The sequence below is a fragment of the Anaerococcus sp. HMSC065G05 genome (genome assembly GCF_001812365.1).
GTDB lineage: Bacteria > Bacillota > Clostridia > Tissierellales > Peptoniphilaceae > Anaerococcus > Anaerococcus vaginalis.
The window spans coordinates 119,079-175,079 of sequence record NZ_KV808688.1; the positions used below are offsets into that span (position 1 = coordinate 119,079).

At 26.4% G+C, this 56,001-nt stretch carries 58 protein-coding genes, 2 other RNA genes and 1 pseudogene; 55 read left to right on the top strand and 6 right to left on the bottom strand.

All coding sequences use genetic code 11. From position 1 onward, the window contains the following. Nucleotides 1-395: 395 nt before the first annotated feature. On the bottom strand, nt 396-1,496 hold the full coding sequence (locus HMPREF2852_RS01190) for a tyrosine-type recombinase/integrase (RefSeq protein ID WP_070605337.1): 1,101 nt from the start codon (nt 1,494-1,496) through the stop codon (nt 396-398). A 2-nt stretch (nt 1,497-1,498) separates the two neighbouring features. Further along, nucleotides 1,499-1,969, bottom strand: a complete 471-nt coding sequence (locus tag HMPREF2852_RS01195; protein ID WP_060801852.1) for a helix-turn-helix domain-containing protein — start codon at nt 1,967-1,969, stop codon at nt 1,499-1,501. 139 nt (nt 1,970-2,108) lie between these two features. Between HMPREF2852_RS01195 and HMPREF2852_RS01200 the strand changes: the two genes are divergently transcribed. The 11 genes from HMPREF2852_RS01200 to HMPREF2852_RS01250 all read left to right on the top strand — a co-directional run bounded on the left by HMPREF2852_RS01200 (nt 2,109) and on the right by HMPREF2852_RS01250 (nt 10,057). Next, on the top strand, nt 2,109-2,309 hold the full coding sequence (locus tag HMPREF2852_RS01200; RefSeq protein ID WP_070605342.1) for a helix-turn-helix domain-containing protein: 201 nt from the start codon (nt 2,109-2,111) through the stop codon (nt 2,307-2,309). A 2-nt stretch (nt 2,310-2,311) separates the two neighbouring features. Next, nucleotides 2,312-2,515 (top strand): hypothetical protein, encoded by a 204-nt coding sequence (locus tag HMPREF2852_RS01205; RefSeq protein ID WP_070605345.1) that lies wholly within the window; start codon nt 2,312-2,314, stop codon nt 2,513-2,515. A 142-nt stretch (nt 2,516-2,657) separates the two neighbouring features. Next, nucleotides 2,658-3,551, top strand: a complete 894-nt coding sequence (locus tag HMPREF2852_RS01210; RefSeq protein WP_070605347.1) for a phage replisome organizer N-terminal domain-containing protein — start codon at nt 2,658-2,660, stop codon at nt 3,549-3,551. Further along, nucleotides 3,551-4,267 carry an ATP-binding protein gene (locus HMPREF2852_RS01215; protein ID WP_070605350.1) on the top strand — a complete coding sequence of 239 codons (717 nt, stop codon included), beginning with the start codon at nt 3,551-3,553 and terminating at the stop codon, nt 4,265-4,267. The genes HMPREF2852_RS01210 and HMPREF2852_RS01215 overlap by 1 nt, the downstream gene beginning before the upstream one ends. 133 nt (nt 4,268-4,400) lie before the next feature. Further along, nucleotides 4,401-4,703 (top strand): hypothetical protein, encoded by a 303-nt coding sequence (locus tag HMPREF2852_RS01220; RefSeq protein ID WP_070605354.1) that lies wholly within the window; start codon nt 4,401-4,403, stop codon nt 4,701-4,703. A gap of 124 nt (nt 4,704-4,827) precedes the next feature. Continuing rightward, nucleotides 4,828-5,301, top strand: coding sequence for a BRO-N domain-containing protein (locus HMPREF2852_RS01225; RefSeq protein ID WP_070605356.1), 474 nt, complete (start codon nt 4,828-4,830; stop codon nt 5,299-5,301). A gap of 84 nt (nt 5,302-5,385) precedes the next feature. Continuing rightward, a complete protein-coding gene (locus HMPREF2852_RS01230) occupies nt 5,386-5,946 on the top strand; it encodes a hypothetical protein (protein ID WP_070605359.1) in 561 nt (186 codons plus the stop codon). Between the two features lie 990 nt (nt 5,947-6,936). Next, nucleotides 6,937-7,197: a type II toxin-antitoxin system RelB/DinJ family antitoxin gene (locus HMPREF2852_RS01235; RefSeq protein WP_070605361.1), complete on the top strand. Its 261-nt coding sequence runs from the start codon at nt 6,937-6,939 to the stop codon at nt 7,195-7,197. After that, entirely contained in the window at nt 7,187-7,453 is a 267-nt protein-coding gene (locus HMPREF2852_RS01240; protein WP_070605365.1) for a Txe/YoeB family addiction module toxin, read from the top strand. The genes HMPREF2852_RS01235 and HMPREF2852_RS01240 overlap by 11 nt, the downstream gene beginning before the upstream one ends. Nucleotides 7,454-9,057: 1,604 nt before the next feature. Continuing rightward, nucleotides 9,058-9,258 (top strand): ribbon-helix-helix protein, CopG family, encoded by a 201-nt coding sequence (locus HMPREF2852_RS01245; protein ID WP_070605368.1) that lies wholly within the window; start codon nt 9,058-9,060, stop codon nt 9,256-9,258. A 40-nt stretch (nt 9,259-9,298) separates the two neighbouring features. Then, on the top strand, nt 9,299-10,057 hold the full coding sequence (locus HMPREF2852_RS01250) for a sigma-70 family RNA polymerase sigma factor (RefSeq protein WP_070605371.1): 759 nt from the start codon (nt 9,299-9,301) through the stop codon (nt 10,055-10,057). 503 nt (nt 10,058-10,560) lie between these two features. On the opposite strand, the gene ssrA is transcribed toward HMPREF2852_RS01250, so the two are convergent. Then, nucleotides 10,561-10,917, bottom strand: a transfer-messenger RNA (tmRNA) gene (gene ssrA / locus HMPREF2852_RS01255). Between the two features lie 154 nt (nt 10,918-11,071). Between ssrA and HMPREF2852_RS01260 the strand changes: the two genes are divergently transcribed. Genes HMPREF2852_RS01260 through HMPREF2852_RS01285 form a run of 6 tightly spaced genes read left to right on the top strand, consistent with a single transcriptional unit; the run spans nt 11,072 to nt 20,587 of the window. After that, entirely contained in the window at nt 11,072-12,205 is a 1,134-nt protein-coding gene (locus HMPREF2852_RS01260) for a glucose-1-phosphate adenylyltransferase (protein WP_070605373.1), read from the top strand. Nucleotide 12,206: 1 nt separating this feature from the next. After that, a complete protein-coding gene (gene glgD / locus HMPREF2852_RS01265; RefSeq protein WP_070605375.1) occupies nt 12,207-13,322 on the top strand; it encodes a glucose-1-phosphate adenylyltransferase subunit GlgD in 1,116 nt (371 codons plus the stop codon). A 10-nt stretch (nt 13,323-13,332) separates the two neighbouring features. After that, the gene (glgA, locus tag HMPREF2852_RS01270; RefSeq protein ID WP_070605378.1) at nt 13,333-14,763 is read left to right on the top strand and encodes a glycogen synthase GlgA; all 1,431 of its coding nucleotides are present in this window, start codon (nt 13,333-13,335) and stop codon (nt 14,761-14,763) included. 1 nt (nt 14,764) lies between these two features. Continuing rightward, nucleotides 14,765-17,014: a glycogen/starch/alpha-glucan phosphorylase gene (locus HMPREF2852_RS01275; RefSeq protein ID WP_070605381.1), complete on the top strand. Its 2,250-nt coding sequence runs from the start codon at nt 14,765-14,767 to the stop codon at nt 17,012-17,014. Nucleotides 17,015-17,019: 5 nt separating this feature from the next. Further along, nucleotides 17,020-18,906: a type I pullulanase gene (pulA, locus tag HMPREF2852_RS01280; protein WP_070605384.1), complete on the top strand. Its 1,887-nt coding sequence runs from the start codon at nt 17,020-17,022 to the stop codon at nt 18,904-18,906. Beyond that, nucleotides 18,896-20,587, top strand: coding sequence for a phospho-sugar mutase (locus tag HMPREF2852_RS01285; protein ID WP_070605387.1), 1,692 nt, complete (start codon nt 18,896-18,898; stop codon nt 20,585-20,587). The genes pulA and HMPREF2852_RS01285 overlap by 11 nt, the downstream gene beginning before the upstream one ends. Nucleotides 20,588-20,676: 89 nt before the next feature. On the opposite strand, the gene HMPREF2852_RS01290 is transcribed toward HMPREF2852_RS01285, so the two are convergent. Continuing rightward, nucleotides 20,677-21,147, bottom strand: coding sequence for a hypothetical protein (locus HMPREF2852_RS01290; RefSeq protein ID WP_004838731.1), 471 nt, complete (start codon nt 21,145-21,147; stop codon nt 20,677-20,679). 237 nt (nt 21,148-21,384) lie between these two features. Here HMPREF2852_RS01290 and HMPREF2852_RS01295 point away from each other — a divergent pair, with 237 nt between their 5' ends. From HMPREF2852_RS01295 to HMPREF2852_RS01305, 3 genes are read left to right on the top strand one after another with little or no spacing between them, the layout of a single operon-like run. Further along, nucleotides 21,385-21,888 carry an FHA domain-containing protein gene (locus tag HMPREF2852_RS01295; RefSeq protein ID WP_004838732.1) on the top strand — a complete coding sequence of 168 codons (504 nt, stop codon included), beginning with the start codon at nt 21,385-21,387 and terminating at the stop codon, nt 21,886-21,888. Continuing rightward, nucleotides 21,875-23,152: an FtsW/RodA/SpoVE family cell cycle protein gene (locus HMPREF2852_RS01300; RefSeq protein ID WP_070605390.1), complete on the top strand. Its 1,278-nt coding sequence runs from the start codon at nt 21,875-21,877 to the stop codon at nt 23,150-23,152. The genes HMPREF2852_RS01295 and HMPREF2852_RS01300 overlap by 14 nt, the downstream gene beginning before the upstream one ends. Then, on the top strand, nt 23,133-24,638 hold the full coding sequence (locus HMPREF2852_RS01305; RefSeq protein WP_186821914.1) for a peptidoglycan D,D-transpeptidase FtsI family protein: 1,506 nt from the start codon (nt 23,133-23,135) through the stop codon (nt 24,636-24,638). Before HMPREF2852_RS01300 ends, HMPREF2852_RS01305 begins: the two co-directional genes overlap by 20 nt. Nucleotides 24,639-24,712: 74 nt before the next feature. Here the strand turns inward: HMPREF2852_RS01305 and HMPREF2852_RS01310 are convergent, their stop codons facing one another. Then, on the bottom strand, nt 24,713-25,498 hold the full coding sequence (locus tag HMPREF2852_RS01310; protein WP_004838735.1) for an NAD(+)/NADH kinase: 786 nt from the start codon (nt 25,496-25,498) through the stop codon (nt 24,713-24,715). A 60-nt stretch (nt 25,499-25,558) separates the two neighbouring features. On the opposite strand from HMPREF2852_RS01310, the gene HMPREF2852_RS01315 reads away from it, so the two are divergent. The 34 genes from HMPREF2852_RS01315 (at nt 25,559) to HMPREF2852_RS01475 (ending at nt 52,812) form a co-directional block, all read left to right on the top strand. Beyond that, complete coding sequence (locus tag HMPREF2852_RS01315) at nt 25,559-26,419, top strand: RluA family pseudouridine synthase (RefSeq protein WP_070605396.1); 861 nt, start codon at nt 25,559-25,561, stop codon at nt 26,417-26,419. 33 nt (nt 26,420-26,452) lie between these two features. Then, nucleotides 26,453-26,621: non-coding RNA, 6S RNA (gene ssrS / locus HMPREF2852_RS01320), on the top strand. 75 nt (nt 26,622-26,696) lie between these two features. Continuing rightward, nucleotides 26,697-27,272 carry a YtxH domain-containing protein gene (locus tag HMPREF2852_RS01325; protein ID WP_004838737.1) on the top strand — a complete coding sequence of 192 codons (576 nt, stop codon included), beginning with the start codon at nt 26,697-26,699 and terminating at the stop codon, nt 27,270-27,272. A 10-nt stretch (nt 27,273-27,282) separates the two neighbouring features. Continuing rightward, complete coding sequence (locus tag HMPREF2852_RS01330; RefSeq protein WP_004838738.1) at nt 27,283-27,726, top strand: hypothetical protein; 444 nt, start codon at nt 27,283-27,285, stop codon at nt 27,724-27,726. Between the two features lie 49 nt (nt 27,727-27,775). Further along, complete coding sequence (locus HMPREF2852_RS01335) at nt 27,776-28,783, top strand: LacI family DNA-binding transcriptional regulator (RefSeq protein WP_039920481.1); 1,008 nt, start codon at nt 27,776-27,778, stop codon at nt 28,781-28,783. 56 nt (nt 28,784-28,839) lie between these two features. Further along, nucleotides 28,840-29,100, top strand: a complete 261-nt coding sequence (locus tag HMPREF2852_RS01340; RefSeq protein ID WP_004838740.1) for an HPr family phosphocarrier protein — start codon at nt 28,840-28,842, stop codon at nt 29,098-29,100. A gap of 59 nt (nt 29,101-29,159) precedes the next feature. Then, nucleotides 29,160-30,869, top strand: coding sequence for a phosphoenolpyruvate--protein phosphotransferase (ptsP, locus tag HMPREF2852_RS01345; RefSeq protein ID WP_070605399.1), 1,710 nt, complete (start codon nt 29,160-29,162; stop codon nt 30,867-30,869). Then, entirely contained in the window at nt 30,869-31,789 is a 921-nt protein-coding gene (locus HMPREF2852_RS01350; protein ID WP_004838742.1) for a hypothetical protein, read from the top strand. The genes ptsP and HMPREF2852_RS01350 overlap by 1 nt, the downstream gene beginning before the upstream one ends. 137 nt (nt 31,790-31,926) lie before the next feature. Beyond that, nucleotides 31,927-32,778: a YitT family protein gene (locus tag HMPREF2852_RS01355; RefSeq protein WP_070605403.1), complete on the top strand. Its 852-nt coding sequence runs from the start codon at nt 31,927-31,929 to the stop codon at nt 32,776-32,778. A gap of 60 nt (nt 32,779-32,838) precedes the next feature. Beyond that, the gene (locus HMPREF2852_RS09770) at nt 32,839-33,048 is read left to right on the top strand and encodes a hypothetical protein (protein ID WP_261667869.1); all 210 of its coding nucleotides are present in this window, start codon (nt 32,839-32,841) and stop codon (nt 33,046-33,048) included. Further along, entirely contained in the window at nt 32,997-33,599 is a 603-nt protein-coding gene (locus HMPREF2852_RS01360) for a S1 RNA-binding domain-containing protein (protein ID WP_261667847.1), read from the top strand. Before HMPREF2852_RS09770 ends, HMPREF2852_RS01360 begins: the two co-directional genes overlap by 52 nt. Before the next feature lies 1 nt (nt 33,600). Next, on the top strand, nt 33,601-34,347 hold the full coding sequence (locus HMPREF2852_RS01365; RefSeq protein WP_070605406.1) for a peptidylprolyl isomerase: 747 nt from the start codon (nt 33,601-33,603) through the stop codon (nt 34,345-34,347). A gap of 12 nt (nt 34,348-34,359) precedes the next feature. Continuing rightward, entirely contained in the window at nt 34,360-35,760 is a 1,401-nt protein-coding gene (locus HMPREF2852_RS01370) for a zinc-binding metallopeptidase family protein (RefSeq protein ID WP_070605409.1), read from the top strand. Between the two features lie 2 nt (nt 35,761-35,762). Continuing rightward, entirely contained in the window at nt 35,763-36,119 is a 357-nt protein-coding gene (locus HMPREF2852_RS01375; protein ID WP_070605411.1) for a DUF1292 domain-containing protein, read from the top strand. Continuing rightward, nucleotides 36,112-37,068 (top strand): tRNA modification radical SAM protein MnmL/YtqA, encoded by a 957-nt coding sequence (locus HMPREF2852_RS01380; RefSeq protein WP_070605414.1) that lies wholly within the window; start codon nt 36,112-36,114, stop codon nt 37,066-37,068. Before HMPREF2852_RS01375 ends, HMPREF2852_RS01380 begins: the two co-directional genes overlap by 8 nt. Beyond that, entirely contained in the window at nt 37,065-37,493 is a 429-nt protein-coding gene (locus HMPREF2852_RS01385; protein WP_004838749.1) for a hypothetical protein, read from the top strand. The genes HMPREF2852_RS01380 and HMPREF2852_RS01385 overlap by 4 nt, the downstream gene beginning before the upstream one ends. Nucleotides 37,494-37,529: 36 nt before the next feature. Next, complete coding sequence (locus tag HMPREF2852_RS01390) at nt 37,530-38,069, top strand: DUF6648 family protein (RefSeq protein ID WP_070605416.1); 540 nt, start codon at nt 37,530-37,532, stop codon at nt 38,067-38,069. Continuing rightward, nucleotides 38,050-39,030, top strand: coding sequence for an RluA family pseudouridine synthase (locus HMPREF2852_RS01395; RefSeq protein WP_070605419.1), 981 nt, complete (start codon nt 38,050-38,052; stop codon nt 39,028-39,030). The genes HMPREF2852_RS01390 and HMPREF2852_RS01395 overlap by 20 nt, the downstream gene beginning before the upstream one ends. Next, nucleotides 39,011-40,639 (top strand): nucleoside kinase, encoded by a 1,629-nt coding sequence (locus tag HMPREF2852_RS01400; protein WP_070605422.1) that lies wholly within the window; start codon nt 39,011-39,013, stop codon nt 40,637-40,639. Before HMPREF2852_RS01395 ends, HMPREF2852_RS01400 begins: the two co-directional genes overlap by 20 nt. Beyond that, the gene (locus tag HMPREF2852_RS01405) at nt 40,632-41,531 is read left to right on the top strand and encodes an ROK family protein (protein WP_070605425.1); all 900 of its coding nucleotides are present in this window, start codon (nt 40,632-40,634) and stop codon (nt 41,529-41,531) included. Before HMPREF2852_RS01400 ends, HMPREF2852_RS01405 begins: the two co-directional genes overlap by 8 nt. Next, entirely contained in the window at nt 41,524-42,219 is a 696-nt protein-coding gene (locus HMPREF2852_RS01410) for a response regulator (RefSeq protein ID WP_070605428.1), read from the top strand. Before HMPREF2852_RS01405 ends, HMPREF2852_RS01410 begins: the two co-directional genes overlap by 8 nt. After that, nucleotides 42,210-43,649 carry a sensor histidine kinase gene (locus HMPREF2852_RS01415; protein WP_070605431.1) on the top strand — a complete coding sequence of 480 codons (1,440 nt, stop codon included), beginning with the start codon at nt 42,210-42,212 and terminating at the stop codon, nt 43,647-43,649. The genes HMPREF2852_RS01410 and HMPREF2852_RS01415 overlap by 10 nt, the downstream gene beginning before the upstream one ends. Beyond that, on the top strand, nt 43,646-45,121 hold the full coding sequence (locus HMPREF2852_RS09775) for a hypothetical protein (RefSeq protein ID WP_070605434.1): 1,476 nt from the start codon (nt 43,646-43,648) through the stop codon (nt 45,119-45,121). Before HMPREF2852_RS01415 ends, HMPREF2852_RS09775 begins: the two co-directional genes overlap by 4 nt. 58 nt (nt 45,122-45,179) lie before the next feature. Next, on the top strand, nt 45,180-45,788 hold the full coding sequence (rdgB, locus tag HMPREF2852_RS01425) for an RdgB/HAM1 family non-canonical purine NTP pyrophosphatase (RefSeq protein WP_070605437.1): 609 nt from the start codon (nt 45,180-45,182) through the stop codon (nt 45,786-45,788). After that, entirely contained in the window at nt 45,766-46,248 is a 483-nt protein-coding gene (locus HMPREF2852_RS01430; RefSeq protein ID WP_070605440.1) for a metallophosphoesterase family protein, read from the top strand. Before rdgB ends, HMPREF2852_RS01430 begins: the two co-directional genes overlap by 23 nt. A 2-nt stretch (nt 46,249-46,250) precedes the next feature. Beyond that, nucleotides 46,251-46,598 carry a hypothetical protein gene (locus HMPREF2852_RS01435; RefSeq protein ID WP_004838759.1) on the top strand — a complete coding sequence of 116 codons (348 nt, stop codon included), beginning with the start codon at nt 46,251-46,253 and terminating at the stop codon, nt 46,596-46,598. After that, on the top strand, nt 46,585-47,328 hold the full coding sequence (locus tag HMPREF2852_RS01440; protein ID WP_070605442.1) for an HAD family hydrolase: 744 nt from the start codon (nt 46,585-46,587) through the stop codon (nt 47,326-47,328). The genes HMPREF2852_RS01435 and HMPREF2852_RS01440 overlap by 14 nt, the downstream gene beginning before the upstream one ends. Nucleotides 47,329-47,525: 197 nt before the next feature. Continuing rightward, nucleotides 47,526-48,233: a hypothetical protein gene (locus HMPREF2852_RS01445; RefSeq protein WP_070605445.1), complete on the top strand. Its 708-nt coding sequence runs from the start codon at nt 47,526-47,528 to the stop codon at nt 48,231-48,233. A gap of 51 nt (nt 48,234-48,284) precedes the next feature. After that, a complete protein-coding gene (gene ruvC / locus HMPREF2852_RS01450) occupies nt 48,285-48,779 on the top strand; it encodes a crossover junction endodeoxyribonuclease RuvC (protein WP_004838763.1) in 495 nt (164 codons plus the stop codon). Further along, a complete protein-coding gene (gene ruvA, locus HMPREF2852_RS01455) occupies nt 48,779-49,378 on the top strand; it encodes a Holliday junction branch migration protein RuvA (protein WP_070605448.1) in 600 nt (199 codons plus the stop codon). Before ruvC ends, ruvA begins: the two co-directional genes overlap by 1 nt. Nucleotides 49,379-49,387: 9 nt before the next feature. After that, nucleotides 49,388-50,398 (top strand): Holliday junction branch migration DNA helicase RuvB, encoded by a 1,011-nt coding sequence (ruvB, locus tag HMPREF2852_RS01460; RefSeq protein ID WP_019117707.1) that lies wholly within the window; start codon nt 49,388-49,390, stop codon nt 50,396-50,398. Beyond that, nucleotides 50,398-51,420, top strand: a complete 1,023-nt coding sequence (gene queA, locus HMPREF2852_RS01465) for a tRNA preQ1(34) S-adenosylmethionine ribosyltransferase-isomerase QueA (RefSeq protein WP_070605451.1) — start codon at nt 50,398-50,400, stop codon at nt 51,418-51,420. The genes ruvB and queA overlap by 1 nt, the downstream gene beginning before the upstream one ends. Before the next feature lie 8 nt (nt 51,421-51,428). Continuing rightward, entirely contained in the window at nt 51,429-52,553 is a 1,125-nt protein-coding gene (gene tgt / locus HMPREF2852_RS01470) for a tRNA guanosine(34) transglycosylase Tgt (RefSeq protein ID WP_070605454.1), read from the top strand. After that, nucleotides 52,537-52,812, top strand: a complete 276-nt coding sequence (locus tag HMPREF2852_RS01475; protein ID WP_004838768.1) for a preprotein translocase subunit YajC — start codon at nt 52,537-52,539, stop codon at nt 52,810-52,812. Before tgt ends, HMPREF2852_RS01475 begins: the two co-directional genes overlap by 17 nt. Before the next feature lie 76 nt (nt 52,813-52,888). Here the strand turns inward: HMPREF2852_RS01475 and HMPREF2852_RS01480 are convergent, their stop codons facing one another. Next, the gene (locus tag HMPREF2852_RS01480) at nt 52,889-54,271 is read right to left on the bottom strand and encodes an alanine/glycine:cation symporter family protein (RefSeq protein WP_083306953.1); all 1,383 of its coding nucleotides are present in this window, start codon (nt 54,269-54,271) and stop codon (nt 52,889-52,891) included. A gap of 172 nt (nt 54,272-54,443) precedes the next feature. Here HMPREF2852_RS01480 and recJ point away from each other — a divergent pair. Further along, nucleotides 54,444-56,001, top strand: a pseudogene (gene recJ, locus HMPREF2852_RS01485) (single-stranded-DNA-specific exonuclease RecJ); the annotation flags it as partial.

A 56,001-nucleotide genomic window follows, 5' to 3' on the forward strand; every position in this document is an offset into this window, starting at 1 on the left:
AATTAGCATAAAAATTATATCAAATATTAGTGGATAATATAAAAATATTTAAGTGTTATAATAGTAAAATAGAGGCTTTTACTGGCCCTCCACAAATGCGGAAGGTAGAAAAGCCTCTATTGTTAATATACTGCAACAATATGTTAAATAAAATTAAGAGATAAAGAATTGTTATAATTGTAAAAAATTTTTGATTTTCTCTATTGGTTTGTTATGACAAAAAGCTTTGAAAAATCAAGGCTTATAATATGTATGGTGGAGATGACGGGAGACAGAAAGGCAGTTCATTATAATTTACAACGTTGAAAATTCAACACCTTTATTTTTTAATCTCCCTTAAAATCCACTAAATTTATATAGTTTTAAAATTTTTAGTATCAAATTAGTATCAAATTTTATAGTTTTTCATTATTCATTACATCAATCATTTTACTTTCAGCAATTGGGAAAAAGTGGCTATAAGTATCAAGGGTGATTGATGTATTTTTGTGTCCAAGTCTTTTGGAGATTAGGACAATATTTATATTATGATTTATCAAATAACTAGCGTGTGAGTGTCTCAATCCGTGAACGTGTATTCTTTTAATCAATGGCTTTTTATATTCATGACTTTTATTATATTCTTTAATTTCTTGATTGGCTTTTTCTACCCCTTGTTTTATACCATTTTCAACATATCTCTTTTCCCATTGAAAAACTCTATCTTCTTTGTTGATGTTATAGCAATGATTTTTATAATCTCCAAGTATTTCTAATGTTGTATTAGGTAGGCTTATTTTACGACTTTCATATGTTTTTGTTTGTGTAACAACATCTTTACCCTTTAATCTTTGTAATGACCTATCAATCAATATAGTTTTATTTTCAAAGTCTATTTTTTCCCGTGTTAGGGCGTCAAGTTCGCCTTTTCTCATACCCGTAAAATAAAGCAAATTTATAGCCGTTTTTGATTTAATATTGTCTATTTGATGATATACTTGCTTAAACTCTTCAAAAGTCCGATATCGCATTTTAGGGGGTATATAGTTAGGATTTTTGGCAAGCTTCACCATGTGTATAGGATTTTTAGGCAGTCCGTAAAATCTAACTGCATGATTTAGAAGTATTGAAAATTCTGTTTGTAATGCTTTTATATATCCATTAGAGTGGTCAAGGCTTATAAGTTTATTTTGCCAAGCTTTAATATCTCTTGGAGATATTTCATTCAAAGGCATATTGGGAAAAGTCTCCATAATTTTTTTATATCTTGAACCTTTAGTCCTTATACTATTTTGTCTTAATTGTGGAAATTGGTCAGTTTCATATAGGTTTATAAAGCTAGATAACAACATAGTAGGTTGACCTTGACGTTTTAAAAGATATTCTCTTTCATATTCTAAGGCTTGTTTTTTTGTATCAAAACCTCTTTTAAATTTTTGTCTTTTATTCCCGTTCCCGTCTTGGTAATAAAATTTACACAACCATTTTCCACTATCTTTGTCTTTATATGCTGGCATGGTTATTTATCTTTTTTATATTCATTAAGGAGATACTCATCAATTTTAGCTATATCCTTTGAATACTCTGACACTTTTACAAGCCCATCAATATTTAATTTATCTAAGTTAGAATTTAATTCATTAATAACAAATGACAAATGCTCTTCACTTAACCAGTCTATATTGAATTTATCAAAATTGACTTTATCTACAATATCTTCAGCAGTTTTCATGATAGTTTTATGAATTTTAAAATCTTTAGGCTTAACATAATCTTTTGTAAAATAAGTCAATGGTGCTTGAAAATAATTAATATATAATTCAAGATTTTTTCCACTTATTAAATATTTACCAGTTTCCCAATTAGAAATCATAGATTTAGAAATATTGGAATTATACAAATCATTAAAAGTGTTTGCTAATCTTTCCATTGAAAATTTTTCTTTTCTTCTTAAATACTTTAGCTTTTGACCTACTATTTCTTTATCCATTTTTCTCCCCCTCAACTTATAGATATTATAATACAACGTTTTAAAAGTGTAAACATTTTATTTTAAAAGTATTGACAAAAGAAACGAATAAGTATAAAATGTATTCAAGAATGAAACATCAAAGAAAAGGGGGTAAAGAATGAATTTAAACAAGTCTTATATTAAATTATGTATGACTGAAAAGAATTTGAACAATGGAACGTTAGCCGAATTGATGGGAGTATCCCGTCAATGGTTGGGAGTAGTTTTACAACGTGGTTATGCTAAACCTAAAATAATTAATAAACTAGCTAAAGCACTTGATTGTGAAGTGAAAGAAATTGTAAAAATGGAGGACTAAAAATGTTATTAGACTTTAAACAAGTAATGAAACTATTAAACGTGAATAAATCAAAAGCTTATAAGTGTATGAGAGAATTAAACACCGAATTACAAAAAGACGGATATTTAACAATTAATGGCAGAATACCTGCCGACTATTTAATCAAAAGATATAATTTAAGTCTTGATGATTTGGAGATAGTAAAAAAAGAATTTAATAGTTGAAACAATCTCCAAATATTGGAATTTAAACGAATGTTGTATTGGCAACCAAACGATAACCAGATGACAACCAAGTGGCAACCGATGGTTTACCGTTGGTATACCAAACGACAACCAAGTGGCAACCAAAAAGAAAGGGGGATAAGTGGCAGAAAATAAAAAATATTATTGGCTTAAATTGAAAGATGATTTTTTTAAAAGCCGAAAGATGAAAAAGTTAAGAAAAATTGCTGGTGGTGATATATATACAATCATATATTTAAAATTACAACTTTTAAGCATTAATAACAAGGGAATTATTGAGTTTGAAGGAACTGATGAAGATATTTATCACCAACTAGCATTAGATATTGATGAAGAAATTGACGATATAAAAATGACCATAGCTTTTTGCACTACAAACGACTTGATTGAATTTGTAAATGATGATGTTTTTTTGAGTGAAGTACCAGCTCTTATTGGCTCAGAATCAAGCTCTGCTAAGCGTGTAAGAGAACATAGAAAAAGACAAAAAGCGTTGCAATGTAACGGTCAAGCGTTACAATGTAACACCGATGTAACAAAATGTAACACAGAGATAGATATAGATATAGATAAAGATATAGAGATAGATAAAGATAAAGATATAGATATAGACACAGATATAGAAATTAATGGTGATGATGATTTCAAAAAACAAATTGAAAAAGATGTATCAAATACTAATACACTAAAAAAAGACAATTTACAAAAAATAATAGACAAGTGGAATAACCTTGATGTAAATATACCTAAGGTGCAAGTTATAAACAGTAATACACAAAGGTATCAGATGTTAAAAGCTAGAATAAATGAAAATGGACTTGAAACCGTATTGCAAGGAATAGACAAAATCAAAGAAAGTAAATTTCTAAAGGGATATGTGAGTGATTTCAGAATAACCATTGATTGGTTTATAAAGCCTAATAATTTTATCAAGGTATTAGAGGGCAATTATTCTGATAAGGTATCAGAACAAGAAGAGTATATAAACAAATTCACGGAGGGGTTAAATTGGTAATGAAAAATCCTATGGAAGATTACAATACAAACGAGAAAGGATATTCAAAATTAGGTGAAGAAAGATACAAAAAAAGGTGCAGAGATTTACAAAAACGAATCAATGAAACATCTAAAAGTTATTATAAGAAAAAGGGTGAGGGTGATTATTCATCTTTACCAGAAAATGCTAAAAAATATGAGTTTTCCGACTTGATAGAAAATAAAGACAACATCAAGATGATTAGAAACTTATCACAATACGTTAAAAACTATAACCGAACTAGAAAGGGTATTGGCTTAATTGGTGATACAGGAATAGGAAAAACAACGCTTATTGGGATAACTTGTAAAAAGATAGTCAAAAATTATAATAAAACCTTATATTTTTCAAGCGAAATGGGAATGGTTGACGAGATAAAAAAGGCTTTTGATAGCAATTCTTTTGATAGCCCCGAGGATATTATAAGAAAAATAGGCTCACATGATTTAGTATTTATCGACGAGCTTGGAGATACTAGCACAGAATGGAGTTTGAGTGCAATTAAAAGGGTTATTGATGAAACAATGAACAGAGGTAATAGGCTTTTTATAACATCAAATTACAATGCAAAACAATTAATTGAGAGATGGGGTGGCTCAAACAATTATAAGAAACCTCAACAAATATTGGATAGAATGAACGAGGCAATGAACCTTTATCAATTAAAGGGTGAGAGTTTTAGGAAATGTATATAAAAAAATGGCTTTACCAAAAAGGTAAAGCCTAAACGTTAAACAAGTAATAAATACAATCATGTATATTATAACTTATTCAACGAAAAATTAAAAGATTAAAAATTAAAATAAATAAGATTGGAGATAAAAGAAAATGGACGAAATAAAATATAGCATTAAGGCTTTAACTGATAATATAGACACTTTAGGTACTGACGTACTAGCTTTAAAAGATTTATTATATGTACAAGGGACTATCGAGGACGGGAAAAGATTAGTTTTAAGTAGAGATGTAAGAACGAATTTTGATTATATTATAAATATAACAGTCGATAGGATAAAAGACGAGGTGGAAGATTTAGAAACTATTATTTATGATTTAGCTAGAAGTGAAAAAATCTTCACCGATCAAGGAGAAATAGAAAATAAAAATCAAGCTATCAATGAGGGCATATAATAGGCAAAATAATTCACAGAATAAGGCTAGAATTAAAAATATAGGTATAGGCATATATTTATATGGCTAACATATAAAAAAGCCTTAAAACGTAAAATAGAGAGCAAAATATGATGAGGTTAAAATGAAAAATGAATTGACTATAAAAGATTTTTTTAAAGATAATGAATTCAAGACGGTTAGAACTATGACGGATAAAGACGGCGAACCTTGGTTCGTTGGTAAAGATGTTTCAAAAGTTTTGGGATATAAAGAAACTGCCAACATGAGAAAACTTTTAAATAATAAAAATTATATGGAGATTGACCCCCAAAACATTGATTTTACTAGGTTCGTCCGTTTAGCTACACCAATTGAACCTAATAAAAATATTAGAAGAATGTTATTGATAAATGAGAGTGGACTTTATGAGGCGATATTTGGGTCAAATCAAGAAAACGCAAAAAGATTTAAACGTTGGGTTACTCATGAAGTGCTACCGTCAATTAGAAAACACGGTGCATATATAACCGACCAAAAGGCAAAAGAAATGCTTGACGACCCCGACAAAATTATAGAAATAGCTAAGAAAATGATAAGAGATAATGAACGTCTATAAGTATTGATTTTACTAGGTTCGTCCATCTAATGACCCCTAGTAATTGATATCATATTAGATTATTATTACAAATTAGGAGCGTAAATGGGAAAAGAAAAAACTATAAAACTTGATGAAGAAAAAAGAATTATAGACCAAACTTTTATACAATTACAAAATATTGATTTAATGCTCAAAGGCTATTATTTCACCAAAAGGCCATTAGGCTTTGATTGTTTCACTTATACAAATATCATAATCGAAAGCTTGGATATTTTGCACAATATGATTATTAAAAATCATGAGTTATTGAGTGAAAGAATAATAAATAAGCTTGTAGATTGGGAAAACCTAATCGAATATGACTATATATTTGATGAACTAGACGGGTCAATTTATGATGATTTAGAACTAACAACATTAAACACAATTGTTGAACGTATAGAGCAAATACAAAAGCTTTCAATTGTTTTGTATAACATTGATTGCCTAATAGATGATGAGAAAATAAAAAATAATATTGGCTATGATTATATAGTCAATGTGATTTATTTTATATTACAAGATACAAATTATTTATTTTCAGATTTAAAATGTGGGGTGAATAATTTAGAAGATTTTCTAAATTTTAAGGAAAAACCTAACAGAGTTTTAGGAGAATTATAAACAATCTCCAAAAATGAAATAAGAATAATATTTTTATGGACTAGCTTTTCTTGGCTAGTCTTTTTTTATTGTCTATATCAGATTGGAGATAGTAAAGGTATTTAGATAGGTTAAATAAATCATATTATAAAGCCTATTCAATTTATTTTAGGTTAGGTATATAAATATATGGTTTAATATCTTGAAAGCCTTAAAACGCAAATTATGACGTCTTATAATCTCCAATATATTTATACCGATTAAACCTACAAAAACCTACGGTTAAAGCATATATTGATAAACGATTAACAAAGCCTAACAAAACATAACATAAAAGCTTATGTTGATAAAACAATAACATATATACTTATACCGAGTAAAAACCTAGAAAATCCTAGTATAAAACATTATGTTGATTAAAAAATAACTAATTAAAATATATAAGAAAACCTGAAAAAACCTTAAATAAATAATATATGTAAAACCTAACAAAACCAGACATAAAAACATATATAAATTACTAAGAAATCCTAAGGTAAAAGCTTAAGTTGATAAAAAATAACATATATACTTATACCGAGTAAAAACCTAGAAAATCCTAGTATTTAAAAGCTTATGTTGACAATAGATTGAAATATTGTTGGAAAATGTTGGAAATATTTTATATATATAAAAAAATACTACTAAGAAAACCTAAATTTATATCTATAAAATATTAGTAGATTGTTAGTATAAAATTAAACACTTTAAAATATCAATTAAAGTCAATTTTTGAGGGGGTATCAAAATAGATATATCATTGAAATATAAACGCTTATTAAAGATTTAAGATTCTAGAAATTGGCATAACTTGATTATATGAAATTGTTAGAAAATGTTAGTATAAAACTCTATGATGTTAAATTAAAGACGAACTCATATTTTTATTTTAACTATAAAAGAAATAATAATAATATAATATATCTTTACAAATCATATAATAATGATATAATACAATTAAGAGGTGATAATATGGCACAAATAAATTTAAGAGTAGATGACGAAGTAAAAAAACAAGCCGAAATAGTATGTAATGATATAGGCATTTCTTTATCAAGTGCTATAAACATTTATTTAAAAAAATTAGGTAGGGAGTATAGAATCCCGTTTGAAGTATCAGCAGACCCATTTTATAACAAAAATAATATTGCATACCTTGAAGAAAAATTCAACAAGTACAAAAAAGGAAATATGAAACTTATTGAAAATGAGATAATTGAAGATGAAAATTAATAGCTTAAAATGGACTTTTGACGCTTGGGACGATTATTTATATTGGCAGAAAGCAGATAAAAAGAACTTTAAAAGAATTAATCAACTAATCAAAGATACAAAAAGAAACCCGTTTGAGGGGATAGGAAAACCCGAGCCTTTAAAAGAAAACTTAAAAGGCTTATGGAGTAGGAGAATAGACAAAGAACATAGGCTAGTATATTTTATTGATGATGATAGCCTTGTGATTTTCCAATGTAAAGGGCATTATAATTAATTTTAATTATCGTGAGTATTAAAATTTTACTCACGATTTTTTTATTTGGATAATGCTAATTTATAAAATCTAATATAAATTAGCATAAAAATTATATCAAATATTAGATTGTAATATAAAAATATTTAAATGTTATAATCGTAAAAACAGAGATTAAACACCATCTCCACCTATAAGGTTTCACGGACAGTGATTAATCTCTGTTTATTGTAATATACTTAAAAATATAAAATTTACAAAAAGAAATAAAAGAGATACTAACTCACTCCCCCACAAATGCGGAAGGTGGAAAGTATCTCCATATAAAACATTATACTGTAATTTTATTAATTATAAAAAACATGGCGCAACCCAAAGGAAAAATCCTTTTAAGGGGGTCACGTATGTTTTTTATACTAGTAACTTATTATAAATACATGAATTAGTCAAATATTGAACTGAAAAATGCTAAGATTTACCAAGGTTTTATAAATTATAAATGTGTCAGCGTTGTCAGATTTTCTTATATTTTAAATTATTATTCAAATCTTGATGCGTATCAACATTTGTTTTTTAATATGTAAATACGTATTTACATTTGAAACCTTAACAATTCTTAACAGTTTCAAATCGCAATACGTGTTGTGATTTATAATTAATATATTCAAATCGCTCAACGTTGAGTGATTTATATTTGAATTTAATAAGTCAAATTCGCTATTGCTTGCCAATTTAATATATTAAGGCGAACCCGAAAACATATTCGTATTTAAAAAATAAATTATAATTACAAATCGGCAATCGCCTGCCGATTTAAAGGGTCTTTTTTAATATCAAATCGGAATACATCATCACATTTTAAAAAATCAAATCGCAAATCGATTTGTGATTTAAAATATAGATATATAAATATAAATTCGTGCTTATACTCTAATTTTAAATAAAAATATGAATCAAATTCGTAATCGATTACGAATTTAAAAAATAATTAATAGAAAAACAAATCCGTCAGCGCTGACGGATTTAAGATTGATTAATAAAAGTAAAAGCGTCAACGTTGTCGTTTTTGAAGAATTTCTATACATTCAAATAATGAAACGTTGCAAGATTTAGGATTTAAGTTTTATTGATAATATTATTTTAAAATCCACAACGTAGTGGAATATTGTTGTTGGAGATTATTAAAATACGTCCGACCTTATCGGCTACTATAAAAAATATTGGAGATTTTAACTTTCACAATAAAATAAATTTCCAAGCGCTTGGAAGTATTAAAAATGATTAATAATTTAAGTATACAGACGATTTATAATACAATCTAATATATTTGTATGACTTAAATACTAAAATCGTTTAAAACTCAAAATAGAGCCTTACGACAAATTATCATAACTTTAATATTGGTTTTTTGTGTATAGTATTCAAAAATATAGAATGGCTTTAAATAGACGTTTGATAAAATTTGCCAAGGCATATATTACACAAAATCTATATTTTGTGCAATAATTTATATAAGTATCTCCAATTTATACGATTATAAACAAAAAGTTGTATAATAATTAATGACGGACTTTTATTATTTTTTGATAGAATTTTAGTAAATAATAAATTTAGGAGATACAACAATGAATGAGAAACAAAAGAAAAATAGAGTTGGCAGACCAAGTTTACCAGATGAGAAAAGAAAAGATATAAAATTTACTTTAAGGCTTGATAAAGAATATAAGGAAAAGCTTGAAAAAATAGCAGATAAACAAAGGGTTAGTCTTACAAAACTTATCAGAATATCGATTGAAAAATATATTGAAAGCCTTGAAGATAAATAAAGCTTTATAAAATCTTTTGTATTTAGCTATTGGGGGATATATGGAAAATTTAAAGGCTTATGATGACAATTCAAAACTATTTTATGAATATCAAAGAACCAAAGACAAAGAAATCAGAAATAAAATTGCCTTAAATAACTATAATCTTATCTATATTGGATTGAGGGGCTTATATGTTGAGGGAATCCACGACAAAGAAGAACTAGAACAAGAAGCTTTTATTTGCTTATTAAAGGCAGTAGAAAGATTTGATATATCATTAGGTTATCAATTCTCAACTTATGCTATTAAATACATTAAATCAGCTAGTAGAAGAAGATTGAATTATAATACGCTTGATAGTTTAGATGACCCAATAGAAAACCGAGATGACGAAAACGAAAAGAAGATTGACCGAATAAAAGATACTAGAATCGATATTGAAAGAGATACAATCTCCAAAGAATTTAATAATAATCTTAAAAAAATACTAACTTATGAAGAAATGAAAGTTATAAAAAATTATTATCTATATGACAAAACATTCAAAGAAATATCCGAGTTGTTAGGAATAACATACAATCAAGTTACAGGGCTAAGAAGTAAAGCAGAAAGAAAGATTTATAATTCAAAATACTTTAAAGATTATCAAGACGAGGCGGTTTATTATGATGAAACTACCTACTTAAAAGCTTATGATTATTCTAGACCTACATACTCAAAGACAAATAGGATTGATGAAGTAGTATTCAATACAGTTTGGGAAATTGAGAAAAGGGACAATAATATCAAAAAAGATTTTATAAGAGAATTTTTATAAAGGCTTAATTATTAAAAAATATAGCTCTCATATTTGATGTATAAGCGAAATTATATTTTAAGTGATGTAATTGTATTAGTAAATAGAATAAAGCTTTATAGAACTAAGATAGGTAATGAATTTAAGATATAAAGCAAGTGATAGATATTAATATAAATAATCTCCAAAAATAAAATAGATATTTGATTTAATGATTGAAATTGATATAATAATCAAGAATAAATATATAACGCATTTTTACTTATAAAAGACACTTGAAACAGAAACAAAAAAACTGTTTTGAGTGTTTTTTTATTGGAAAATGGAGATTTTAACGGACTTTAATTAATAAGAAAAAATAAAAGATATTTAACAAATGAAAAAAATAAAAAAATAATTTTTTAAATGGCTAAATATAAAGGTTGAAACAATCAAAAGAGATGTAAAAAAGATGATAAAATTATTAGTATCAAATTAGTATCACAAAAAATAAAACCTTGAAAAATCAAGGCTTATAATATATATGGTGGAGATGACGGGATTTGAACCCGTGTCCGCACGAGTCTTAATAAAAGCATCTACAAGTTTAGTAAGTATTTGATTTTCATCTAGCACTTATCTACTTACAAATAACTTACTAGACTAGCTTCATAGATACTAAATATACTCAAAGCTTTGTATATTAGTTGCCACATAAAATTATGAAACAAATAAAAACTACTGTGGCTTAATTTTTATTTGTTGCTTGCCTAAATTAGGCAGCTAATGCGAATTGTCTTTCGCTATTATTGTTTGCATTTATATTTAATTTTCAATTTTACGAATTGATAAACGACTTGCAACTTAAATCTTAACAAGCACGTCGAAACCAAAACATCCCCATATAATCAATATAAATATTATACTAAAATTTATTTTTATGTCAAAATCTTAATTTTTTATAAAATTATTTATAGTAAATTAAATTATTATTTTTTGGGTATTATTATATTAAGTCATTCAGATTTTTTTAATCATGAAGTAATAGGAGGATTTATGAGAAATAATAATAAAATTGCAGCTATGCTTCTTGCTGGTGGTCAAGGATCTAGATTAAAAGCTCTTACTAAAGAAATGGCAAAACCTGTAGTTCCTTTTGGTGGAAAATATAAAATTATAGATTTTGCTTTGTCAAATGCAACTAATTCTGAAATTAGAGATATTGGTGTTTTAACTCAATATAAACCACAATTATTGAATAAGCACTTGGGTATTGGTGCAGCATGGGATTATGATAGAAATTTTGGTGGTTTAAGAATTTTAACTCCTTACTACACAGAAGAAGGTGGAAGATGGTTTGAAGGTACTGCTGGAGCAATTTTTGTAAATATTAATTATCTTGATAGTATTGATCCTGAATATGTTTTGATTTTATCTGGAGATCATATTTACAAAATGGATTATACAAAACTTCTTTCTGAGCACATGCAAAAAGGTGCTGATGCGACTATTGCAGTTATGGAAGTTGATTGGGATGAGGCATCTAGATTCGGTATTATGAATACTGATGATGAGGGAAGAATTGTTGAGTTTGAAGAAAAACCTGAAAATCCTAAATCAAATCTTGCTTCAATGGGAATTTATATTTTTAATTGGAAAGTTTTAAGACAGGCTTTGATTGAAGATCATAATAATTCTGAGTCTACAAATGATTTTGGTCATGATATTATTCCTTACTTACTAAATAATAATAGAGATTTATTTGTTTATAAATTTGATGGATATTGGAAAGATGTAGGAACTGTAAAATCTTATTGGCAAGCTAATCTTGATTTAATTGATCCTGAAAACCCTCTAAATATTCAAGATGATTCTTGGAAAATATATACAACTGCATTAAATTTGCCACCTCATAGAGTTGGTAAAAATGGTGTATTAAATGATGCGCTAATAAATGAAGGATGTATTATAGATGGAGAGGTTAATAATTCTGTATTGTTTTCAAATGTAAAAATTGAAAAAAATGCTTGTGTAAATAATTGTGTAATATTATCAGGGGTTACTATAAAAGAAGGTGTAAAAGTATATAATTCTGTAATTACTGAAAATATGGAAATTAGTGAAAATATTGGAGATAAAAATTCTACATCAGTTTATCTTGTAAGTGAAGATGGGATAGAGGAGGATTAGTATGCAAAATATACTTGCTTTAATTTATAGTTCAGAATTTGATGAAAAAAATTATGATACACTTTGTAAATATAGACCTGATTATATGCTACCTTTTGGTTGTAGGTATAGGGTTATAGATTTTACTTTATCTAATATAACAAATCACAATATATCAAGCGTTATTTTATATGGTGGAGAACCTCTAAGATCAACTCTTGATCATGTAGGAGATGGAAGAAATTGGGAATTAAATAGAAGAAGCGGTGGTTTGATGATTAATCCGCCAGTATATTTAAGGTCAAGACTTGCTAATGAAATAGAAACCTACTACAACACGATGAAACATTTTATGAAAAATAAACGTGAATATGTTTATATAACAAATCCAATGTATATTTCTAAGGTAAATATTTCAGATGCTTATGAAAAAATGCAAGATGAAAATTTAGATGCTTTAATTTTTACTCAAAAAAAGAATGATGAGTATGGTTATTATTTAAATAGAAGAATTATTAATACTGACGAAAATGAAAATCCAGTTAGTGTTGGAATTAATCTTGGACTTGAAGAAGAAATAAATTTATTTACGGGTTCAATATTGATTAAAAAAGATATATTTATGGATCTTCTTAGATATTCAATTGAAAAAAATAATGCTACAAATGTACTCGATGCTTTATTCAAATATCCAAAGAAAAAATCAATTGGTCTTTATAAATCAAAAGAAAGTTTGAGTGTTATTATGGATACTTTGACATACTTTGAAGCTAGTTTCAATTTGTTAGATAGGGACTTTTTTGATGAAATTTTCTATGAACAAGGAATGGTCTATACAAAAAGCAAAGACGAGCCTTCAACTGAATATTTAAAAGGTTCAAAAGTAAGAAATTCTTTGGTAGCAAATGGAGCTATAATTGAAGGAGAAATTGAAAATTCTATTATTTTTAGAGGAGTTACAGTTAAAAAAGGTGCAGTAATCAAAAATTCTATTATTTTCCAAAATTCTGAGATAGGCGAAGGTGCGATTTTAAATCATGTAATAACTGATAAAGACACAAAAGTTTTTGAAGATGTTAAATTATTTGGAAACAGAACCCATCCTTACTTAACAGATAAGGGAGAACACATTAACTAAGGGGTGTAAGATGAAAGTATTATTTTTAACAAGTGAAGCTGATCCTTTTATAAAAACAGGTGGTCTTGCAGATGTAGCAGGTTCTCTGCCAAAAGAACTTGCAAAAAAAGGTATCGATATAGGAGTTGTTATGCCTTTGTATTCAAGTATTGATGATATTTATAGAAAAAAGATGAAAAAAATAAAAGAATTTTATGTAGATCTTGATTGGAAACATCAATACGCTGGAATTTTTAGCCTAAAATGGGAAGGTGTTACATTTTATTTTATAGATAATCTTGAATATTTTGACAGACCAAACGCATACGGCTATGACGATGATGCTGAAAGATTTATATTTTTCTCAAAAGCTGCTACCTTATTAGGAAAAGAAATTGATTTTAAACCAGATATAATTCATGCTAATGATTGGCACACAGCTTTGGTAAATATTTATGTAAATGATTTTAGAAAAGGCGATCACTATTTTGATGATATAAGAACTTTATTTACTATTCATAACTTAAAATATCAAGGAGTTTTTGATTCGGGATATTTAACTTTAACAGGTCTTGATGGATATTATTTCAATGAACATGATTTAAAATATTTTGATGCCATTAATTTTATGAAAGGCGGAATCGTTCATTCAACAGCTTTTAATACTGTAAGTGAAAATTATGCTCAAGAAATTAAATATCCATTTTACGGCGAAGGTCTTGATGGAATAATTAGAGAATATCAAAATAAACTTTCAGGAATTGTAAATGGAATAGATTATGATTTGTGGAATCCAAAAACTGATAAAAATATTTTTAAAAATTATGATGTAAAATCTTTGGAAAATAAAATAGAAAATAAGATGAAATTACAAGAAGAATATGGACTTCCAGTTAATAAAGATGTGCCAATGATTGCAATTTGTTCAAGGCTTACATCAATGAAAGGATTTGATCTTGTAAGATATATATTGGATGAATTATTACAAGAAGATATTCAATTGGTTGTATTGGGCACAGGAGATTATACTTACGAAGAAATGTTTAAGTATTTTGAGTGGAAATATCCTGACAAGGTTGCTGCAAGAATTTATTATGATGGAAAAGAAAGTCATAAATTATATGCGGCTAGCGATTTATATATGATGCCATCAATATCAGAGCCTTGTGGAATTAGTCAATTAATTGCTATGAGATATGGGTCTTTACCAATTGTAAGAGAAGCTGGTGGTTTAAAAGATACAGTAAAACCTTACAATAAATATACTGGAGAAGGTAGTGGATTCTCATTTGAAAATATAAATGCTCACGAATTACTTTTTGCAAGCAAAAATGCAATTGATTTATACAAAAATAATAGAAAAGCTTTCGATAAACTTGTAGTTAATGCAATGAAAGAGAAAAATGATTGGGAAGAATCTTCTAAAAAATATATAAAATTATACGAAGATATTAAGGCATAGAATGGAAAAAAATAATAATAATTTTATCTTAAAAAGAATACAAAATTTTTTGTATTCTTTTTATGCTAAAGAAACAGATGATGCGAGATTAAGTGAAATTTATGATGGGCTTGTAAAAGCTTTGATGCAAGATATAGGAAAAAATTGGACAAAGTCAAAAAAAATTTTTAAAAATAAAGAAGTTTACTTACTATCTTTTGAATATAATCCAGGAAAATTTATTGAAAGCGCTATTGAATCCTTAGACTATACTGATGAAGTTAATAAGTGTCTTGATAGTTTAAATATTTCTATGGAAGATTTGGTTAATTATGAAAAAGAAGCAAGTCTTGGAAATAGCGATATAGGTATTGGCTCTTGGTATTTGATGAAAGAATTAAGTAAAAATAAAATAAAATCAATGGCCTATGCTTTAAGATATGAAAGCGGGGGAATGAAACAGGAAATAAGAGAAGGTAGACAATTTGTAAATCCTAACGAGTGGTTATATAGGGGAAATAAATGGGAACATAAAAAAGATTTCTCTTATATATTAAATATTCAAAATAAACAAGTCAAAGCTGTTGCTTATGATATGCCAATTTTTAATAATGAAAATAATTTTGTTAATAGTTTAAGATTATGGAAATCTGAATCTATAAATAAAATAGATTACTTAAATTTAAAAAGTGGAGATTTAAAAAGTGCTTACGATGATTATATAAATAACAATTCTCTTACTCAATTTTTGTACTTAGATAATTCGACCTATGAAGGAAAAATTTTTAGGCTAAAACAAGAATATTTTTATTGTGTATCTTCTATTCAAGATATTTTTAGGAGATATTTTAAAAGGAATTTTGAAATAAAAAATATCAAAAATAAGGTCAAAATTGTCCTTGCAGACATACATCCTTCCTTGGCAATAGTAGAATTTATTAGAAGTTTGCACCAAGGTTATAATTTAGAAATCGGAGAATGTGTAGATATTTCTAGAAAAGTTTTCGATCATATTGGGTTTTTGGTTACTCCAGATTCTAGGGAGAGCTATGATATTTCAATGATAAAATCAATCGATGATTCTTTTTTTGATATAGTAATAAAATTAAATGACTATGCGAAAATAAATTTTAATTTACCAATAATTGAAAATAACCAATTGCAATATGATAGGTTAAATTATATTTTTGCTGAAAAATATTTTTATTTGTCAAAAACAATTGTTGAAAATTATAAGGATAAGTCAAATAATTTTTCACATTTAAATTTTGGGATTGATAGGTATTTGTACGCAAAGTCAAACAATAAAAATTTAAAAAAGTTGCTTGAAAATTATGATATTAATATTAGTGATAAAAATAGCCTAGAAAAATTGGAAAAATTAAAAAATAATTTGGATTTTTATGATGAAGTTGAAGATGTTAAATACAAAAATAAACTTCAATTAATTGAATATTTTAAAATAAATGAAACTGAGCCGATAAATCCATATTCTATATTTGATATGCAACTTACTATGTTTCATGAGGCAAAAAGACAACTTCTTAGTGCAATATGTATAGCAAGCATGTATTATAAGTTGAAAGATAATTCAAATATTTTAATTCCACCAACAACTTATATATTTTCTGGAAAAGCCAGTGATGGATATTTTATGGCAAAAGAGATAATAAAATTCATTTTGGCATTAAAATATATGTTGGATAAAGACAAGCTAATCAAAGAAAAATTAAAAATAATTTTTATTGAAGATTTAAATGTTGAAAAACTTAGGAAAATTTATCCTGCTTGTGATATTTACAGCAATTTAACTCTTCCTTTATACGATAATCAAAGTTTTCATATGCTAAATTCTATTTTTAATTTTTCAAATATTATTTCAGCAAAGGGTGGAATACTTACAAATATTCAAAAAGAAAATAAAATTTATACTTTTGCAGATGACTACAAAAAAATCGAAAATATTAAAGAAGAAAATTCATATAATGCTCGCGAATTCTATTATAAAAATGATATAATCAAAACAACGATTGATAACTTAATCAATGAAGATTATAGTAATTTGCCTTATAATTTTAAAAATATATATGATTATTTAATTTCATATAATGATTCATTTTTTATTTTCAAAGATCATGAACAACTATTGGAAAAAAGACTTGAAATGGGCATGGATTACCTAGATAAGAAAAAATGGATTGATAAGGAAATTGATAATATTTTGTGGGCGAATGAATTTAATCTTGATAAAAATTTTGAAAAATTGAAATAGGAAATATGATATATAATTACGAAGAAATTAAGGATATAAAATTAGGAGCAATATATACAAAAAAATATACAGAATTTAGAGTTTTTGCTCCAAATAGAAAAAAAATAGATTTATTAATAACAGATGATTATAGAAAAATAAGAAAAGAAAAATTTTCTATGGTCAAAACAAAATTTGATATATTTTATTGTAAAATTGATAAAGATTTGGATGGATTTTTTTACTCATATTTGGTTGAGGATAAATACGAAGTAACAGATCCTTACTCAAAGGCGTCATCTATCAATAGCTTGATGTCAGCTGTAGTTGATTTTGAAAAGACAAATCCAAAAAACTTTAAAAAATTTGCCCCGAAAATTTGTGAAAATAAGGCAATAATTTATGAATTGAATGTAAAAGATTATACTGCAAATAAAAATTCAAATGTAAAATACAGGGGAAAATTTCTTGGACTTTGTGAGAAAAATTCAAAATTTAAAGACCATACAACCGGATTAAGCCATTTAAAAGAAATGAATGTTACTCACATTCAACTTCTACCAGTTTATGATTTTATTTCTACTTTCGAAGAAAATGAGAAATTTTTTGATGATGATAATTATAATTGGGGCTATGATCCAGAATTGTATTTTAATGTTGAAGGATCTTATTCTACAAATCCATACAAAATAAAAAGAAGAATCTATGAATTTAAAGAAATGGTAAATAAAATTCATGAAAATGGAATGAATGTTGTAATGGATGTTGTATATAATCATACATTTAAAACTATAGATTCAAATTTGGAAATTTTAGCACCAAATTATTATCATAGAAAAAACCAATATGGAAATTTTTCTAATGGTTCGGGAGTTGGAAATGAGCTTGCAAGTGAAAAAGCTTTTGTAAGAAAATTAATTATAGATTCCTTGAAACATTGGGTAAGTGAATATGATATTGATGGATTTAGATTTGATTTGATGGCTTTGATTGATATTGATACAATAAAAATCGCAATTAAAGAATTAAAAAAAATAAAACCCTACATAATTATTTATGGAGAGCCTTGGATGGGAGGAGAATCAGTTTTACCTCTTGAAAAACAAATTCTTGCAGGAAGTCAAAAATCTAATGGCTTTGCAGTTTTTAATGATAGATTTAGAAATGCAATTAGGGGAGATAATGATGGATATTCAAAAGGATTTATCCAAGGAAATTTTACATTAAAAAATGAAATTGAAATAGGAATTAGCGGAAGTATTAATTTTGATGAAAAAAGAATTGGATTTGCAGATGATGCAAGCGAAGTTATAAATTATTTTGCATGTCATGATAATCTCATATATTACGATAAGTTAAAAATTTCTTTAACAAATCATGAAAATATTGATTCTATATCAAGACTTGGATTTGCAATTTTGTTTTTATCATTTGGCAAGCCATTTATATATGAAGGAACTGAATTTAATAATTCAAAATCAAATAACAGCAATTCATATAATTCGAGCCTTGATATAAATGGAATAAATTGGCAAGATAAAATTGATAATTTGGAAACTTTTACTTATGTAAAAGAGCTTATTGAATTGAGAAAAAAATTAGAAGTTTTTGACTTATATAAAAGTGAAGATATAAAAAAAGTTTTAACTTTTGTTGATGGACTAGAAGATTTCTTGGTTGCTTATAAAATAAATTTTAAAAATAAAAAAATTTATTTTGTATTTAATGCCTTAAAAAATGATTATGAACTTGATGATATAACAAGAAATAAAATATTTAATGAGCAAAGAGAACTTGTTAAAATATTTGATAAAAAGGGTAAAATTAATAAAAGATTAAATGTTTCTGATATAAAAAAAATCAGTAAATATTCTGTAAATGTATATGTAGGAGGAGAAGATTATGGATTATAAAAAAGTTTATGAATCTTGGTTAAATAATGAATTTTTTGACCAAGACACAAGAGATGAATTAAAAAATATTGAAAATGATGAGAATGAAATTGAAGATAGATTTTATCAAGAATTGGCATTTGGAACAGCAGGGCTAAGAGGGAAATTAGGCGCTGGAACAAATAGAATGAACCAATATACAGTTGCCAAAGCAAGCCAAGCCTTTGCCGATACAATATCAGATATGGGCGAAGACGCAAAAAAAAGAGGAGTTACAATTTGTTATGACGTTAGACACAAATCTGATGAATTTTCAAAAATAACAGCTGAAGTTTTTGCTGCAAACGGAATTAAAGTAAATATTTTCAAAGAAATTCAACCAACACCAGTTTGTTCATACGCTATAAGAAAATTAAAATCTATAGCTGGAGTAATGGTGACAGCAAGCCACAACCCAAGAGAATATAATGGATACAAGGCTTATGGTTCGGATGGAAGTCAAATTCTTGAAGATATTGCAGTACAAATTCAAAATTATATGAAAGAATATGATGATTATTCAAAAATAAAAAGAATTGATTTTGATAAAGCGATGGATGAAGGATTAATTTCATGGATTGATGATTCATTAATAGAAGATTATGTAAAAGAAGTTTTGGCTTGTACAATTAACGATGACGTAGACAAGAAAGTAAAAATTGTTTACACTCCATTAAATGGTTGTGGAAATAAATTGGTAAGAAGAATACTTAATGAAAGAGGATTTGAAAATATTTATATAGTAAAAGAACAAGAAAATCCAGATCCTGATTTTACAACAGTAGGTTATCCAAATCCAGAAGATCCAAAAGCATTTAAATTATCAGAAAAATTAGGAGAAGAAAAAGAAGCAGATTTGTTGCTTGCAACAGATCCAGACTCAGATAGATGTGCAGTTGAAGTTAAAGATGAAAAAGGAAACTATCAATTTTTAACAGGAAATCAAATTGGATCATTGCTTACAAATTATATTTTGACAGCCCTAGATGAAAATAATGAATTGCCAGAAGACGGAGCAGTTGTAAAAACTATTGTATCTACAGATTTAATTAAACCAATTGCAAAAAGCTATGGGGTTGAAGTCTTTGAAGTTTTGACAGGATTTAAAAATATTTATGAAGTAGCAAATGAATTCGAAAGAAAAGGCAAAGGCGAATTTATTTTTGGATTTGAAGAAAGTATAGGATATAATTACAAAACATTTGTCAGAGATAAGGATGCAGTAAATTCTGCTATGCTTATTAGCGAAATGACAGCTTATTATAAAGATAAAGGTAAAACTTTGTTAGATGTATTGGATGATATATATGATAAATTTGGATATTATTCAAACGAAGTTCAATCAATAGTTCTTGAAGGACTTGATGGAGCAAATAAAATTAAAAGAATAATGGAGACAATAAGAAACAATCCAATTGAAGAAGTAATAGGACTTAAAGTTAAAAACATTGTTGATTACTTAAATGATGATACAGGATTGTCAAAATCAAATGTATTAAAATATTATCTAGAAGATGACTCATGGTTTGTATTAAGACCATCAGGAACAGAGCCAAAAATTAAATTATACCTAAATGTAATAGAAAAAAGTAAAAAAGAGTCAGAAATTAAAAAAGATAAATTGAAAGATGAAGTAAATAAAATAATTGATAAAATTGATTAGAAATTAAGTGCCAAGAAAAACCACTTGGCACTTAATTTTTTATTTAAATTAATTGCATATATATATAAATATTAATATTGAAACAGATTTTATTTATTAATATATCTGCCTATATTAGTATCATCAACTCTTTTGTCTAACATATAATCAATAGAATCATAAATTTCATGACATATATCTTCTTCCCATGTATAAAAATTTATTACAAAATAACTACCATTCTCCATTTCTAATTTTATAAAATACTTTTTAAATAAAATAAGTCTACAAAGAAAATATACGGATATAAAAAATAATATAGCATTATTGAGCTTGATAAAAGCAAAAAAGAATAGAAGTAATAATAATATATGACGTTTATTACTTTTATAATGCATAATATAGGCATCGTATATTCTATCAACTCTGATTTTTCCATAGGAATTATTATTTCCAAATAATTTAGTATCATTATAATATATTACATCTTCATATACTTGAATATGTCTTTGTGCAGAAAATGGTAATGGTAAACTTTCAAAATTAAATTCTCTTATGATATTATTATGCTCAGAACTCATTATTTTATCTCCTTATATAATTTTATTGTATTAAATTTTCATTATTTAAATATTTCAATTTTATTATTTTCATTATAATATATATATATATATATATTGTCAAAAAATTATCGTGGGTTTAAACTTGATTTTAACACAAATTTATCTAAGGCTTTTATATTAGATATTTTTAATAAGGATATTTTAAAGAATTTTAAATTTCTGATAAAATAAGTAAACAGGAAGTAAGGAGGTTTTATGGATCAATTTTTTAACTTTATAGATAAAGTATTTTCTATTCAAGTTTTTGGAAATTTAACTTTATATCAATTATTATCAACAATTTTAAAATATGTATTTGTTGTTATTGTTTTGTACTTTATCTATTCAATTATTAGAATAATATATTATGATGTTAGATATGCTATTAAAAAAGAGCAAATATCTGATACATATTTACAATTCATAAATCAAAATCAAGAACACAAATTTAAAGTACAAGAATATTATTATATTGGCGACAATAATACTATTGGAAGAGATGATAAAAATACTATTTGCATAAAAGACAAATTTTTATCAAGTTTTCATGCGAGAATTATTTTAGACCAAGGTATTTATTTTTTGGAAGATATGAACTCTTCTAATGGAACTTTTTTAAATGATGAAAGAATTAATGAAGCGATAGAATTAAAAAACAAGGATATTATTAAATTTGGAGAACTTAAATTCTTATTTATAAACGGTGATGAAGATGATTAAAAATGAAAATATAAATATCACCAGGCAAAGACAATATAAAAATTCTGCTTTATTTCTTTTATTTGTATTTGAATTTTTAAGTTTAAGTTTGTCAATGATTTACAATGCTAAACATTTACAAAGCAGAGATTTCTATTCCTATTTAACAATACTAATTACAACAATATTATCTACAGTTTTGGCTAATAAATTTACAAGAAGCGATAGTATTTTATTACTTATTGTAAATATGTTGTTTTCAATTGGCGTTGCTATGATTTATAGGCTAGATCCTGCTTTAGGGAAAAAGCAATTGTTGTTTTATATAATTGGTGTGGTTGTATTTTTTATTACCTATTTTATATTGCCAAAAATAAAAAATTGGGATGATTACATTATTTTTTATTTTGTAATTTCTATAGTTTTATTTATGGCAACTTTGGTATTTGGTTTTGCATCTGGTGGTGCGAAAAACTGGATTGTAATTGGTCCTATTACCATACAACCATCAGAATTTATTAAAATTCCTTTTATATTTTTTGTGGCAAGCTTTTATACAAATTACAATAAATATACAAAAAAAGCATTTGGTAAGTATTATTTGAATATTGGAATTTACTTTTTTATTTTGATGTTTTTTATTCAAAAAGAATTGGGAACAGCTTTAATATTTTTTGGAACAATGATTTTGACACAATTTGTTTATGAAAGAGATAGAAAGCTTATTCTTTTGAACGTAATATTTACAATTTTGGGAGCTATACTTGCATATTTTTTATTTTCTCATATTAGAGTTAGGGTACAAACATGGCTTGATCCATGGTCTGTTATTGACGATAAGGGTTACCAAATTACTCAATCATTATTTGCTCTTGCAAGTGGTGGATTGTTTGGTACAGGAATAGGCTTGGGTAGACCTGATTATATTCCAGTTGCAGAAAGTGATTTTATTTTTCCTGCAATTTGTGAAGAATATGGGATTTTTATGGGAATTGCAGTAGTTTTATTGTTCTTGATTTTAGTTTATAGGGCAATAAAAATTGCTCTTCAACAAGAAAATAAATTCTTTTCAATACTTGCTTTTGGTATAGGGGGGCTTTTTGCGCTTCAAACCTTGATAATTTTAGGTGGAGTTTTAAAACTTATTCCATTAACAGGTGTTACTCTTCCATTTATTTCTGCAGGAGGCTCCTCAATGGTATCAGGTTTTATTTTATTAGCCTGCCTACAATATTGTGGTCAAAAAATAGAAAATGGTGATGATAATGAAAAAGAAGAAAGATAAAGAAAAGCCATTTATTCAAAAAATCTTAGATATGGAAAAAAAACAAAGATTAAAAGACGAAGATAACAAACATATATTAGAAAAATCAACTATGAATAAAAGATTAATATATGTTATGATGCTTTTTATTCTTTTGTTTTTATCTATAGTTTTATATTTGGTATATTTTCAATTATTTAAAGCTCAAACTCTAGCTGATAACAGTCATAATAAAAGAAATTGGGTAAATGAAAATGTAATTAAAAGAGGAAATATCTACGATAGAAATGGAAATCTTTTAGTATATAACGAAAAAGATGATAATGGAAATAGTATAAGAGTTTATAAAAATGGGAAAATAAATTCGGCTTTTACTGGATATAATTCAATTAAGTATGGAAAAAGTGGTTTAGAAAAAACTTACAATAAGGAATTATTAGATATTTCAGACCAACCAACATCAAAAATAAGAGATATGGTTGAAAAATCTGGAGTAGGAAATAATTTAAATTTAACAATTGACCAAACAATTCAAAAAATAGCCTACGAAAGTTTGGGAGATCATATTGGCTCTATTGTCGTTATGGATCCAAGAAATGGAGAAGTTTTGGCAATGGTTTCAAAACCATCTTATGATCCAAACAGCCTAGACCAAGATTGGGATATGTTAATTCAAAACACAAATGCACCTTTGCTTAATAGATCCAGTCAAGGAATTTATAGACCTGGTTCTTCAATGAAGATTGTTACTGCTAATGCAATATTAGAGAGTAAATTAAATACTCATTATAACGATACAGGAAAAGTTAAAATTCAAGGCTATGATATAGAAAATTATGGTGGATATTCTTACGGGAATTTAAATTTAAGATCAGCATTTTTAAATTCTGTTAATACTTATTTTGCATCAAAAACAGATGAATTAGGTAAAGATTTTTATAAACAAATAGCTGAAAAATATATGTTCAATAAGGATTATAAGTTCGATATAGAAAAAATTAATTCTAAAATCCCATTTGATGATTTAAATCAGGTTGATTTAGCTATGACAGGATTTGGATATGGTAAGACAAAAGTTACTCCACTTCATATGGCAATGATTGCATCTACAATTGCTAATAATGGAAAAATGATGCAACCAAGACTTGTAAAAAATGTCGTAAACAAAGATGGAAAAATAATAAAAGAAAGTGAAAGTAAAGTTATATCAGATGTTACAAGTGTAGAAAATTCTAATTATATTAGAGATTTTATGGTTGATGTTGTAAATAGAGGAACGGGAACAAATGCATACACCAGAACTGTACAAATAGCAGGAAAAACTGGAACGGCTGATAAAAAAAATGGAGCAACAGATGCTTGGTTTGTTGGATTTGCTCCAGCTTATCAACCTAAATTAGCCTTTGCTATTGTTATCGAAGATTCTGATGATACAGCAGGAATTACAGCTGCTCCAATTGCAGGAGAGTTAATTACAAGTATTGTAAATAATGTCAATCTAAATTAAAATAATTAAAAAATGCTTTGGTATAAAAAACTTCCAAAGCATTTTTATTGTGAATATATAATTATAATAAAAAATTACAAAAGCTTATTTTTTATATTAGACCAATAATGGTTTTTATTTAAAATAAGCTTTTTTAGTTCCTTATTAGAAATTCTTGTGCTTATTTTAAAACTATTTGTCTTATATTCTTTGCCATCAAACAAAAAAACTGTGTGATAATTATCTCTTTTGCTTACGTTAATTTCGATTTCAGCATTTTTCGGCAAAATTATTGGTGCTTTTAATGACCTATTTAAACTTGAAAAAATAGGAGCGATTGGTGTAAGTTGAAAGCCCTCAAGAGATTGGTGCAAAATTGCACCGTTTGATGATAAGTTATAAGCTGTTGAACCATGAGGAGTAGATATTATTAGACCATCTCCTGAAAAATTTTCTATAAAATTTCCGTCAATGAAAAGCCTAAGCCTTACTATTTGATTTCTGTTGCTTTTTACTACAACCTCATTTACAGCATTAATTTTATTATTACCAATATTTGATTCGAGAATTGCAAGTTTTTCCATATAATAATTTTTTTCAGATAATCTTCTTACAAAATCTTCAATATTATCAGGATTTACTTCTTGATAGAAACCTAAATGACCTGTGTTTATACCTATAAAAGGAATTTGAGAGAATTTTGAAAGCTTTACAGCGTTTAAAAATGTTCCATCTCCACCAATAACAAGGTTTAAGCAAGCGTTTGGATCATAGTTATTGGAAATTTCATATCCAAAATCTTTTAATATTGCTCTAGTTTTATTATAAATATTTTTAGTATATCTAGATTTATTTTTGAAAATATTAATCGTTTTATTCATTGTTACTTACCTTTCTTAAGATATAATTAATTATAACATAAAAAAATTTTTGAGGAAAAAATGACATATATTGAATTTAAAACAGATAGAAAGATTAGTTTAAAAAAATTCTTGTTAGATAAGAATATTTCAAATAGGGCTTACAAAAAAATAATTAAAAATTCTATCTTGGTTAACGATAAAAAAATAGAAAAAAATATTAAATTAAATCCAGATGACAATATTAAAATAATTATTGAAGATGAAATTCTTAATTATGAGCCGATAAATAAAGAGCTTGAAATTTTATATGAAGATCAAGATATAATCGCTATAGACAAAGACGCAAATCTTACTGTAAATTCTAAAGGTCAAGAAAGTTTGGCAAATTATATTAGCTATTATTTTTTGAAAAATAATATAAAATCTCAAGTTAGATTTATAAATAGACTTGATATGAATACATCAGGAATTATTTTGATTGCAAAAAATCCTTATGCCCAAGCATATTACCAAAAATTAATAGAAAATAATGATTTTGATAAAGAATATTTGGCGCTTGTAGAAGGAAATTTAGAAATAGATAAAACAATTTTTTTGAAGATAAATTATGATGAAAATAATAAAAAAATGAAAATATCAGATGAAGGCTATGAAATAAAAACATATTTTAAAAATATAAAATTATACGATAAATTTTCCCTAATTTATTGCAAAATTTTTACAGGAAAAACACATCAAATTAGAATTTCCTTATCAAATTTAAATCATCCAATAATTGGAGATAAACTTTATGGTTCAAAATATAAATTGGATAGGTTTTTATTGCATTCATACAAAGTGAGTTTTATAAGATTTAGAGACGGAGAAAAAATAACGATATTATCACGACCAAAATTTGATAAATATTTAAATTCTAGTCTTTTAAGAGACAATAGCTAATTTGCAATTATGCTTTTCATGATATATAATAAAGGTATTCCAAGGGGCAAGGTCCAAATTTAAACCTACAACATTTATAAGGGATTGCGGAGTTTTGACTTTGATGGCAAGCCTCCTTTGAGTGGAAGTCAGATATTTCAAACAGCAAACCCACCTTCACTTACGCGAAGGTATTAAATAATAGGGCCGCCTTGGATTTTTTTATATTTTGTTGTTTTTATCCAATAGTGGGTATAAATTTATAAGAACGAAAATTTAAAAAATAAGGAGAGTTATTATGAGTATAGCTGATTATATTGAAAGTAAAGCACAAAGAAAACAAAGAGAAATTAAATATGAAATTTGGAAAATGAAAAATCACGATAGCAGAATGAGAGCTCAAGGAGCTTTGGTTGGAGCTGTTGCAGGAGTTGCTGCTGGTCTATTACTTGCACCAAAATCTGGTAAAAATTTAAGAAAAGATATAGTTAATTCTGTCGATAACACAATTAATCAAGTTAAAGATACAACAAATGATTTTGTAGAAAGTGCTAAAGAATCATACGTTGATTTTAAAGATAGAGCATATACAGAACTACAACCAATCGAAGAAGGCTTTGAAGAAGGAAAAAAAGTAGTTAAAGATACTTATGAAAAAACAAAAGCAAATCTAAAAGATAATGCAAAAGATGTTAAAGAAGAAGCTGAAAAATTAAAAGAAGATGCTAAAGACGTTAAAGATGCTGCAAAAGAAGGTGCAAAAGAAGCAAAAAAAGACGTTAAAGAAGGCAAAGAAGAAGTTAAAGAAGTAGCAGAAGATACTAAAAAGAAAGCTGGAGAAGTAAGAAGAGCAGAAGATAAAAAAAATAAGTAAGGGGTAGATAATGGTTACCATAAATTTAAGATTAATAGGAGATATTATCTTAGTATTAGTAGGCATAATCGCTATTGTATTTCTTGCTATGTTTTTGAAAAAAGCATCAGGTTTGGTTCAATCTATTCAAAAAATTGTTGACAAAAATGAAGATAATTTAGATAATGTAATAAATAAACTACCAAACTTGGTTGATCAAGCAAATATTTTAGTAGAAAATGTAAATGGATTAGTTTCTGATCCTAACCTAAAAATGGCTATATCCAATGCAAATCTAGCTATTTCTAATGTAAGTGATATAACTGTAGATATAAAAGATACAGTGAACTATTTTGGAGAAAGCGTAATAGATACAACTGATACATTTGGAGAAGGAATTGCTTCAATAAATGATTATGCGTCATTAATTATGGATGTGTTTGATATAGTTAGAAGCGTAATATCAGGAAGATAGGCCATCATTTGATGGCCTTTATTATTGTTTAATAATGAAAGGAGCATATATGGCACAACCTACAATTAAAGATGTAGCAAAACTTGCAGGTGTATCAATTTCCACTGTATCAAGAGTAATGAATGATTCAAAACCTGTTAGTCCTGAAGCAAGAAAAAAAGTACTGGATGCAATTAATAAATTGGATTTTAAACCTAACGAATTAGCAAGAAGTTTGGTTATGAAAAAATCTAATCTAATTGGTGTAATAGTTGAAGATATTGGAATTGAATATATGGCTCAACTAATTAGAGGCGTTGAAGAAATTGGTCACTTATATAAATACGATATAATTCTTTCAAGTACTTATGGAGATGATAATTCTCTAGAAAATGCGATAGACTTTTTGTCAACAAAACAAGTTGAAGGAATTGTAGTAATAAGTGAAGATATTTCTGCAGAAATTCTAGTTAAATTGAGAGATAATAAAATACCATTTTTATTATTAGATAAATTCCACGATTTCAAAAAAATAAATACTGTAAAAATAGATTATGAAAAAGAAGAATATGAATTAACAAAATACTTATATGAACAAGGGCATGAAAATATTGCTTACGTTACTTTAAAAGAACATAATTATTTAACTGATATAAAAATCAAAGGATATGAAAAATTTGTTAATGAAAATAATTTAAAATCTATTATTATAGAAGCTGATGGAAAAAATAGTGATGATGGGTATAATATTGGGGAAGAAGTTATATCTCAAGCTAAAAGTGAAAATGTAAGTGCTATAAGCTTTTATAACGATCAAACTGCGGTTGGATTTATTTCATATTGCTATGATAATAATATAAAAATTCCAGAAGATTATTCAGTAGCAGGATTTGGAAATTTTGAAATTTCTAGAGTATACAGACCAAAATTAACTACAGTTTCTATACCAAATTATGATATAGGAGCAATAGGAATAAGGGCTTTGATTAAAAGAATAAGAGGCGAAGAAGATATACTAGAAAATGATTGGGTTTTGGATGCTCAATTAATAGAAAGAGATAGTACAAAAAAGCATTAGTTGAATGTAACTTATTTAAATGTTAAAATAATAATATAATAATTTAGGAGGCAATTATGGCAGAAAGAAAAATTGTTGTAACTAACGAAACAGGTCTTCACGCAAGACCAGCAGCATCTTTGGTTCAATTTGTAAAAAATTACCCAGGTGATGTAAAATTAGTTAAAGATGGAAAAGAAGCTAACGCAAAAAGCATTTTCAATGTTATGAGTCTTGGGATCTCAAAAGGTACAGAAATTGGTATCATAGTTGAAGGCGAAGACGAAGAAGCATTTGCAGATAAATTAACTGATTTTATAGATAACTTATCAGAATAATTAATTAAGGGGTACATCAAGTACCCCTATATTTTTATAATAGAAAGGAAATTTAAGATATGTCTAATAAACTAAAAGGTATTATAGCTTCAAATGGAGTTGCTATTGCAAAGCTTTTTCTATTTAGTAAAGAAGAATTAGTTATTGATAAGTCAAATATTAGTGATCAAGATAAAGATTTACACGTTAAAAAAGTAGAAGATGCTATTAGTTCCTATTTCAACGACTTAGATTACAAAGAAAAAAATGAACAAAATGAAGAAGTTTTAAATATTGTTAGAGCTCATAAGGAATTATTACAAGATCCTTATTTTGTAGATACAATCAAAGAAAAAATTCAAAATGAAAATAAAAATGCTGAGCTTGCTACAAATGAAACAGTTGAGCAAATGGTAATGGTTATGTCAGCTCTAGAAGATGAATATTTAAAAGAAAGAGCTGATGACTACAAAGATATTGGATTTCAAGTTCTTTGCAAAATTAAAAATGTTGTACCTAAAGATTTGTCAAAATTAGATGAAGAATGCATTATTATTTCTAAGGAACTTACACCTTCTGATACATCAAATATGGATAAGGAAAAAGTTTTAGGATTTGCAACAGACCTTGGAGGAAAAACTTCTCACGTTTCAATAATTGCACAAAATTTAGATATTCCAGCACTTGTAGGTATGCAAGATGTTTCAAGTAAGATTAAAGGCGAACAGCTAGCAATAATTGATGGAAATCAAGGAATTTTAATTGTAAATCCTAGCGAAAAAGAAATAGAAGATTATAAAAATTTAATTGAAAAAGAAAAAGAAGAAAAACAAAGACTTGAAAAAGTTAAAAATTTAGAAGCTAAAACTTTGGATGGTAAAGTTTGTGAAGTTTCTGCAAATATTGGAAATATTGAAGATTTAAAAGTAGCAATTGAACATGGTTGCGATGGGGTTGGTTTATTTAGAACAGAATTTTTATATATGGAAAATGATCATTTCCCAACAGAAGAAGAACAATATGAAGTTTACAAAGAAGCTACACAAATGCTTGGAGAAAAACCTTTGGTTGTAAGAACTTTAGATATAGGTGGAGATAAGGGACTTGATTATTATGATTTCCCAAAAGAAGAAAATCCATTCTTAGGTTACAGAGCAATTAGATTCTGCTTAGACCACCAAGATATTTTTAAAGACCAATTAAGAGCTTTACTAAGAGCATCAGCCTATGGAAATTTAAAAATAATGCTTCCTTTTGTAATTTCAACTGATGAAATAAAACAAACTAGACTAATACTTGAAGAATTGAAAAAAGACCTTGATAAAGAGGGAATTGCTTATAATAAAGACATAGATTTAGGAATTATGGTTGAAACATCAGCTTCAATTATTATGGCAGATAAATTAATAAAATATTCTGATTTCTTTTCAATAGGAACAAATGACCTTACCCAATACACCTTAGCTTGTGACAGGGGAAATGAAAATATTTCAGATATTTATAACAATTTCAATCCTGCAGTAATTAGATCTATTAAACATGTTATTGATGAAAGTCACAAAGATGGAAAATGGACTGGAATGTGTGGACAATTTGCCTCAGATACAAAGGCAACAAAACTATTGTTAGGACTTGGATTAGACGAATTTTCAGGCTCAGCTTCAAAACTTCCAAAAGTTAAAGATATTATTTTAAATTCTAATTTTAAAGAAGAAGAAAAATTCGCCTTAACTATTTTAGATTTAGAAGATGTTAAAGATGTTGAGGAGTCAATAGAAAAACATAATTAATGGATAAAAAAATGAATGATAAATCTCTAGATATTATTAAAAGAACCAAATTTTTTACAGATAAAATTAAAAATATATCTTCAATTGAAGACATTTCATCTAATAAAATTAGAGTGATTTCAAATGAAAAATCTTATGTTTTGGGTTTGTATTCAATGGATGATTTTGATAAATTAAAAAAAGAAGAAATTATTAATAATTATCTAAAAAGTATAGATTTATTAGATACTTTGGATTTATTTGAAATAGGAATAATGCCAGATATTAACAAATCTTACAAAATATTTGAGTACAGGGATGAAATTTCCTTGGGAGATTATTTAGATAAGCTTAAAAAAGATGAAATATATAATATTGGTATAAAATTTGGTAAAATTCTAAAAAATATTCATATCAAAAAAATTGATGAGTATGATGGATTTGATTGGTATAAAAATGTAGATACAAAAGTCAATTTCTTACTTTATAGGCATGGGTTAAATAAGATTAATGATAATAACGATTATATTTTGATTGATTATTTGACCTCAAATAAATATATATGCAAAAATACTGCATTTAATTCTTTGTATCAAAATATAAGTGAAAAAAATATTAGGATATTTGATGATGGAGAAATTGATATTAGAGGCTTAAAAGAAATTAAAATTGGAGATGGAGTTAGTGATTTTGTAAATATAAATAAAATTGCTATAAAATATCCTGAATTTGCAAAAGGAGTTCTTGATTCTTATCATAACGATGAAGTGATTTCAAGAAAATTTTATAGGCTATTAAGTTTCTACCAAGTTTATTATATTCTAGAATCTTTGGTTGATATTAGAGATAAAAAAGAACCATATTTAAATGAGCAAGAAATTGAAGCGATTTTAAATATGTATGATAATTTTTCAGAAATCATTCCTACATGGGCAAAATAAATTTTATAAAGAGGCTAAGAAAGTAAATTTTTTTAGCCTTTTATTTTTTTGTAAATTAAAATCAAATTTTGATTTATTGTAGAAAATTAAAAAATATGATAAAATTTATATAAATATTTACAAAAGGGAAAGATAGTATGGTAAAAAATTTTAAAAAAGTTTTTAATATTGGATTTAATTCAATATTATTAGCATTCGGCTTATATTTTTTTTTAGTTCAACATAATATTGCCCCAGGTGGTGTTACTGGAATTTCTTTAATTATGGCAAAACTTTTTGATTTTTTCACGGTTGGACAATGGTATTTAATTTTAAATATAATTTTATTTATTATGGCTTTTTTACTTATGGGAAAAGATTTTGGAAAAAAGACGGTCTTGTCTGCATCAATAATTTCTTTGGCTATAATGTTTTTTGAAAGATATTTTCCCCAAACAATTTTAACTGATGATTTGATAATAAACGTATTCTTTGGTGCAGGAATTGTATCTTATTCTTTAAGTTGTATTTTTTTTAATGATGCATCTTCTGGAGGAACAGATATAATTGCTGCAATCATAAATAAATATTTTAATATGACGGTAGCAAAATCTTTATTTATGATTGACTCTCTTGTAGTTTTGATGGCGGTCAAAGAATTTGGTGTAGAAACTGCTTTGTATGCGGTTTTATCTGTTATTATTCAGTCATTTGGTTTTAATTATTTCATACAAGGACTAGGAAGAAAAATTGCCATTACTGTTATTAGTGATTATAGTGATGAAATTAATAAAATGATTTTGGGTAAATATAGAAGAGGAGTAAGCCTTTACAAAGCAGAGGGAGGTTTTTCTCATAAAGAAAGAAATATAATACTAACTGTAGTTCCTTTTAGAAAATACATACCTATTAGAGATGATATATTAAAAATTGACAAAAACGCATTTGTTTTTACTCATGCTATATCAGAAGTATTAGGAGAAGGATTTACATATCAAGTTTTTGAATAAATGGGAGTGATTTAAATTAAAAATTTAAAAATAAAAAGATTTAATAAAAATAAGGCATACATACAAACAAAGTATGGCGATGCTGTAATTGACAAAAATGAAGTAAAAGAATATAAACAAGGCGACGAAATAAAGGCATATATTTATTTTGACAAGAATAATACTTTAAGAGCAAGCATAAATCTTGATATTGAAAGTGGAAAAATATATAGTTTAAAGTGTATAGATGTCAAAAAAATGGAGCATATTTTTTATACCAAGATAAAATAAAATTATTAATGCCAGCTAGTGAGAGAACATATAAGGTTATTAAAGATATGACTTATCCAGTTGGACTTATCATAGATGATCAAAATATGCCTATTCTTACAAGCAAAATTAGGGATATGTTATCGTTTGACCATAATTTTAAAGAAAATGATATTGTTGAAGGAAGAATTTATTCTATAAATAAACATATAGGAGCTTTCATTGCGATTAATAATCAATTTGACTCGTTAATAAGAATTAAAGAATTAAATGGAGTTCATATTGAGGGAGAACTTTTAAAATTAAGAGTCAAAGAAGTTAGAGAAGATGGAAAAATTGAATTATCTAATAGAAAAAGATCTTATCTTGAAATAGATGATGATTGTCAAAAAATTTTAGATTATTTGGAAGAAAATAATGGTTTCTTAAATTTGGGAGATAAGTCATCTCCTGATAAGATTTATAAAATATTTGGATTTTCAAAATCTGCCTATAAAAGAGCTATAGGTAGACTTTATAAAGATAAATATATTAAGATTTATCCAAAAAAAATACAATTATTGGAGAGGTAAAATGACAGAAAAAAATAACGATATATTAGCAGAAGTAAATGGTAAAAAAATTAGTCAAAAAGAAGTTGTAAGCTTTATTACACAAATGCAAGGTGGACAACAATTTTTGAATCCACAAGGAATTCATCAAATTACAGACGAATTAGTTAATCAAGAATTAATGTATATAGATGCATTAGAAAATAAACTAGACGAAGATGAAGAATTTACTAAAGAGTTAGAAATAACAAAGGAAAATATGCTCAAAAATTATGCAATGCACAAATTATTTGAAAGCATAGAAGTAAGCGACGAAGAAATTAAAAATTATTATGATAACAATAAAGAAGTAGTAAAAAAACCAAAATCTTACAGAGCAAGTCATATTTTAGTAGATGATGAAGAAAGTGCCAAAAATATTTTAAATGAAATAAATGATGGTTTAAGTTTTGAAGATGCTGCTAATAAATATTCAAAAGATAATGGCTCAAAAAATGGAGATTTGGGAGAATTTCCAAAAGGAACTATGGTTAAAGAATTTGAAGAAGCCCTTGATAAACTAGGAGAGGGAGAAATTTCAAAACCAGTAAAGACACAATTCGGTTATCATATAATAAAATTAGACCATACACATGATGAGTATTTACCAGAATTTGATGAAATAAAAGATAGAATTTACGATACACTTTTGATGATAAAAAGACAAGAAAAATATTTAGAAAAAACAAGAAAAATCAAAGAGAAGGTAGAAGTTAAAAAATATTACTAAGAAGGAAATTTTATGGAAAAGTCGAATTATTCCAATAAGCTAAGGGCAATTGCAAAAGATTTAAGTGAATATATTAAAGTAATCGATGATAAAAAATCACTTATAAAATTTGTTTTGTCAAAAGCTAAGGAAAGAAAATTAGTTATACTTTTAATAAACGATTGTTATTATATAAAAAATGAAAATTCGAAAGCTGTTTTACACCTAAATATTAGTGATAAAATAAACCAATCATCTTTTATTAAAATTAAGGAAGATGAAGATTTTTCATTTGAAACAAATTTAAATCCAACTGAAATAAGCGGGATTTTATCGATAACAATGCTACTTGAAGAAGGTATAAATAATTTTGATATTTTATTAACAAATAATTATATAAATGATTATAATAAAGATTTTTCTGTTTTAAGATCCGTTATAAGATCAAAAAATATTATTAATTTAAATTTAAATGAATCTGATTGCATAGCAGAAAGTTTTGCTTCACATACGATTAGTACAGTTGGAATTCCTATAAATAGGAAAGAAATTGACGAAGAAAGCTTCTTAGAAAATAATTTGATTTATAGAATAAGTCTTAAAAATATAGCTGGCGATAATTTTTCGAATGATTTCAACAATGTTTTCAAAAATACAATAAAAATGTTGATGACTTTTATCAGAAAAATAAAATCAAAAGTTGATTTAGATGTAATAAATATTGAAGGCGGTGGCAAGCACGACAAAACACCATCTTATTGTTTTGTAGACTTAGTTTGTAAAAATGAATTCGAAAATGATTTATTGGATGTATTTTATTTATTTGAAAGCGAATATTTAACTGCAAATTTAAAAATTGAACCAAATTTAAAATTTGAAATAAAAAAGATAGATAAATTAAAATTTTATCCAATGACTCAAGAATCGTACAATCACATAGCTTCTTTCGTTGAATTATCATTAAATGGAACATTTGCTGTAGATAGTAATACAAAAACCACAATCTCTTCTTCGGTTTTAACAAAAATAAGAACTTCAAGTTATAAATTAAATGCTGTTATGATTTTTAGATCCTTATCTGAGGAAAGTTTAAGTAGAATGTTAGAACAAACTAAGCTTGCTAGTGATATTAATGGGGGAGAATTTACAAATAGGTTATCAATTCCATCATGGCAAAACAAAGAAAATGATCTGGCTCTTATATTTAAAGATACATACGATTATTTATATAAGAGCAATTTAGAGATAATAAAAACACAATATTCTTTAGACTGCAACCTGATTTTTTATAAATTTAATGTTAATATGATATCAATTGGGGTAAAATATAAACAAGTGGATATGATAAATTCTGCTTGTGATTTTAAAGATATTTTAAAAACTTTTTCTTTAATTAAGGAAGTTTTACTTAAACTAAATAAAAATTTGGAGTGAAGATGTCAAAAAAATTAGAAATTCATAATCATGAAATTGAGTTTGAAAAAAATGAAGGAAAAGCAATAATTGAATTGCAATTGGACGAGAATACAAGACAATGTTATTTAATTGATATATTTTCTGTAGATGGCGTTGATTATATAGCCTTAGTTGATTCTGAAAACAGCGAACTTATTATTCTCTTGTATGAATTAGAGGATGAAGAAAGCGGAGAAATCAAATTAAATTCTTTAGAAGATGAAGATAAACTTGATGAAATATATCATTTATTTTCACATTATTGGGATTACGATACAATTGATGAGATTGTAAGTGAATACGAAAGTGATTTAGAAGATAGTGATTTAAATGAATAGGGATTTACCATATTTTCCTATATCAGAATATTACAAATTAGAATATGGACAAAAGGTATATAAACTACCTGTAAAATTATCTTTATCTTGTCCAAACAGGGATGGAGAAAAAAGTACAAAAGGATGTATTTTTTGCTCGGAAAGTGGGGGAAGTTTTGAAAACTTACCTTCATTTTTGACAGTCGATAGGCAATTAGAAATAAATAAAAATTATATAGGTAGTAGATATAAAGCAAAAAAGTTCATAGCTTATTTTCAAAACTTTTCAAATACTTATGTAGAGTTCGAAAAATTCAAAAATATTATTGAAGCTTGCAACAAAGAATATATTGTAGCTATATCAATATCAACTAGAAGTGATTGTATAACTTATAAAAAATTAGATTTTTTAAGTGATTTTTCAAAAAAAACAGGGATTGATATAATCATAGAATTGGGTTTACAAACTGCAAATTATAAAACTCTAAAGATTCTTAATAGATGTGAAGATTTAGCTGACTTTATAAAAGCTTGCAATATGATAAATGAATATGGATTTAGGATTTGTACTCATGTTATCTTATCACTTCCTTGGGATGATGATGAAGATATAATTGAAACTGCTAGGATTATTAATGTACTTAGAGTAAAAGAGGTTAAAATTCATTCCTTGTTTGTAATAAAAAATACAAAACTTGAAAAGATGTATCAAGACAATGAGTTTAAAATGCCCTCAAAAGAAGATTATCAAAAAAATGTTATTTTGTTTTTGAGATATATTAATAAGGATATAGCAATACAAAGACTTGTAGGAAGAGCACCTAAAGAAGATTCTGTTTTTTGTAATTGGAACTGTTCATGGTGGATGATTAGAGATGAAATTATAGATTATATGAACGAAAATAATATTTTTCAAGGCGATATGACTTGCCAAAAAGAATATAAAAAATTAAAGGGAGAGATGAAATGATTTATTTAGTATTAGGACCATCAGGAAGTGGAAAAACAAAATGGCTAATAGACCAAGCTAATGATGAAAAAGGTAAAGGAAACACAAATATAGTATTTGTTGATAGTGATAATGAACAAATTTATTCACTAGACCATTCTGTAAGACTAATTGATGCCTCAAACTTTTTTATAGATTCTGTAGAATCTTTTAGAGGATTTATAGCTGGAATATTAGCAAGAGATTATGATATTGGAAAAATTTATATTGATGGTATCTACGATATAATTGATATTAATAGTGAAAATATTGAGAAACTTTCAGATGACTTAACTAAACTTTCAAATGAATGTAATGTAGATGTTTATCTTGGCCTAGATTGTAAGTCAAGTGATATACCTGAATCTCTTGATGCAGAAATTCACGAAACAAAATTATTAGATTAAATTTAAGCCGTCTCTAAGAGACGGTTTTTTGATATTATGTTAGATGAAGTAAAAAAATTAGAATCTTTCAATAAATGGAGAAAGGAAAGCATTGATTTATTAACTAATCAAAAAATTGGTAAAGATGAATTTTTAGAATTAAATTATAGGTATTTGGTAAAGCTCGATTTAAAACCATTTTCAAATATTTCTTCTGTTTTAGAAGCTGTATATAATTATCAGTATTACAATATAATGGCAAAAAGATCTAATCAAATGGCTCTTACTTTTATTTCTAAAAAAAAGAAAAAATATCAACAAGAAATAAACAATAGGGAAAATTATTATTATTTAAAAGATTTGGCAACAGAAAAATTGCTTGAATTGATAGATTATAAGGACACAGAAGCTTATTTCATAAAATTAAAATCAAAAAGATTAACAGGTGAAATATTTGAGATATATCTAAAAGATTTTGATAAGTTGATATTACATTCAAAAAATAAAAATCTTCTTCAAAAATTAAAAGAGAAAGAATGTTTTTTGGATGAAGCAAAAATATCCATGATTGATTCTTATGTTAATAAATCATATTAATATGATAGAAGTTAAAATTAATGAAAATGATGCAAATCAAAGATTTGACAGATTTTTAAGAAAATATTTACAAAATGCTCCCTTGTCACTTATTCAAAAAAATATTAGAAAGAAAAATTTTAAAATAAATGATAAAAGAGCAAAAAAAGATGATTTCGTCAAAAATGGCGATATTATTACAATGTATATTAAAGATGAAGATTATAAAAAATGGGTTAGAAGAAAAGAATTCAAAGCTAGTGATTTTGACCTTGATATAATATATGAAGATGAAAATATTATTATAATCGACAAAAAATCTGGAGTATTATCTCATGCTGCCAATAAAAATGATTATGGAAATAATATAGTAGATCAGATGACTTCATATTTATATAAAACAAACAAGGTAAACAGTAGAGATTTAACTTTTAAACCAAGTATAGTAAATAGACTTGATAGAAATACTGCAGGGCTTATTATTGGAGCAAAAAATGCAAAAGCGCTTAGAAGCCTTAACAAAGCAATTAGTCAAGGAAAGATAAATAAATATTACCTTACTATAGTTGAAGGAGAAATTCATAAAGATTTTGAAATTGATACTAGAATTTCAAAAAATGAAAATAAAAATATGGTAAAAGAAAAAGAAGATGGAAAAAGGATTATTACAAAATTTCATCCTCTAGAAACAAAAAATAATTTTACTTTACTAGAGTGTAAGCTTATTACTGGAAAAACCCATCAAATTAGATATTCATTAAACAAAAATTCTACACCAATAATTGGCGATAGAAAATATAGTAAATCAAGTATAGATTATAAAAAAATAAATCTTAATAATCAAGCTCTATTAGCCTACAAATTAGAATTTGATTTTATTGAAGATTTATCATATCTAGATAAAAAAATATTTATTTCAAGACAAGTAGGAAAAATTAATGACCTAAAAGAGGAAGTCTTCTATGGAAATCTTATTAAATGATAAGTTTTTAAAAACAAATAAAAAATTTTTATATGAAATTATAAAAGAAAAATACCCAAATAATTTTAAAGATTATATTTTAGCAAATGTGAATGGAAAAATTGTAGATCTTAATTATGTAATTTTTCAAGATGACAAAATAGATTTAATTAAAAAATACACTCACATAGCTAATCTATCCTATGAATCTACCATAGCTTTGATTTGTATACTTGCAATAGAAAAAATTTATAAAAACAAAAAAGTTAATATAGAATATTCTGTTAATAATTGTTTATACTTATCAGTTGAAAATTTTAAAATCTTGCATAAAGATATAGAAAAAATAAAAAAAGAGATGAAAAATCTAATAAAAGAAGATTTTCCAATTGTTAAAAAAACTTACAAAAAAACCGAAGCTCTTAAAATCTTTAAAGAAAATGATGACTTAGATAAGTACAATTTATTAAATAGTTTGGATTTAAATGAAATAAATATATACGACGTAAAAGATAAATTTTATTTTTTTACTAATTATTTATGCCCAAAATCATCTTGGATAGAAGATTTCGATATAATTTATTACCATCCAGGAATTTTAATAAATTATAAAAAATCTGAAAATTCAAAATTATTAGATTTTAAAGAGCAAATTAATATACCAAAAATATATGAAAGATCAAAAAGATGGACAAATCTACTGGGAATTAATTTTGCAAGCGACTTAAATGAATTAGTAATAAATGATAAAATTGAAAGCTTAGTTAATGTTAATGAAACATATTATAATAATCAGTTAAATAAGTGTGCAAAAGATATTATTGCAAATAATATGAATATAGTTATGCTTGCAGGGCCTTCCTCATCAGGAAAGACAACTACTGCAAAAAAATTAGCAATTCAACTTGCGGTATTGGGAAAAGATGCATATGTAATTTCAACTGATGATTATTTTGTAGATAGAAATAAAACGCCCTTAGATGAAAATGGAAATAAGGATTTTGAAAGTATTGATGCCATAGATCTACATAGTTTAAATGAAGATTTATTAGATCTTTTAGAGGGCAAAGAAGTTATTTTACCTTCATTTAATTTTATAAAAGGAATTAGAACCTTATCAAATAAAAAAATAAAAATGAAAGAGAATACGATTTTGATAATAGAAGGAATTCATGCTCTAAATCCAAAACTTACTGACTATATACCAGAAAAAAATAAATACAAAATTTACGTTTCAGTTTTAACAGGTATAAATATAGACTCAACAAATAGAATTTCATCAACTGAAACAAGACTTATAAGAAGAATAGTTAGAGACAACAAGTACAGAGGATATGATACTTTGGAAACTTTAAAATCTTGGGATAAGGTAAAATTAGGAGAGCAAAAATATATTTTCCCTTATCAAAATAGGGCAGATTTTTATGTTGATTCATCACTTATATATGAATATAATGCACTAAAAAAATACGCCATAGAATGTTTCAAACAAGTTTCAAAAAATTCTAAATATTATTATATGGTTGATAGGCTTGAAAATATTTTGTCATATTTTGTAGAAATTGAAAATACAAAAATAATTGACGATCACTCAATACTTAGAGAATTTATAGGAGAAGATAATGACTAAAACAATAGGACTTGATATAGGTGGAACAAAAATCCAAGGTGCTGTAATCGATGAAAATGGAGAAATTTTAAAAACTTATAGACTTGAAACTTGTGCTAGAGAAGGAAAAGATAAAGTTTTAGAAAATATTTCAAAAATTATAGAGTTTTTAAAAACTGATGAAATTGAAGCTATTGGTGTTGGAACACCTGGTTTTATAGATTCAGAAAATGGAATAGTTACTTTTGCAGGAAACATAGATGGTTGGACAGGTCTTAATTTAAAAAAAGAACTTGAAAAAATATCAGGACTTCCTGTATTTGTAGAAAATGATGCAAATATAGCTTTGGTTTGTGAAAAATGGCTAGGAGCTGGTAAAGGTTATAATGATATAGTTATGATTACAATTGGAACAGGACTTGGCGGAGCTGTTTATAATGAAAAAATGGGATTATTATCTGGAAGTAATTTTCAAGGAGCAGAGCTTGGACATATAATTTTACATCCTGATGGAGAATATTGTACATGTGGACAAAGTGGTTGTGCAGAAAGTTATTGTTCTGGAACTGCTATTGTAAGACATTATGAAGAATTAACAAGAAATAAATTAAATGGGGAAGAAATATTTAAACTTGCTAATGATGATGAAAATGCAAAAAAAGTCATTGAAAGATTTACAAGCGATTTGGCTTGGTTTTTAACAAGTTTGAGAAATATTTTTGATCCTCAATTAATAATTGTTGGTGGTGGAGTAATAAATTCTAAAGATTTTTGGTGGAATGAAGTTTTGGAAAATTTCAAAAAATATTGCCATTTATCTGATAAAATTGAAATCAAATCAGCTAAATTTTTAAATGAAGCTGGTGTTATTGGTGCAGGAAGAATTGCAATGGAAAGGTTAAAAAATGAGTGATAAAATTTTAATTTGCGATGATGAAGAACATATCAGACAATTTATGAAAATAAATCTTGAATATGCAGGATTTAATATTATTGAGGCTGGTAGTGGAGAAGAAGCATTGAGATTAGCAGATGAAGAGGAACCTTTGGTTTGTATTTTAGATATAATGCTACCAGGAATTAGTGGATATGAAGTTTGCGATAGTATAAGAAAAAAATATCCAAAAGTCGGCATAATTATGGTATCTGCAAAAAGTCAAGATATTGATAAAATTTTAGGACTTGAAAGAGGGTGTGATGATTACATTATAAAACCATTTAATCCTCAAGAGCTAATTTTAAGAGTCAAATCTTTGATGAGAAGAGTTAAATTTATTGATGTGGAAAAAGAAGAAAAAAATGAAAATGTTCTTGAAGATGGTGTATTCAAATTAGATTTGTATGCTAGAAATTTTTATAAAAATAATATAGAAATTGATGTTACACCAACTGAGTTTACAATATTAAAAAACTTTATTTTAAATAAAGGTAAGGCAATGAGTAGAATGGAAATAATGAAAGATACTTGGGGCGATAATTATAGCACAGATACAAAAATCGTAGATGTAAATATAAGAAGAATTAGAGCAAAAATTGAAGAAAATCCAGCAAGACCTGAGTATATAGAAACAGTTTGGGGAACAGGTTATAGATGGAGATAGAAAAAAAGAAAAAATCATTATTAAAAATAAATTTTAATAGCATAATTTTTAGTATTATGAAAATAATAATGATTTTTGTAACTTTAGTTGTTGTAGGATTTGAAATTTTTTCATATAGGTCAATTACTAATTATTATGAATCTGCACTTGTTGGAGCTATGCTCAATCAAGCAAAATACAATCAGGTTTTATATTCAAATTATTTGTCAAGATATGATCTTTCTGAGATTGTAATTGGAGATAAGAATTCTTTTTATAGAAATAATGTTAGCCAAGTTCAAATCTTAGATAATTCTTCCAATGTTTTATTTGATTCACTTGGCTCTTCAAAAATTGGTACAAAAATAAAATCTACTGATGTCATCAATGCAAACAAAGGTGAATATTCTTACCAAAAAATAATAAACAAAAAAACAGGAGAAGAAGTTATTGCTTTATCGTATCCATTAAGCGATAACCAAAAACAAATTGGTATTATAAGGCTAATTTCTTCTACTGCAAAGGTAAAAGAAAATGTAAATAATCAAATGATTATATTTTTATTTTTTGGCTTTACAATTTTTCTATTTGCGCTGGTTGTTTCCTTTTATGCATCAAAAAGATGGATTGTACCAATTAAAAATTTGACAAAGGTTGGAGAAAAATTAGCTCAGGGAGATTTTAAAGTAAAAGCAAGTGAAGATGGAAAAAATGAAATTTCCGAACTAGGGCAAACTCTTAATTATATGAGTGAAAATATAGTTAAAAGAGAAGATATGAAAAATGAATTTATATCTTCTGTTTCACATGAGCTTAGAACTCCACTTACTTCTATTAAAGGTTGGGCAATAACTTTACAAGCAAAAGAAATTCAAAAAAATGAAGATATGCTAAATCAAGGATTAACTATAATTGAAAATGAGGGAGAAAGATTGTCGCTTATGGTAGAAGATCTTCTTAATTTTTCAAGATTATCTTCCACATCTTTTCAATATGAAAAAGAAGATCTTAATATTGTTGAGATTGCAAAAGAAGTTTATCAACAACTTTATCCTAGAAGTTTAAATGAAAAAATAAATTTTGATTTTAAAACTGCTTACGAAGAAATTATTGTTAATTGTGATAAAAATAGAATGAAAGAAGTCTTTATAAATATCATTGACAATGCCATGAAATTTACTCCAAAAGATGGACATATTGATATTTTTATAAGTAAAGAAGACGAAAATGTAAATATTGAAGTTAAAGATGATGGAGAAGGAATTAAAGAAGATGAAATTTCTTTTGTTTCTAGTAAATTTTTCAAAGGTTCTTCATCAAAAAGCCAAACTGGATTGGGCTTATCTATTTGTGAGGAAATAGTAAAAGCTCATGATGGAAAACTTGTAATAAAAAGTAAATATACAGTTGGGACTTCTGTCATTGTAGTTTTACCGAGGGCTAAAGTATGAAAAAATTTAAAAAATTAATACTATTAATATTTCTTTTTGTTTTAACTGCTTGTAGTTTTGGAAGACCTGAAGATGTAACAGAATTAATTGAAGCTCCAAAAGTAGAAGATCCAATTTTAAAAGGAACATGGCAAGTAAGCGAAATAAAAAAGGCATCAGGCACAACTGATTTATCAAATGTAAAAATAAATGACAAATTATATATTGATAAAAATTTAGTAGCTTTAAATGATGATTATGCTTATCCACCAAAATTTTCTACAAAATATGTAAATTTAAAATCCTATTTAGAAAGTAGGTCCTTAGATTTAGATTTATCATCAAAATCATATGTAAAAATTTTATCAGCAAATCAAGGACAATTGTATTCTAGAGATTTTGTTGTTTTAGACAAAGATACTATCTTTTATATTCAAGAAGATTGTGCAGTTATTTTAAAGAAAATAGATAAATCTGTAAAAAGAAATGTTATAAAAAAATATGCAAAGAGAGCGTCAAAAGAGAGAACTACTACAAAAACTGGAGAAAAAGTAGAAGAAGATACAAGTGTATTAATAGGAGTAAGGGAAAGAGTTGATAATAATACATCAAGTCCAAATTATTATTACTATACTTATTGTATAAGACTTGAGCCAAATAAAATGGCGAGAATTGAAAAAGCCGAGCATATATTTTTCCCTTTAAAAGAAGAATTTTGGCGTTTAAAATGTGAAATAAATACTAAAAATAAAAAATACGATAATATTTTAGCTTATCCAATAAAATTAGAAAACAAGATGAATGATAAAAAAAATAAGGATAAGTATAAGTTTGAAAACAGTGATATTGATTTAAAAATCAATTATGTAGATGAAGATTATATTTCTTTTGACTACAACTTAGTTTCTGATAAACTTCCAATAAATAAATACGCTATGTTAAAAACTGACCAGTTATCAAATGATTCTTTTCTTACAATTAAAGAATTTACAGGAGAAAGTAAGAGCAAGGACATATTTAAAAATGTTGTTTATGATCAAATTAGTCAAAATGTAGGCTCTCTTGATGATAATAAAATATCTTACGATTTTACAAATTTTGGTTTTATAAGAAATTTTGGTTTGTGGCAATTGGAATCTTCTTATCAAATGAAAAAGGATGAAAATTTAGAACAAAAATCATTTCCTATAGATATGGCAATAACAGAAGAGCTTTTAGAGCAAAATAAAAAGGACATAACAGTTGATATGATAAAAAATATTAACAGTCATGCCAAAGATTATTTTGAGCTAGTTAATGGACAATATGTTGCTGTACAAACTCCAGATGAAATTTTATTTTATAATGTAAGAAGTGGACTAATAGATCCAAATCCTAAATTTTCAATTCAACTATCAAATTCAACAGATATTATTATGTTTGAACAAGGTTTGGGTTCGTATGCTGAAAAATGGGAGAAATTATTCAGCGATAATAATATAATCATACATTAATAAAACAAAAAATTGACTTAACTTTAAAATATTTGATAAGATTTATTAAGAGGTGAATATGAAGATAGTACTAGCAACATCTAACAAAGATAAGGTTAGAGAAATTAAAGAAATTTTAGGGGAGAATATAAAAATATATACGACTAAAGATTATAATATAAATAATTTTGAAGTTGAGGAAGATGGAGAAACATTAAAAGAAAATGCTTATAAAAAAGCAAAAACTTTATATGATATTTTAAAAGTACCAACACTTGCTGATGATACAGGTTTATTTGTAAAATCACTAGATTTAAGACCAGGTGTTTATTCTCATAGATATGCTGGAGATAATCCAACATATAAAGACAATAGAGATAAACTATTAGATGAATTAAAAAATTGTGAAAGTAGAGATGCTTATTTTAAAACTACAGTGTGCTTTATAGATGATAAAGGAAAAGATTATTATTTTGATGGCCAAATAAATGGAGAAATAAGTAAAAAAGAATATGGCGATAAGGACTTTGGCTATGATCAAATTTTTAAAGTTAAAGAATTGGATAAAACATTTGGTCAAATGACTGATGAAGAAAAGAATTTATATAGTCATAGGTCCTTGGCTTTAGAAAAATTCAAAAAATTTTTGTTGAAAGAAGAATTTAATGAGGATATTGGTAACAAGTGATACTCATGGAGATTATCATTCTATATTGAATTTTATAAAAAAAAATCATGTAGATTTTATGATACACGCTGGAGATTATACCAGTGATGCTTATAATATTTCAAAAATCACTGGTATAAATTATATAACAGTTAAGGGGAATAATGATTATGGAGATTATAAAAATCCATTTGAACAAATAATACCTCTAGGAGATAATAATATCTTGTTAGTTCATGGTCACAAAGAAGGGGTTTACTTTTCTAAAGAAAAACTTCTTCAAAAAGCCCTAGATTATGATTGTAATATTGTAATTTTCGGTCACACTCACACTTATTTTTTTGAATATTTAAAAGATTTTAACTTATATTTACTAAATCCAGGTTCTCCGACTCTTCCAAGAGATAATAAGGCTGGATTTGTAATTTTAGAATATGATAAGAAAATAAAATTTGATAGAATAGATTTAAAAAAGGAATAAATATGGCAGGTTTAATAACTTTAGTAGCAAATAATATATCAAAGCTTATTGTTTTGCCAATCTTAGCATTAGTGATAATAGGGTTGACATATTTTATAAGCAAAAATAATGACGATAAAATTGTAAAATTTTACCCATCTTTTATAATAGGAATTGTTGGATTGGCTATTGGAATTATAGCTTTTGTAAATTTAACAACAGCAATAGGACTTAATTTGGCTTGGATAGGAGTGATTTTACTATCAAATGCCTTTATAGGAATTTTTGCTGCAATTATAATCGATTTGGTTAATGGTGTAAAAGAAGATAGCAATCAGCAAAAAAAGGTGAAAAAAAATGCAAAAAAATAAGGCGGCATTTTTTGATATAGATGGAACCTTATTTAGAAATTCATTATTAATAGAACATTATTTTTTGATGACTAAAGATGGAATTTTAGATAAGGAAAATTGGGAAGAAAATGTGAAACCCTTATATCAAAAATATCAAGATAGAAAAGGTCCTTATGAAGATTACCTTGATAAAGCATCATTGCTTTATCAAAAAAATTTAAAAGGAATAGATAAAAAAACTATAAATATATATGCAAAAAAAGTTATCGAAAATAATCAAAGTAAAATTTATAGAGTGACAAAAAATGCCTTAGAATATCACAAAAAAATGGGATATAAAATATTTGTGATTTCAGGTTCTCCAGATTTTTTGGTTAGAGATTTTGCAAAAATTTATGGAGCTGACCATACTATCGCAACAAAATATATTTTTGATGACAAAGATAAATTTACAGGCAAAATATTGCCAATGTGGGATAGCAAAAATAAGAAAAAATCAATTGATTTTTTGACAGAAAAATATAATATAGACTTAGAAAATTCACATGCTTATGGAGATACTAATGGGGATTTTTCTATGTTTGAAAAAGTTGGAAATGCTCATGCTATAAATCCAAGCTATGAACTTATAGAAAGATTATACAATAATAAAAAATTAAGAGAAAAAACGAAAATTCATGTTGAGAGAAAAGATGTAAACTATACTTTTTTGTTAAGTGATTTGAATGTAGATTTTCATCAATTTTAATAAATTTTTCAATGAATAAAATTAAATTGAATTTTTTTAAATAGCTAATTTACAATTAATTTATACAATATTTAGGAAATATTGCATAAATTATTCATTTGTTTTAGCTATTTTTATTTTTCTGTAAATAAACTTAAATAAATTTATTTGATTTTATGTTAAAATTTATTTACAGACTAAGAAGAGGGATAAGAAATATGACATCAAGTGCGGAAAAAAAACCAATAATTGAAAAACTTGAATATGATTATTTAATTAATGAAGATATATCTTCATTAAATACATTGATGTCATTATATGATAATAAAAATTTTAGAAATTATAAAAAAAATAAATTTTTCATAAAACCATACATATTAAAAAATTTGAAAAAGAATTTTTGGTATCTGTCTGATATAGATCAAATCATTATTAGCTTAGATAAAACAATAGGAAATGATTTGGACAGGTTTGAATTTTTATTGACTTTAAAAAGTGAATATGAAGCTTTTAAAGATAAAAAATTAATTGATGATTTAGAGTATCTTGCTATTAACTATTATGGGGATGTTTTTTTATTTGAAGAAAATGAAATTTTTACAGAAGATAATCCTTATGTTAATCAAGAGAAAAATAATTATATAAAAAAGATTTATGACAATAAAGATTTGGTTTCAAGTATTAGAAAAAGTGTAAAAATATATGCTGATACATATTTAAAGTTAAAAGTTTTAAATCTTGATGTGAATACTAATAAGCAATTAGCTTTTGATATTGATATGATTTATACTGAAGATATTACATTAAAGCAGGCTCAAGAAATTAATGATAAATTAGTAAGCCTACTTTACAATATAGCTATTGATGTCTATGCTAATTATTATTGGAAGGGACTTTGTATAGAAGTTGTTAATAGGTATCATTAAAACAAAAGGGCAATTAGCCCTTTTTTAATTGTAAGTTTAAGAAAGGTTAGTATGATTATTTTAGGGATTGATCCAGGAATTGCTATTATGGGTTATGGAGTTTTAGAAGTTAATGGAAATAGATATAAAGTTTTGGAAAATGGTGTTGTTACAACTTCTTCAAAAACTAAAACTCCTGAAAGGCTCAAGATTTTATATGATAATTTAAATGATATAATTAAACAGTATAAGCCAGATGAATTTGCCATAGAAGAATTATTTTTTAATCAAAATGTTAAAACGGCTATTACTGTAGGACATGCAAGAGGAGTGCAAGTTTTGTGTGCACAGGTTAATAATCTTCCGATTTATGAATACACTCCTTTACAAATAAAACAAGCTATTACTGGATTTGGTAGGGCAAATAAAAAACAAATGCAAGAAACTGTTACAACTTTACTAAATTTAAGTGAAATTCCAAAACCAGATGATGCTGCTGATGCTTTGGCAGTGTCTTTAACTCACGCTTTTAGTCAAAGATTTAAAGAACAATTTAGGATGAATTAATGATTAGTTATATAATTGGAGAAATAAAATATATAGGAGAAGATAATTTTGTAATTGAAAATAACAATATAGGTTACTCTATTAATTCTTCTTTTAATACTATAAAAACTCTTGAAATAAATAATGAATTTAAAATTTTTACAAAAATGAATGTAAGAGAAGATGATATATCTTTATTTGGTTTTTCGTCAAAAGATGAATTAGAAGTTTTTGAGCTTTTAACAAGTGTATCTACAATAGGACCAAAAAACGCTATAGCAATTTTGTCAACTTTAAATGTAGATAAGATTAAACTTGCTATAGTAAATAATGATATTGATACTTTAACCAAGGCTAAGGGGATTGGTAAAAAAACTGCATCAAGAATTATTCTTGAGCTTGTTGATAAGGTTAAGAAAATGGCTATTAATGATGATATTTCAATTTCTAATCAAGATTTTGATAATATTTCTTCTAATGGAGAAATTGAAGTTGCAAGAGAGGCTTTACTTAATCTTGGCTATCAAAGAAATAGCATAGATAAAGTTCTTGCTAGCCTAAAAGATAGTGATCTTAGTCTTGAAGAAATTATTAAAGAGTCTTTGAAGCGAATGATTTAGGGTGATAATATGTATGACCAAAATGAAAGAATAGTTGGCTCTAACGAGCAAATAAATGATAAATATAAAGAAATGACTATAAGGCCAAAGTGGCTGAAAGATTATATAGGTCAAGATAAGGCTAAAGAAAAATTGAAAATTTTTATTGAATCATCAAAAAAAAGAGAAGAAGCTCTTGACCATGTTTTATTGCAAGGTCCTCCAGGACTTGGTAAGACAACCCTTTCAAATATAATTGCCAATGAATTGGGAGTAAATATTAGAATTACAAGTGGACCTGCTATAGAAAGACCATCTGATCTTGCAAGTATTCTTACAAATCTTGACAAGGGAGATGTATTATTTATTGATGAAATTCATAGGATAAATAGATCAGTTGAAGAAATTTTATATCCTGCTATGGAAGATTTTGCTCTTGATATTATTGTAGGAAAAGGACCAAATGCTCAGTCTATTAGAATAGATTTGGAAAAATTTACTTTGGTTGGTGCTACAACAAGAGCCGGAATGCTTTCTGCACCATTAAGGGATAGGTTTGGTGTTTTATTATCCTTAAACCTATATGATACAAAAGATTTGACAAAAATTGTAAAAAGGTCTGCTGATATTTTAGAAATTCCAATAGAGGATAAGGGAGCGTTTGAAATTGCTAGAAGAAGTAGAGGAACTCCAAGAATTGCAAATAGACTTTTAAGAAGAGTAAGAGATTATGCAATAGTAAAAAAAGATGAAATTATAGATTATGAAACATCTTGTGAGGGCTTAGAATTATTAGAAGTTGATCCTATGGGACTTGATAATATGGATAAAAAAATAGTTCTAACTATGTATGAAAATTTTTCAGGAGGTCCTGTTGGAATTGATACTATTGCAGCATCAACAGGAATTGAAAATATAACAATAGAAGATGTTTATGAGCCATATTTATTACAAATTGGGTTTTTAACAAGAACTCCAAGAGGAAGAATTTTGACAAGAAAAGCTTATGAACATTACGGATTAAAATATGAGGATAAATAATGAGAACAGAAGATTTTGATTACAATTTACCAGAAGAATTAATTGCTCAACATCCAGCAGATAAGAGAGATTTTTCTAGATTAATGGTTGTTGATAGAAAAACTGGTAAAAGAGAAGATAAACATTTTTATGATATTATAGATTATTTAAATGAAGGCGACCTTCTTGTAATGAATGATACAAGAGTTATACCTGCAAGACTTTTTGGTCATAGAGAAGGGAAAGAAGAAGAAATCGAAGTATTTTTGCTTGAAAATATTGAAGATGATAAGTGGGAAGTCTTAGTTAGACCTGGTAAGAAGATGAAAATTGGAACAAAATGTATTTTTTCTGATGAGTTAAGCCTTGAAGTTATTGATATTAAAGAAGATGGCAATAGGATTGTCGAATTTTTTTATAATGGAATTTTTCAAGAAATTTTAGATAGACTTGGAAATATGCCTTTGCCACCTTATATAAAAGAAAAACTAAAAGATAAAGAAAGATACCAAACAGTTTATTCCAAAAATCCTGGTTCAGTTGCTGCACCAACAGCAGGTCTTCATTTTACAAAAGAATTACTTAAAAAAATAGAAGAAAAAGGTGTTAAATTAGCTTACATAACTTTAAATGTTGGGCTTGGAACTTTTAGACCTGTAAAAGTTGACGATGTAAAAAATCATAAAATGCATTCTGAATTTTATCAAATAAGCAAAGAAACTGCAGATTTAATAAATGAAACAAAGAAAAATAATAAGAGAATTATTTCAACAGGAACAACGACTACAAGAACACTTGAATCAGTTTACAAAAAAAATGGACAAATAAAAGAAGATTCAGGTTGGACTGATATATTTATTTATCCTGGATTTGAATTTAATGTTATAGATTGTCAAATAACAAATTTTCATTTGCCAAAATCTACTCTAATAATGCTTGTGTCAGCTTTAGCTAGCAAAGAAATAATTTTAGATGCTTATAAGGATGCTGTTGATAAAAAATATAGGTTCTTTAGCTTTGGCGATGCAATGTTTTTAAAATAGGAGAGAAAATGCCGATAAAATATGAATTAATAAAAAAAGATAAATATTCCAATGCAAGATGTGGAATAATTCACACAGATCATGGAGATATACCAACACCGATTTTTATGCCAGTTGGAACAAAGGCTACAGTAAAAACTATGAGTGTTGAAGAATTAAAAGAAATCGATGCAAAAATTATTTTGGGAAACACCTATCATTTGTATTTAAGACCTGGCATGGATATTATGAAAAAAGCTGGTGGTCTTCATAAATTTATGAATTGGAATGGACCAATACTTACAGATAGTGGTGGATTTCAAGTTTTTTCTTTGTCTGATACTAGAGATATTTCTGAAAAAGGTGTAGTTTTTAGATCTCATATTGATGGTTCAAAACATTTATTTACACCAGAAAAGTCAATTGAAATTCAAAATGATATTCATTCAGATATAATGATGAGCTTTGATGAATGTATTCCTTATCCTGCAGATTATAAATATGTAGAAAATTCTGTTGAAAGAACAGTTAGATGGGCAAAAAGAGGACTTGATTATCACAAAAAAAATTCCCACAAAGACCAATCCTTATTTGGAATTATTCAAGGTGGAATGTTTGAAGATTTAAGAAAAAGATCAGTTGAAGAAACTTGTGCAATGGATTTTGATGGATATTCATTGGGAGGCTTGTCTGTTGGAGAGCCAAAAGAAGAAATGATAAGACTTTTAAAATATACAACTCCGCTTTTGCCAGAAGATAAACCAAGATATAATATGGGAGTTGGAAGTCCTGATTATTTATTTGAATCTTTTGAAGCAGGTATTGATATGGCTGATTGCGTTTTGCCTACAAGAATTGCAAGAAATGGAACAGCTATAACATCAGAAGGTAGACTTGTTGTAAGAAATGCAAAATACAAGGAAGATTTCACACCACTTGATCATGATTGTGATTGTTATACTTGTAGAAATTATTCACGAGCTTACCTAAGACACCTTGTAAATGTAAATGAAATTTTGGGAGCAAGGCTTTTAACTTATCATAATTTATATTTCTTACTTAAATTATGTGAAAATATAAGAAAAGCTATAATGGAAGATAGATTTTTGGAATTTAAAAAAGAATTTTATAAAAAGTATGGATATGAATCTTAAATTAGAATATATTATTTTAATAATTTTAGCTTTGATGTTTTATTTTTATTCTTTAAAGGACGATATAAATAGGAAGAAGAATAAAAAATTTATAAAAGAAAATCTTAAAATCGGTTCAAAAATTATAACCGAAAGTAAAATTATTGGAGAAGTAGTAGAATTTAATAAAACAGATTGCCTTATTATTAGCGGAAAAGATGACAAATTTTCATATATTTTAGTAAAGATTGAAAGTATCGAAAATATTATAGAAATTTAAAATAAAAAAAGCCTAGCTTGGACTTTAATTAATTTGGTCTAAGCTAGGTTTTTTTATTTGGGATTATATAAATATTTTATTTTATTTCTATACATGATTTATATTCTTCTGGACTTTTTCTAATTTTTTCTGGATTTTTAAAGAAATCTTTACTTAGTTTTACTACAACAGGACTAAGAGTTACAACTGCAAAAAGATTTGGCAAAGCCATAAAACCATTTAAAATATTTGCTACAATCCAAGCTACTCCAAGATCAATATTTGCTCCAACAAAAACGAAAATAACGTACAAAATTCTATAAGGAATTATAATTTTATCTCCAAATAAATATGTAAGAGCCGTTTCTCCATAATATGCCCAGCCAAGGATTGTTGATAAGGCAAAAAGACTTAAACCAACACATACTATAATATTTCCAAAACTTGAGCCTGTTGCAAAAGCACGTGCAACAAGGCTTGCTGCATTGTTTGTATCAGTAATATCTACATTTGTAGAAAGAATTACTAGAGCTGTCATGGTACAGATTATAATTGTATCTACAAAAACTTCACTAATTCCCCAAAGACCTTGGCGTATAGGATGATCAGTTGTTGCACATGCATGAGCCATAGGAGATGAACCTAAACCAGCTTCGTTTGTAAAAACTCCTCTAGCAACACCAGCAGATATAACTGCTTTAACAGAAAGACCAGCAAAAGAACCGCCAAGACTTTTTGGACTAAAAGCTCCTAGAAAAATTGATTTAAAAGCTGGCAAAATATTTGCTTTGTTTAAAAATAAAATCCATAAACAACCAAGAATGTAAAGAAGGGACATTAATGGAACTAACTTTTCAGTAACTTTTGTAATTGAATTTATTCCTCCAACTATTACAACACCAGCTATAATCGATAAAATTATTCCACTAATTATTGTATTTACTCCAAAAGTATCTTTAAGTACACCTGAAATTGCATTTGATTGGGTAGAATCTCCAATTCCAAAAACGGCAATTCCTGCAAAAATTGCAAAAGTTTTTGCAAGTTTTTTATTATTTAGACCCTTTTCAATATAATACATTGGTCCGCCAACATATTTCCTATTTTTCTTTTCCCTATAAGCAACTGCTAAGGTTACTTCAGAAAATTTTGTAGCCATTCCTAATAAGGCTGCAATCCACATCCAAAATATTGCACCAGGCCCTCCCAAAATAATTGCAAGAGAAACACCAACAATATTTCCAGTTCCAACTGTAGCTGCAAGAGCCGTTGCTAAAGCACCAAAAGGACTTATATCTCCCTTGGCATGACGGCTATGTTTTTCAAAAATTTTTCCCAAAGTATTTTTTAAAGCGTATCCTAATTTTCTAAATTGAATTGCTTGAGTTTTTATGCTTATGTATATTCCTGTTCCAGCAATTGCCAAAATCAAAGGCAAACCCCATAGCAAATCATTAAAACTTTTTAATATATCTACCATATAATTCTCCATTAAATTTTATTTTATTATTTTATCATCATTTAAAATAAATGCAAAATAATTTATAATTTATCAAAATTTTTAACTTTGTATTTTATAATTAACATTGCCTTTATCCATATCTTTATATTGATTCTAAAAATGGTATAATTTATTCATAAGAGAGGAAATTATGACCAAGTGGTATATATATAATAAAAAAAATAATTATTTATCAAATTTAAAAAATAAAAATATTACCAAATTAGAAGCATTGATACTTGCAAATAGAGATATAGTCGATCCGAAAGTTGTTGATAGTTTTATTAATCCTACTTTAGAAAAGCTTCATGATCCTTTTTTATTAAAAGATATGGAAAAAGCTATTGATTTAATTATTGAAACTATGGAAAACGGAGAATCTATTAGGATTTTTGGAGATTATGATCAAGATGGTATAAGCTCAACTATGACACTTTTGGATGGTTTATTATATTTTTATGATGATATAAGCTATGATATTCCTGATAGAGTTATTGATGGCTATGGGATTAGCGATAGAATGATTGATAGGGCTATAGAAGCAAATGTAAGTCTTATTATCACTTGTGATAATGGAATTAGTGCTATCGATCAAGTAAAAAGATTAAAAGAAAATGGGATTAAAGTTATAGTGACCGACCACCATCAAGTTTCAAAAAAAGAAGATGGGGAATGGGTTGAGCAAATTTTACCTCAAGCTGATTGCGTTATAAATCCAAAAAGACTTGACAATACTTATCCATTTGATGATTTGTGCGGAGCAGGAGTTGCTTTTAAATTAATACAAGCTTTGTACCAAAGACTTGATGGAGATATGGAATATTTATATGGTTTATTGGAATATGTAGCTATGGGAACGGTTTGTGATGTTGTTTCACTTACTGATGAAAATAGAATTTTTGTAAGAGAAGGTCTAAAAAGAATTAATAATACTGAAAAACTAGCTATAAAAGCCTTGGTTGAAGAAAATTCTTGGAATAGAGAAGTTAGTGCTTATACGCTTGGATTTATAATTGGACCATGTATGAATGCTACTGGTAGACTTTCTACTGCAAAACTTGCTATTGATATGCTAATGGAAGATGATATAGAAAAAATTCGTACTTATGCAAAAAAACTTGTTAGCTTAAATACTGAAAGAAAAGAATTGACTAATATAGGTCTTGAAAAAACTTTAGAAAATATAAAAGATAAAAAATATTATAATGATGATATTATTATTGTAGATGTTGAAAATATTGAAGAAAGTATTTGTGGAATTATAGCTGGAAGAATTAAAGAAAAGTTTAATAAACCTACTATAATTATGACTCAGTCAAGTCAAAATGGGATTTTAAAAGGCTCTGGAAGAAGCATAGAAGCTTATAATATTTACAAGGAAGTTTTTGAAATAAAAGATGTACTTGAATCATTCGGTGGACATCCTATGGCTTGCGGACTTTCTATAAGAAGTGATAAGGTTGAGGAATTTAGGCAAAAATTAAATGATAAATCAAAATTAAAAAAAGATGATTTTGTAAATATTATAAATATTGATGCTCAAATACCTATAGACAAACTTTCACTGGAATTTGCCGAAAGTTTACAAAGACTAGAACCTTTTGGAAAAGATAATCCAAAAGCAAAATTTGCCGATAAAAATCTATTTATAAAAAATATAAATATGATTGGAAAAAACAATAATACCATGAAAATGATCTTAAATAAAA

Bases quoted from the DNA above. Each gene is read 5' to 3' on its own strand.
- HMPREF2852_RS01190 (WP_070605337.1), bottom strand. From the start codon at position 1,496: ATGCCAGCATATAAAGACAAAGATAGTGGAAAATGGTTGTGTAAATTT.
- HMPREF2852_RS01195 (WP_060801852.1), bottom strand. From the start codon at position 1,969: ATGGATAAAGAAATAGTAGGTCAAAAGCTAAAGTATTTAAGAAGAAAA.
- HMPREF2852_RS01200 (WP_070605342.1), top strand. From the start codon at position 2,109: ATGAATTTAAACAAGTCTTATATTAAATTATGTATGACTGAAAAGAAT.
- HMPREF2852_RS01205 (WP_070605345.1), top strand. From the start codon at position 2,312: ATGTTATTAGACTTTAAACAAGTAATGAAACTATTAAACGTGAATAAA.
- HMPREF2852_RS01215 (WP_070605350.1), top strand. From the start codon at position 3,551: ATGAAAAATCCTATGGAAGATTACAATACAAACGAGAAAGGATATTCA.
- HMPREF2852_RS01220 (WP_070605354.1), top strand. From the start codon at position 4,401: ATGGACGAAATAAAATATAGCATTAAGGCTTTAACTGATAATATAGAC.
- HMPREF2852_RS01225 (WP_070605356.1), top strand. From the start codon at position 4,828: ATGAAAAATGAATTGACTATAAAAGATTTTTTTAAAGATAATGAATTC.
- HMPREF2852_RS01230 (WP_070605359.1), top strand. From the start codon at position 5,386: ATGGGAAAAGAAAAAACTATAAAACTTGATGAAGAAAAAAGAATTATA.
- HMPREF2852_RS01235 (WP_070605361.1), top strand. From the start codon at position 6,937: ATGGCACAAATAAATTTAAGAGTAGATGACGAAGTAAAAAAACAAGCC.
- HMPREF2852_RS01240 (WP_070605365.1), top strand. From the start codon at position 7,187: ATGAAAATTAATAGCTTAAAATGGACTTTTGACGCTTGGGACGATTAT.
- HMPREF2852_RS01245 (WP_070605368.1), top strand. From the start codon at position 9,058: ATGAATGAGAAACAAAAGAAAAATAGAGTTGGCAGACCAAGTTTACCA.
- HMPREF2852_RS01250 (WP_070605371.1), top strand. From the start codon at position 9,299: ATGGAAAATTTAAAGGCTTATGATGACAATTCAAAACTATTTTATGAA.
- HMPREF2852_RS01260 (WP_070605373.1), top strand. From the start codon at position 11,072: ATGAGAAATAATAATAAAATTGCAGCTATGCTTCTTGCTGGTGGTCAA.
- glgD (WP_070605375.1), top strand. From the start codon at position 12,207: ATGCAAAATATACTTGCTTTAATTTATAGTTCAGAATTTGATGAAAAA.
- glgA (WP_070605378.1), top strand. From the start codon at position 13,333: ATGAAAGTATTATTTTTAACAAGTGAAGCTGATCCTTTTATAAAAACA.
- HMPREF2852_RS01275 (WP_070605381.1), top strand. From the start codon at position 14,765: ATGGAAAAAAATAATAATAATTTTATCTTAAAAAGAATACAAAATTTT.
- pulA (WP_070605384.1), top strand. From the start codon at position 17,020: ATGATATATAATTACGAAGAAATTAAGGATATAAAATTAGGAGCAATA.
- HMPREF2852_RS01285 (WP_070605387.1), top strand. From the start codon at position 18,896: ATGGATTATAAAAAAGTTTATGAATCTTGGTTAAATAATGAATTTTTT.
- HMPREF2852_RS01290 (WP_004838731.1), bottom strand. From the start codon at position 21,147: ATGAGTTCTGAGCATAATAATATCATAAGAGAATTTAATTTTGAAAGT.
- HMPREF2852_RS01295 (WP_004838732.1), top strand. From the start codon at position 21,385: ATGGATCAATTTTTTAACTTTATAGATAAAGTATTTTCTATTCAAGTT.
- HMPREF2852_RS01300 (WP_070605390.1), top strand. From the start codon at position 21,875: ATGAAGATGATTAAAAATGAAAATATAAATATCACCAGGCAAAGACAA.
- HMPREF2852_RS01305 (WP_186821914.1), top strand. From the start codon at position 23,133: ATGAAAAAGAAGAAAGATAAAGAAAAGCCATTTATTCAAAAAATCTTA.
- HMPREF2852_RS01310 (WP_004838735.1), bottom strand. From the start codon at position 25,498: ATGAATAAAACGATTAATATTTTCAAAAATAAATCTAGATATACTAAA.
- HMPREF2852_RS01315 (WP_070605396.1), top strand. From the start codon at position 25,559: ATGACATATATTGAATTTAAAACAGATAGAAAGATTAGTTTAAAAAAA.
- HMPREF2852_RS01325 (WP_004838737.1), top strand. From the start codon at position 26,697: ATGAGTATAGCTGATTATATTGAAAGTAAAGCACAAAGAAAACAAAGA.
- HMPREF2852_RS01330 (WP_004838738.1), top strand. From the start codon at position 27,283: ATGGTTACCATAAATTTAAGATTAATAGGAGATATTATCTTAGTATTA.
- HMPREF2852_RS01335 (WP_039920481.1), top strand. From the start codon at position 27,776: ATGGCACAACCTACAATTAAAGATGTAGCAAAACTTGCAGGTGTATCA.
- HMPREF2852_RS01340 (WP_004838740.1), top strand. From the start codon at position 28,840: ATGGCAGAAAGAAAAATTGTTGTAACTAACGAAACAGGTCTTCACGCA.
- ptsP (WP_070605399.1), top strand. From the start codon at position 29,160: ATGTCTAATAAACTAAAAGGTATTATAGCTTCAAATGGAGTTGCTATT.
- HMPREF2852_RS01350 (WP_004838742.1), top strand. From the start codon at position 30,869: ATGGATAAAAAAATGAATGATAAATCTCTAGATATTATTAAAAGAACC.
- HMPREF2852_RS01355 (WP_070605403.1), top strand. From the start codon at position 31,927: ATGGTAAAAAATTTTAAAAAAGTTTTTAATATTGGATTTAATTCAATA.
- HMPREF2852_RS01365 (WP_070605406.1), top strand. From the start codon at position 33,601: ATGACAGAAAAAAATAACGATATATTAGCAGAAGTAAATGGTAAAAAA.
- HMPREF2852_RS01370 (WP_070605409.1), top strand. From the start codon at position 34,360: ATGGAAAAGTCGAATTATTCCAATAAGCTAAGGGCAATTGCAAAAGAT.
- HMPREF2852_RS01375 (WP_070605411.1), top strand. From the start codon at position 35,763: ATGTCAAAAAAATTAGAAATTCATAATCATGAAATTGAGTTTGAAAAA.
- HMPREF2852_RS01380 (WP_070605414.1), top strand. From the start codon at position 36,112: ATGAATAGGGATTTACCATATTTTCCTATATCAGAATATTACAAATTA.
- HMPREF2852_RS01385 (WP_004838749.1), top strand. From the start codon at position 37,065: ATGATTTATTTAGTATTAGGACCATCAGGAAGTGGAAAAACAAAATGG.
- HMPREF2852_RS01390 (WP_070605416.1), top strand. From the start codon at position 37,530: ATGTTAGATGAAGTAAAAAAATTAGAATCTTTCAATAAATGGAGAAAG.
- HMPREF2852_RS01395 (WP_070605419.1), top strand. From the start codon at position 38,050: ATGTTAATAAATCATATTAATATGATAGAAGTTAAAATTAATGAAAAT.
- HMPREF2852_RS01400 (WP_070605422.1), top strand. From the start codon at position 39,011: ATGGAAATCTTATTAAATGATAAGTTTTTAAAAACAAATAAAAAATTT.
- HMPREF2852_RS01405 (WP_070605425.1), top strand. From the start codon at position 40,632: ATGACTAAAACAATAGGACTTGATATAGGTGGAACAAAAATCCAAGGT.
- HMPREF2852_RS01410 (WP_070605428.1), top strand. From the start codon at position 41,524: ATGAGTGATAAAATTTTAATTTGCGATGATGAAGAACATATCAGACAA.
- HMPREF2852_RS01415 (WP_070605431.1), top strand. From the start codon at position 42,210: ATGGAGATAGAAAAAAAGAAAAAATCATTATTAAAAATAAATTTTAAT.
- HMPREF2852_RS09775 (WP_070605434.1), top strand. From the start codon at position 43,646: ATGAAAAAATTTAAAAAATTAATACTATTAATATTTCTTTTTGTTTTA.
- rdgB (WP_070605437.1), top strand. From the start codon at position 45,180: ATGAAGATAGTACTAGCAACATCTAACAAAGATAAGGTTAGAGAAATT.
- HMPREF2852_RS01430 (WP_070605440.1), top strand. From the start codon at position 45,766: ATGAGGATATTGGTAACAAGTGATACTCATGGAGATTATCATTCTATA.
- HMPREF2852_RS01435 (WP_004838759.1), top strand. From the start codon at position 46,251: ATGGCAGGTTTAATAACTTTAGTAGCAAATAATATATCAAAGCTTATT.
- HMPREF2852_RS01440 (WP_070605442.1), top strand. From the start codon at position 46,585: ATGCAAAAAAATAAGGCGGCATTTTTTGATATAGATGGAACCTTATTT.
- HMPREF2852_RS01445 (WP_070605445.1), top strand. From the start codon at position 47,526: ATGACATCAAGTGCGGAAAAAAAACCAATAATTGAAAAACTTGAATAT.
- ruvC (WP_004838763.1), top strand. From the start codon at position 48,285: ATGATTATTTTAGGGATTGATCCAGGAATTGCTATTATGGGTTATGGA.
- ruvA (WP_070605448.1), top strand. From the start codon at position 48,779: ATGATTAGTTATATAATTGGAGAAATAAAATATATAGGAGAAGATAAT.
- ruvB (WP_019117707.1), top strand. From the start codon at position 49,388: ATGTATGACCAAAATGAAAGAATAGTTGGCTCTAACGAGCAAATAAAT.
- queA (WP_070605451.1), top strand. From the start codon at position 50,398: ATGAGAACAGAAGATTTTGATTACAATTTACCAGAAGAATTAATTGCT.
- tgt (WP_070605454.1), top strand. From the start codon at position 51,429: ATGCCGATAAAATATGAATTAATAAAAAAAGATAAATATTCCAATGCA.
- HMPREF2852_RS01475 (WP_004838768.1), top strand. From the start codon at position 52,537: ATGGATATGAATCTTAAATTAGAATATATTATTTTAATAATTTTAGCT.
- HMPREF2852_RS01480 (WP_083306953.1), bottom strand. From the start codon at position 54,271: ATGGTAGATATATTAAAAAGTTTTAATGATTTGCTATGGGGTTTGCCT.